The organism is Micavibrio sp. TMED2 (genome assembly GCA_002168225.1).
Taxonomy (GTDB): Bacteria; Pseudomonadota; Alphaproteobacteria; order TMED2; family TMED2; genus TMED2.
Genome location: NHBH01000001.1, coordinates 113,153 through 169,607, shown reverse-complemented (window position 1 = coordinate 169,607; position 56,455 = coordinate 113,153). Strand labels below are relative to the sequence as shown.

Genomic DNA, 56,455 nt, shown 5'->3' with positions numbered 1-56,455 from the left:
CCCATGTCCCGCGCCGGTACAGCCGAGGAAGTCGCCCAGCCGATCATCTGGCTGCTCTCCGACGAAGCCAGCTATATCACCGGTGCCCTGCTCGACATTGCGGGCGGGCGTTGAGATGGCTGATTATAGAGAAATTTCTCAACAATATGCACAGGGCGGTATTAAGGCGTGCATACTGATAAATAGTGGCGCAAGTGTAGCTATTCTAAGCCAAATGCAAGATTTGATGGTTATGGGTCTATCAAAGCCTGCTTCAATTTCCATTTTCTTGTGGGTTATTGGTATATTTTTGGGTTCTATGACTTGGTATTTTGGATTTTGTTCAACTCGTCATGTGGATAGATCTGAAGATAAGTCTATCGGACGTCCAGATTTGGAAATACAATTTAGCAATAAGTATATGATGGCTGGTTTGAGGTGTATGCTTGGCTCATACGTCTTATTCTTGGTTGGTGCATTGGTCCTTTGCGGGTGCACATATTTTGCTGAAATGGCACCATAATTAATGCTCACAACCATCAATCTGCCGCTGATCCTCGCAGCCGGGATTATTGCGACCGGGAGTCCGGGACCGGCGACGCTGGCGATTGCCGGGACCTCGATGAATGCCGGGCGGCGCTATGGGCTGGCCATGGCGTCGGGTATGTCCATCGCCTCGCTGATCTGGTCGATCTCGGCGGCGTTCGGGTTGGCAGCTGTGATGCTGGCCAATGGCTGGGCGTTTGAGATCATGCGCTATATCGGGGCGGGCTATCTGATCTGGCTGGCGTATAAATCCGCGAAATCGGCGCTGAAGCCCGGTGTGGCGGTGGTCAGCCCGGTGGTGACAACATCACCCAAACGCGCCTTTGCCAAGGGGTTTGCCATCCATATCACCAACCCCAAGGCGATCCTGTTCTTTGGCTCGCTCTATGCCATCGCTGTGCCGCCGGGCACGCCGGTCGAGGGTTTGTTGCTGGTGATCTGTGCTGTTGGTATCCAGAGCGCGATTATTTTTCACGGCTATGCGCTGTTATTCTCCAACCCGGCGATGATGCGCGGCTATATGCGCCTGCGTTGCTGGTTCGAGGGCGTCTTTGCCGTCGCGTTCGGCCTCGCCGGATTCAAGATACTGACCGCGAAGCTCGGGTGATCCGGCGGTAGAACCGTGCTACACTCCGGCCTGCGCTCCCGGCAGGAAAACAAACGTCGCAACCATTGCTCAGCAACCAGCAGAAACTCCAGTGGCAAGGCATCCGCAAGGCCCCGACCGGGTTCCGGGAATTTGCCATCAATGAGAGTATGGCTGCACGCGGGCTGTCCGCCTCATCCGGCTTTATCTACCGCCTCAACCGGGCATTCGAGCTGCTGCCGCATATCCCTGTGAGTTTCCTGTCTTCTGCGCTTTGGGTCAGTGTCGATCTGGCGGTTATCGGGCCTAATCCGCTGCTCAACCTGCTGACAGCAATCCATGCCTGCCGGGCCGGAAAATCGGTGCTGATCGCCCAGATGGATGACGAGGACTTATGGCCCTACTCGCTGCTTGATACGCCGGAGATCGGGCATTTCGTGGCCCGTGCCTTCGGCTGTGACCCGGTCAAGCTGCCACCGGTCAATCCGCATCTGCCCTATGATCCTCCGGACGTGGATCATGTGGCGCGGCTGGTGGCCAATCTGTCCGCACTGTTGAACAAGGCCACATGGTCGGGGTCGATCCAGCAGCTGCCGCCGGGTCGGCAACTGACCTCGGCGGAACCGGTGCCGGCGGAAGGAGCGACCGAGGCGGCCCGGCCCTATTGGGTGCACCCTGTCAGCCACGCAGGCAGTGCCACACCGCCAGCGCTGAACAAACAGCGGTTTCTCGACCTGCTGAAGACCGCAGTGCCGAAATTGCCGATCAATGATACGGCCTCGATGAATATCGTCTTTGCCCATCGCACCGTGGTCACTGGCCCTTACTTCAATTTTGGCACCAAGGTGGATCACGAAGACGGCTATGCCTTCGATTATCCGGGCGATATTTCACCGCTGGCCACCGGGCGGCGGCTGCAGAACAGCAAGGAAGCCATCTTCCGCAACTTCATCGAGGATGTCGCCTGGCCCGGTGTGTTTTTCAGTAATCGCCGCATTGATTTTGATGTCCAGGATGTTGCGGCGGAAGACTTATAGTATCTCCAGCACGGTTTCCTTCGGGCGGCACAGGCGGGTGCCTTTTGGCGTCTCGACAATCGGTCGTTCGATCAGGATCGGATGCGCCATCATGGCATCGATCAGCTGCTCGTCGCTCAGGCTCTCATCACCGAGGCCGAGCTCATCATAGGGTGTGCCGCGCTGGCGCAGGATATCGCGCGGTCTGGCACCCATATCCTGCAGCAGGCCGATAAGCCGCTCACGGCTCGGCGGGTTCTGGAGGTAGAGCACGATTTCCGGTTCGATGCCGTGTTCGCGGATGATCTCCAGCGTATTACGCGAGGTACCGCATTTCGGGTTGTGAAAGATGGTGACGCCTGACATCAGAAGCTGCTCCAGAGTTGATAGAGAACCCCGGCGGTGAAGGAACCGACGAGGGCGAGGGCAATATAAAGCACAAATACCCGGCGTTTGACCAAGGCCCAGACGGCAATCGCCGCGGGTAATGAACTGACGCCCCCGGCGACGAGGAAGGCAAGGGCGGCACCGGGTGCCATGCCCTGTTCCACCAGCCCGCCAACCAGTGGCAGGGCGGCATAGCCGTTGAGATAGGCAGGCACCCCGACCAGTGTTGCGAGCGCGATGGGTGCCAGACCATCACCGCCGACAACGCTGGCGACCAGATCACCGGGCAGATAGGTCAGCATCAGGCTTTCGAGGATAAAGGCGAGGGTCAGCCATTTGCCGAGGAACAGTGTGGTCTTGACCGCTTCCTTGCGGAACTTCACGACCCGCTCATGCTCGCCCCAGAAGCGCCAGACCACATCCTTGCGATTGCGCACTTTGGCACCACCACAACCGCCATTGCCGACGCCTTCGCGCAGCACATCGGTAAAGCCACCGGCGAGGTGGATGATATGCACCGTATAGCCACCGAGCAGGCCGAGGCCGACCGCCGCCAGCGTCTTGGCAATGGCGAAGTCTGTACCGAGCACGCCGGTGGTCAGCACGAACATTGACGGGTCCATGACCGGTGAGGCGAGCCAGAACGCCATGACGGCAGAGAGCGGCACGCCCATCGACAACAGGGCGGCGATCAGCGGTATCACGCCGCAGGAACAGAAGGGCGAGAGACCGCCCGCCAGCGCTGCAATCAGGATCATCAGCACCGGTGATCCGGTAAAGGCACGGGCGATCAGGCCATCGGCCCCCGTTGCCCCGGCATAACCGGCAATGGCGATCGACAGCAGCAGGAAGGGGGCGACGTCAATCAGGTTGCGCCCGGCAAAGACCGCACTATCCACGGCCTGCGGCGGGTTGATGATGAACAATACCCCGATGATTGCGGCACAGGCGAGCCAGACCCGTTCCTTGGCCCAGATATAGTGCAAGGCTTCGGTCAGTTTTGATTTGGTTTGCAGGGTCAGGTCAGTCATGTCTATATCCCTAGAAATATAGTTGTTTTGGCTCAAAAAAACTCAGGCGGCGCTATCGCAAGCCAGGCTGACACCGGTGCAGCATTCGGCGGTGAGGAACCCCACGGTGCGGTTCATGGCATCATAATCCGCGCGGTTTACGATCTGGCGGCCCTGTCGTTCCTGCAGGACCAGTCCGGCATCGACCAATGCGCTCAGATGATGGGCGAGGGTTGATGGCGGGCAGCCGAGATGGGCACCGATCTCACCGACATTGAGGCCGTCATTGCCTGCCTTGACCAGCAGGCGATAAACCGCCAGCCGGGTGTCATGCCCGAGTGCGGCCAGGGCCTTGGCGATAGCAGTTGTGTCTGTGTTGGTATCAGTCATGGCCCCATATAACTATATTTCTAGTTATATGGCAATAACTCAATTCTGCTTGGCTCAGTAAGCAGTCACACCATCAGGTCGAGATAGCTGTCTGGAAGCGGGGCGCGGCCTTCGCGTTTGGCCTCTTCCTCCTCTTCTTCCTCGATCATGTGTTCGGTGATCTTGAGCAGCGTTTCGGCGAGACGCAGGATGCGCTCCAGCTCGGTCGCATCGGTGGTGCCATCCTTCTTGACCGCATGGGGGCTGTTGGCCTCTTCCTGCTCCTTTTGCTTGAGCATCTTGACCAGTTTTTCGCCCGCAGCCTTGGTGCTGTCCTTGACGCTTGCCTCGGGCGAGGCGGCGGCGGTCTCTGCCTGAATATCGGCATCTGTGCCGGTATTGGCGCTATCCGCGCTGGCGGCGGCCTGTTTTGCCTCGCTGACACTGCTGCCGGTGGTGGATGGCACGCTGCCGGTCGATCCGGCTATAGCCTTCAACTCGCGGATGGCGTCTTCCAGTTCCTTGGCGACCTGCCGCAGCGCCTCTTCCGACGCGCCGAACATCATCATCTGGCGCAGGCGTGCCTGCGCGCGCTCGACCTTTTCCTTGGCCATGGCCTCGCGTTCAGCCCGGCGTTTTTCGGGATCGTTCAGACGTTTCATCTGGTCAAGGACACGCTGGAGCTTTTCGTTCGCGCGTCTGGCATCCTTGAGGTTAAAGCTGCCGGTACCGCCCTCGACCGTATCCGCCTTTGTGCGTCGGTTGAGAGGGGTGATCAGGCTGGCGCTCGACGCACCATAGCTGCCGATACTTCCATTCGACATGATCGTTTCTCCTTCTGAGAACCGCCAGTATAGCCCGATTGTACCGGAAATGGAACGTTTGCGAATCCGGTTGCGGTCGCTCAGGCCGGGACCAGCCTGCTGTCATGCTGCCAGATATAGGGCATGGCCAGTGTCAGGGTGCAGCCCTTGCCGGGGGCGGAGACCATATCCACGGTCCCGTCCAGAGCCTCGACCGCTGCCTTGATTGCACTCATGCCGATGCCGCGCCCGGAGGTCTGGCTACTGGTGCGGGCGGTGCTGACCTCGTCATGGAACACATAACGGATCAGTTCCTGATCCGAGAGCCCGGCATCAGCATCAATGATGCCCTTCTCAACCAGCCGCTTGCGCAGTTTTTCCGTATCGATGCCGCCGCCATCATCGGTGATGATCAGAAGCAGCCATTCCGCGCCGTTTCTGTCCTCCAGCGCCGTGGTCACGGTAACCTGTCCAGCCGGGTCCTTGCCCAACTGTTGCCTGAGATTCGGGTCCTCGATGCCGTGATCGACGATATTGCGTCCGGCATGAACAAGCGACTGGATGACGTCACCATAGATGTCCATGACAATCCGGCAGTCCTGTCCCTCGAACCGCAGCGGATACAGGCGCTTGCCGACCCGGTCCGACAGCTCTTGCAATTGTAATGTGAAGCCGGACAGGCTTTCCCGGATGCTGACCGAGGCGAGTTGCTCGAGAAACAGCCGCTGGACCTGATCAGCTGTGGCACCGCCTGCCACCAGTTCATGCAGGCTGGTGCCGAATGCGGCCAGCTGGCTTGCGGGTATGGTGCGGGTGGTGCCGCGCTGCTCGAATGCCGCGCCAAACAGTTCGGCGGCGGTTTTCGATGCCTGATCGAGGTGCCTGAAAACCGGCTCCCGCTCGGTGCGGCAGATTTCGAGAGTCCGGTCACGGTTCTGCCCGGCCAGTCTGGTTTCCAGATTGTGCAGGCAATCGGCCAGATGGGTCAGGTAAAACGACCCGGCCAGCCCCTTGAAGGTATGGATATCGCGCTTGAACTGGGGCAGTGCCGCCTCGCCCGTCAATGCGCCGTCAAGGTCATCGAACAGGGCGCGCAAATTGATGATCAGGCGGATGAAGGCATTCCGGTTGCGGCTGATCCGGATGATCCGGCTGGCCTCCTTCTCCTTCTGGATGGCTTGTTTGATTGCCTGGGATTCTCGGGTGCGATCCATGGCGACCATCACGATCGCCTTCAACTGGCCATCGCTGTCGGTCACCGGTCGGTAGGATAGCAGGATATCCTTGTCGCCCTGACTGTACCGGTCGGGCGCGAGGGCCATCATGTCCTCAAAGGACATGGCGGTATCGGCATTGAACACGATGTTGAGCAGGGTCTGCATTTCCGATGCGTCACCGGCATCGAGCTGCAGCAATTCCCAGATCGCGATATCGGCGGGGCTGCGACCGAAGATATCCTTCGAGGCGCGGGAATAGACATCGGAACATATCCCATCGGCACCAAAGAACAGCAGACCCTCGCCGAGGCTCTCCATGATGGTGGAGAGCGAGTTGTTGAGTTGTGCCAGTGCCCCGTTGGCCTGATTGAGTTCTTCGGAGCTGATATTCGCGTTCCGGATATGCAGCTTTACCGTGTCGTCATAATGTTCATAGGTTTCGGCGACCTCGTCGATAAAGTCGCTCAGGCCCGCAAGACCGGCGATGGCCGGATGATCGGGTGCCACGTTCTCGCCGTCGGTCAGTTGCCGATGCAGGTCGAGAAACCCGGCATCGGCATCCGGGGTACCGAATTTGCGTTTGATCTGGCGGACGAGCTTTCGCGGTCTTTCAACCATGGATCAACGCTCGCGCAGCAGAGTCACGGTCATGGTCTGGTTGTGCAGTTCAGGGAGACCGGTTTCGGTGAACGGACAGATTTCGCCATAGGAGTAGTAGCCGATGATCGGGGCATTGACGCCGAGCACTTCCGCCACGCTCTCCACCTCGTCATCGACGCTGTTGCCCATGACGATCCGCCGACCGACACAGCTGACACAGATTGCCGCCGCCTGACCGTCGCCCCCGATGCTGTTGGCTTCCTCGGCGGCTTCCTCGGCACCATCGACCAGTGCATCATTATCCGCATGCATGAGCCGGACGAGGGCGTTTTCCGGCAGGTCACCGGCGAGGATCAGGCTGCCATTCGCCTCATCGATATCCAGAATAGTACGGATCAGGCCGGTTTCCGCCTGATCCTCCGACAGGATGGCGAAGGGATAGAGCAGACCGCTGGCCGGTAGCTCATCAGCGCGTTCGCCGAGATACTGCTTATACAGTTCGAGCGCCGACTTGCCGTCGAGTTCCTCCAGTACATTGTTCTTTGCCTTGGTCACCCGCCGGACCGGGCCGAATGCCTGCCAGCCACCGCGTGAGCCGGTACCGACCTGCAGGCTGGTGCCGTAGAAGCCGACCGCCACCACCTTGTCGGTGAAGGTATCGCCATTGAACAGGGTGCGGGTGATGCCGAATGCCGTGCCGTCACCGGCCAGACCGCCAAACACAACGGTACCATCGTCACAGACGTCACGGATGCCGTTGACGAGGGCACTGCCGTTCACGTTGAGGCCGGGTGACAGCACCATGATGGCCCGCAGATCGCTCGCCTGCAGATCGGTGGCGAGTGTCCTGCCGGCATTATACGAACCGTCCTTATCAGCCGCGATCTGTGCCGTTACCACCTTGACCGGTGTGGCATCGAATTTGATGCCCATGATCGACAGGGCGTTTTCGGTGGTGCGTTCGCTGTTGATTTCACCGGCGGTGGAGCAACCGACCACCTGTGCCCCCGGCATCGCATCACGCAGGGCCGATATCACTGCCGGGTCCTCAAGCAGGCCGCGATTGCCGAACACAATACCGAGATCCGGCTGGGCCGTGGTCAGACCGGCGAGCGACGTGCCGAAATCGCTGCCATCGGAACTGATTGTTACTACCTGCATATTTCCCCCGAGAATGCCCCTTGATCAGGGCTGATTATTGATTGTCAGGCTATTGATCCGCTCTGGTTTACCGGGCGGCACTCTTATCCGCGCCCGAGAAGCCGAGTTCCACATCCACAACCAGATGATCCTCAGCATTGTAGAAGATCAGATCGATGGTCTGATCATGCTCCTCCTCATTGAACGGCCCCTCGATGGTCGCGGGAATATCGGCGGTGAGGTTGTGGCCCTGCGCGTTGATGAATTCCTTGACCTTGCCGGTGACGATATTGGCGACCTCCGATCCCGCATCCTGCAGCACCGCCTTGTCATTCGCCATTTCCTCGCTGTAGACGGCGGTCACCAGACGTCGCATCAGGCTGTATTCAAAGCCGTAGCGTACAGTGGCGGTTTCCTCGCCGTCATGGAGGCGCACCAGACAGATGAAATCGCTGTCACAGATCTTGTCGATACCCGCCACCTCTTCGGATTTCAGCGGGATGGAGAACAGGGTATTGACGGTTGAACAGACCGTCTCGACGATAACCTTTGAGACTTGCTGCATGAATTCACGCTGGGAATCAGACATGATGAAAAGCCTTCTCAGAGTTGCCGTTTCTTTTTGAGCCAGTCCTTGATCTTGCCGACCTTCTCCACCAGCTCCTCGGCGGAAACCGGTTTGATCACATAGGCGGTGGCCCCGGCACCGATCGCATCCATGACGCTCTTGCGCTCACTCTCGCCGGTCAGCATGACAAAGGCGGTCTTGTCGAGCTCCGGGCGGGCACGGCACTGGCGCAGGAAGGTGATGCCATCCATTTCCGGCATGCCCCAATCGACGAAGACAATGTCATAGGGTTTGCCGATGGAGAGCGCATGATCGATTTTCTCAATGCCCTCGACGCCGGTTTTGGCCTCGTCAAAACTTTCGTAACCGGCGGCGGAAAGCTGCTGCGTCACCAGTTTGCGCATCAGCATGTGATCATCAACGACAAGGAATGACGGGTTATCTATCACGCCCTGTTTCGAGAGTTGGGTTTCAGTCATGGATTGGATAACCGGATTGAATATCGAGGTATGTAAAGCTGCAATCTACCTGAATTTCCGCACCCTGACCACTCACTGAAAAGTTGCGGGGAATACCAAAATGCACGGGTAGAATATGACCGCCTGTACCGCGATGGATAAACCACGCCTGGTTGCGGCTTTGTGATCAGGGATGGACTTCGGGGGTTTTGCCAAGAGCGATTGGTGGTAAGCTGATCTATGCCTTCGGGTTTTTGTTGATCGTCCTGTCCCACCTCTCCCCCTGTTACCGATGACCACTGACAATCTGCCGCCCCTGCCCGATCTGATGGTTGCGCCCAACGGCGCCCGGCGGGGCAAGATGGATCATCCGGAACTGCCGATAACGCTGGACGAGATCGTGAAGGATGCCGCCGCCTGTTTCGAGGCCGGGGCCGATGGTCTGCACCTGCATCTGCGCGATCAGGCGGGCAGGCATATCCTCGATGCCGGTATGTACCGGGAGGCGCTGGTCGAACTGCGCCGCGTGGTGCCGGGCATGGCGGTCCAGATCACCACCGAGGCTGTGGGCCTGTACGAGCCCGACCACCAGTTCGATGTGGCGCTCGAGGGCGGGGCAAAACTGGTCAGCATGGCCGTGCGTGAGGTGGCCAATGGCGGCGACCGGGATGAGAAGATCGCCCGCCGCGCCGTGATGTTCTATCGCGCCTGTCAGGAGCGCGGCATATCGGTCCAGCACATTCTCTATTCTATCCGGGATTTCATGCTGTTGGCCGAGGTGCTGCCGAGTACCATGTTCCAGACGCCGGAACTGCAACTGCTGTTCGTCCTCGGTCGGTATTCACGCGAACAAAACAGCCAGCCCCGGATGCTGACCCCGTTCATCTATCGTATGGCCGATTACGGTCTTACGCCGGACTGGATGGCCTGTGCCTTCGGTCGCGGCGAGACCGCCTGCCTCGAAAAAGCCGCCAGCCACGGCGGCAAACTCCGCGTCGGCTTCGAAAACTCGCTCTGGCACAGCGACGGCACCGTCGCGGAAAACAATGCCGAGCGGGTATCTTTTTTTTATGGAGTTAGGAAACATGGCTAATTTAAAAGATCAGTTAGAAATAAGGTTGCATGATAATAATAATAAGCGTCCAGGTGATATTAGAAATTCATTTCAGCGGGACAAGGGAAGGGTGATTCACTCCGCTGGATTCCGGCGGTTGCAAGGAAAGACTCAAGTGATGGGCGTTGGTGAGGGTGATTTTCACCGTACCAGACTTACGCATTCTATTGAGTGTGCACAGATCGGTGGGGGAATATTAGGTGTCCTAAAAAATCGAGATGGTTTATTGGACGACAATTTGCGTGCATGGTTGCCAAGTACAGATTTAATTGAAGCTGCTTGTTATGCGCATGATATTGGTCATCCGCCATTTGGCCATGGTGGCGAAATGGCTCTGCATTCAAAAATGTATAATCATGGTGGATTTGAGGGTAATGCACAAACTTTGAGAATATTAACAAAATTAGAAAAATATAGCAATTTGGGGCATGGTATTGATCCTACCAGAAGGCTTATACTATCAATTTTAAAATATCCAATTTCATATAATTTTTTTAACCCATGTGATTATAAAAATAAACCACCAAAGTGCTTTTATGAAGAAGATATGGATGTTTATGATTGGTGCGTGAGTGTTTTTGATAAATCTGATATTGAAAATTTTTCAAATACAAGTGATGGTAAATCAATTCATCACTCTTTTGACTGCTCAATTATGGAAATGGCAGATGATATTGCATATGGAGTTCATGATTTAGAAGATATTGTTGCCAGGGGATTGGCTTCTCGTGATAGCGTGGAAAAATGCCTTAGAGAAGCATTTGCCTCTATAGGCGGCAGTTACATTTATAGGGGCAAGGTGTTTAATGCAGATGTTATATGTGGAATGCTTTATAAGGATAGTTTTTCTAGAAAGACGGCGATATCAGAATTGGTAAATCTATTTATAACTAATATTTTTTTGGAAAAAAAGGAAAAATTTAATTCAGTATTATTGGATTACAAGGTTGTTATTCCTGATGATTTAGGCAGGCTTTTAAAAAGCTTTAAGGGGTTTGCTCATGAATTGGTTATTAAAAAGCCTAATGTTTTTCAATTGGAAACTAGGGGTAAACTTCTTGTTTCAAAGTTATTCGATGCTCTAATATCAAATCCAGACTCTTTGATTCCCTCTCAGTCGTGGCAAGACTTACTTGCTATAAGTGGCGGTGATAGATATCGAGCTGTTAGTGATTATATATCAGGTATGACGGATCGATATGCAGAAAAAGTATATCATAGATTGTATACTCCCGGGTTCGGAAGTAGCTCGGATGAGTTATAACCTCTCCCCGCCTGCCGCATAGGTGGTTTGCATAGGCAGCGCGGCGCTTTCATGGACTTGTCACGCGGAATTGCTACTCTGTGGCCCCATGACAGACACACTTACATTTCGCAAGATGCACGGGCTCGGCAACGACTTCGTCATCATTGACGGTCGGGACATCGATGCGTCCGCCGCTGGCCTGACCGCTGACACCATCCGCCGTATCTCCAACCGTCGCGAGGGGCTTGGCTGTGACCAGCTCATCGTGATCGAGCAGCGCAAGAACGATGGTGCCTATGCCTTCATGCGTATCCTCAACAATGACGGTTCCGAGGCCGAGGCCTGTGGCAATGCCACCCGCTGTGTCGCCGATATGCTGATGGATGAGGCCGGTACAGAGGCCGTGGTGATCGAGACCGTGGCCGGTCTGCTGTCTGCCGAGCGTACCGAAAACGGCGATGTTGCCGTTGATATGGGCGTGCCGAAACTCGACTGGCAGGCGATCCCGCTGTCCGAGGAAACCGACACCAACAAACTTCCGCTGGCGGTTGGCCCGCTGCATCATGGTGTGGCGGTCAATATGGGCAATCCCCATGCGGTGCACTTCGTCCCCGACGTTGATGCGGTGCCGCTGGAGCGTCTCGGCCCGGTGCTTGAGCATGATCCGCTGTTCCCCGCCCGCGCCAATATCGAGGCAGCGCAGATCATCGACCGCGACACGATCCGTATGCGGGTCTGGGAACGCGCGGTCGGTATTACCCAGGCGTGCGGTTCCGCCGCCTGTGCCACCATCGTTGCCGCGGTGCGCCGCGAACTGACCGAACGCAAGGTCGAGATGATCCTCGACGGCGGTTCCCTGACGCTGGAATGGCGCGAACAGGATGAGCACGTTATCATGACCGGACCGGTGGCCTATGTGGCAGAGGGGGTACTTGACCCGACCCTGCTGGGAAAGCCCCGGGCCAAGGTTAAACCGAAGCCGCAGCTCGCGGTCTCGGCATAAGGCTCATTAAACAGTCAGTGAACTCAAGGACGATGAGCGAGACAGAAACAGACCAGTCGCGCTCATCGGTTCCGACCCTCGATATCGACAGCGACGACAGCCATACCGGTGCGGTGCAAACCGCTGCCGCGATTTCGCCTGCGCGTGATGCGGTGGAGCTGGTCACCTTCGGCTGTCGCCTCAATGCCTATGAGAGTGAGGTGATGCGTGATCACGCCGCCGCTGCCGGGCTTGAGGATACGATCATCATCAATACCTGCGCCGTGACCTCGGAGGCGGAGCGACAGGCGCGCCAGACGATCCGCAAGCTGGCACGGGAACGGCCCGGCGCGAAAATCGTCGTGACCGGTTGTGCCGCCCAGATCAACCCCGACAGCTTCGCCGGTATCGAGGGCGTCAGTGCGGTCATCGGCAATGATGCCAAGATGAAGCGCGAGAGCTGGACCAATGCCCTGTTCGGCGGCGGTGACGAGCCGACGGTGCTGGTCAATGACATCATGGCTGTGCGGGAGACCGCCGAGCATCTGATCGAGGGCTTTGACGGTCGGGCCCGTGCCTTCATTCAGGTACAGCAGGGCTGTGACCACCGCTGCACCTTCTGCATCATCCCCTATGGCCGGGGCAATTCCCGGTCGGTGCCGCTCGGCGTGATTGTCGATCAGGTGCGCATGCTGGTCGAACAGGGTTTCTCTGAAGTCGTGCTCACCGGTGTCGATGTCACCAGCTATGGCCCCGACCTGCCGGGTCAGCCGACATTGGGCCAGATGATCCGCCGCCTGCTGGCGCTGGTGCCGGAATTGCCGCGCCTGCGTCTGTCATCGCTTGATCCGGTAGAGATGGATGAAGACCTCTGGCGGCTGGTCGCCGATGAGCCACGGCTGATGCCGCATCTGCATATGAGCCTGCAGGCCGGTGATGATATGGTGCTGAAGCGCATGAAGCGCCGCCATCTGCGCGCCGATGCGATTGAGATGTGCCGTCGCGCCCGCGATCTGCGCCCGGACATTGTCTTCGGTGCCGACATTATTGCCGGCTTCCCGACCGAAACCGATGAGATGTTCGAGAACACGCTGGCCTGTGTCAGCGAGTGCGACCTGACCTTCCTGCATGTCTTCCCGTACTCGCCGCGCCCCGGCACCCCGGCGGCGAAGATGCCGCAAGTGCCCGGCCCGCTGCGCAAACAGCGCGCGGCGCGGTTGCGTGAACTCGGCAACCAGCAGCTCGACAAGCTGCTCCGCACACAGGTGGGACAGACGGCGCAGGTGCTGGTGGAGAAGGACAATACCGGTCGGACCGAGCATTTCACCGAGGTTGTGATCGACGGCCCGGTTGAGGCGGGTGGCCTCTATACCGTCCAGCTCACCGGCATCGCTGACGGCAAACTGACCGGGCGGGTGATCAGCTGATCGTATAGCCGTAGGGCACGCTTTCCGGATCGTAACCAAGCAGGTCGCAAAGCGCCGTATAGTCAGGCTCAGCCTTCAACTGCCCGAAAAGCGTGCTATTGATAACCCGGCTGGCGGATCGATAGCTGGTCTTGCCGGAGGCTGCGGAATCCCCGGTGATATTTTTATAGCCGTCAAACCGGTCCTTATAGGTCGGGTCGAATTTCATATTTAGTGCCTTGCACATTTTTTCTGCTGTGCCGTCACGGTCAGAGACAAAGTCTTCGTATTTCACAAACCCCTGATCCAGAAAGTATTTGGCGTACTCCAGATAATGTTTCAGAAATTTGAGGTAACCATCCTTGTTGCTATATGCGATTTTCAGAACATCGCTGGTCTGGAATGACAGCCACATGCCGATCGGATGCCGGGCAGTGACAGTCGATGTGATTTCATAACTGTCCTGAAGTTCTTCAAGCAGTTGCGGTTTGAATTGTGGTTGGCAGTACGGTTCGCCGAAGAAGTCGATATGTGACCAATCCCGAATAACCATTGTGTGCCCCCGTGCTTCGCAAAGGGTGACCAGTTCATCAATATGCGCTTTGGCATTGTTAATATCAGTCGGGCTCCAGATTTCATTCTTTTGATCATCGGAATAATGGTTGAACCAGGTAAATGCCTGTGCCCGAATATTGACGATAAGAAAGACCGGGTGGCGCTGGTATTTTTTCAGAAGGGTTGGGCCTTGCGGATGAATTTCACTGTAAAGCTCGACATTCTGCATTGTTGCGATGCTTTTACACATAAGGGTGCCGCCGCTGCGTGATGGTGAGTGAATTATACGCAAGGTTTTCATGGTGCTTCTTTGTCTCCTGACTGCTTTGTAATCAGGTTTGATGGTTATCGTTTTGGGACCAACATTACAATTGATACAAATTTCAGCCCGAGTTTTGTGTCTGCCCCTTGCCCTCGGGCATCAGGCCCGCTACATCGGCGATCATGAGCGAACAAACCAAACAGAAAACCGGTGGCTGGCTGTCGCGGCTTGCCGGTGGCCTCTCCAAATCCTCCGACAAGATCGGCGGCGGAATTGCCGATATCTTCAGCGGTCGCCCGCTGGATGATGATGCACTGGAAGAGCTCGAGGAACTGCTGATCACTGCCGATCTCGGCCCGGCCCCGGCGGCCAAGATCGTCGCCCAGCTTGCTGGTCAGAAATTCGGTCGCAATGCCGACCCGGATGAGGTCAAGGCAGCGCTGGCGAAGATCATCGAGCCGATGCTCGAACCGGTGGTCCAGCCGCTCGAGGTCAAGACCGCGCACCGGCCCCATGTGGTGCTGGTGGTCGGCGTCAATGGCTCCGGCAAAACCACCACCATCGCCAAGCTCGCCAACCTGCTGCAGGACAACCGCTTCACCGTGACGCTCGCCGCCGGTGACACCTTCCGGGCTGCCGCGATCGAGCAGCTGAAAATCTGGGGCGAGCGCGCCAACTGTCCGGTTATCGCCCGCGATCACGGTGCCGATGCCGCCGGGGTTGCCTTCGAGGCGGTGGAGAGTGCCCGCGCCGATGGCCGCGATGTTGTGCTGATCGATACCGCCGGACGGTTGCAGAACCAGTCCAACCTGATGGCCGAGCTGGAGAAAATCTCACGAGTACTGAAAAAGCTCGACCCCGATGCGCCGCACAGCACCGTGCTCGTGCTCGACGCCACAGTTGGCCAGAACGCCTTCAGTCAGGTCGAGGCATTCCAGAAAATCGCCAATGTCACCGGCCTCGTGGTGACCAAGCTCGATGGCTCGGCCCGTGGTGGTGTGGTGATCGGCCTCGCCGAACGGTTCGGCCTGCCGGTCCATGCCATCGGTGTCGGCGAAGGCATCGACGACCTCCGCCCCTTCACCGCCGCCAGCTTCGCCCGCCTGCTCGTCGGCCTGCCACCGGATGCAGATCAGGCTACATAGCCGCTCTGATGCGTAACATGGCTTCCTCGATCACCGGCAGGTCGTGGACGAGGGCGACGCGGATGTAGTTTTTGCCGGGGTTGCTGCCGTCGGGCATGTCTTTGCCGAGGAAGGCACCGGGCAGGACGCGCAGGCCCTGCTCGCGCCAGAGTTTCTCGGTCATGGCGATGCTGTCACCCACATTGAGCCAAGCGAAAAAGCCGCCTGCCGGTATCTGCCAGTCGGTGGCATCCTGCAGGATATGATGCGCGGTCTCGAACCGGGTGCGGTAACCGGCGCGGATTTCGGCGGCGTGGTCATCATCGTTCCAGAGAGCGGTGGCGGCGGCGACCAGTGGCAGCGGCATGACCGCTGCACCATAGCTGCGCAAGCGTCTGAACTTGGCGATCAGGGCCGGATCACCGGCGATAAAACCGGCACGCAGCCCGGCGGCGTTGGAGCGTTTCGACAGGCTGTGACAGATGATCAGATTGCTGAAATCGCCATTTGCCGCCTGCACCGCGCCATCAGGCGGGGTCTCGCCGAGATAGACATCGGCGTAGCATTCATCGGCAATCAGCACAAAATCATGGGTCCGTGCCAGTTCCAGCGCCCGTTTCAGATAGGCGAGATCGGCAGCCGCCCCTTCCGGGTTTGACGGCGTGCACAGATACATGAAGGCAGCCCGGTCCATTACCTCTGCCGGGATTGCCTCGAGATCGGGCAGGAAACCGGTTTCGGCGGTGGCGGGCAGGTAATGCAGCTTTGCCCCCGCCATTACGCCCGCACCCTCATAGACCATATAGGCCGGGTTCGGCAGCAGGGCGAGCGGCTGGTTGCCGTCCGCATTAGTGGCCGGGGTCAGGAGCTGGGCGAGGAAATACAGCGTTTCCTTGGTGCCCGGCACGGCGAGGATATGGCGGTCGGGATCGAGGCTGTCCGCGGCAGCACCATAGCGCCGAACCAGCCAGTTCCGCGCCGCCAGCCGGTATTCCGGTGTGCCGTCAACCGGCGGGTATTTGCCCCAGAGATGGGCGTTCTCGGTGATGATCTCGTTCATCCAGAGCGGTGGCACGCCCTGCGGCTCACCGATGGTCAGGTTGAGCGGTGCACCGTTATGGGCCGGTGTTACCGGGTCGAGCAGGTCGCGCAGGCGCTGGAACGGATAGTCGGGAAGCTGGTCGATCAGCGGGTTGGTCGGCATGGGGCGGGCCACTCATGGTTGGGAAATCGAACATCCGTTCGGCATAGGATCGTGCGGTCGCGGCACGGGAGGGCATTTTATGTGATCCTGTCCCAAACAGCAGGATTGGCAAGGATTTTTGTCCGGCCTGATGCAGCCCGGTAATCACAGTGCCGAGATCATCGAGCGACAGCCCGTCCATATTGCCGATGGTAACTGCGATAGCCTTGCCATTGGCCTTCGCCGCCTTGCCGAGTTCGGCGAGCAGCTCCGGCACATCGAGGCTCACCATGCCGCTGTCGGCAATGCCCGGTTCGGTCTCACCGAGCGGCACCGGTTGCGCGGTCAGGCCATGGGCGCGCTTGAAGCCGTTGAGCACGCGCCGCGTCATCCCGCTTTCCGGCAGCTGCTCAAGCACCTGTTCGGCTGCACTGGCAATGCGCTTCACGAGTGGAGCCTTCCCGTCAGTGCCGTCGAGCGGCAGCAGGATCGCACCGCTTTCCGAGGCGGCGGCGGTGATCTCTCTGAGCATCTCCCGTCGCGCAGATGCCTTGTCGGCGAGTGCGATCAGGCTGCGCCCGTGACGGCCATTGCAGGCGCGGATCACGGCGATGTCTACAGCGTCCTGCAGGGGTGATTTTGGCTCGGGTGACATGGTGCGGGGTCGGGAACAGTGAAACTGATCCGGTTTCTTAAACCCTCTGCAGTAAAGCGCCAAGCAAAAGGCCCGACATATGGGCCGGGCCTTTTACTGATTTGTTGTAAGGGGTAATCGCTGCCTCAGGCGGCGGCAACTGCCTGCAGGAACTCCGTAATGCGGGTGCGCATGTCGCTGGTCTGGGTCGCCATGGCATTGCTGGCGGTCTTGACCTGTGTTGACGCCTCGCTGGTCTGGTTGATGGCATCATCGACCGAGGCCATGTTGTCGGCCACCTCCTGTGTGCCATTGGCCGCTTCCTGCACGCTGCGGTTGATTTCAGCCGTGGCGCTGCTCTGCTCGGTGATCGCGGCGGCGATGGAACCGGTATAGTCGCTGACCGCCTCCACATGCTGGGCGATTTCGGCAATCGCACTGACCGCATCGGTGGTGGTGGTCTGGATACCGATGATCTGCTGGCTGATCTCCTGCGTTGCCTGTGCCGTCTGGTTGGCCAGTGTCTTGACCTCGGCGGCGACGACGGCGAAGCCCTTGCCGGCATCACCGGCGCGTGCAGCCTCGATCGTGGCGTTGAGGGCGAGCAGGTTGGTCTGCTCGGCGATATCCTGGATCAGGGTAATCACCGCCTCGATCTGTTTGGAGGCCTCATCGAGGGTGGCAATCCGTTGACGGGCGGTAGCGGCAGAGTCAGTCGCGGTTTCTACCACATTGGTGGTCCGTTCGATCTGTTCGGAAATCTCCCGGATCGAGACGCTCATCTGCTCACAGGCCGAGGCGACGCTCTGGACATTCTCTGACGCATCACCGGCAGCCCGGCTGGAGTTCTTGGACTGGTCAGCCGAGGTGAGCGCCAGTGACGCCATGTGTTCGGCCAGTGTCTCGACCTCGTTCAGCTCCACATCCACCTGCTGCAGGGTTTCCTCGATCCGGGTGCGGAACTCGCCGATCAGGTTGTCGACGATGTCCTGCCGGGCCTGCATCTTGTCGGTCATCGCACGCAGTGGCTTCACGATCGAGCGGCTGATGATATAGGCCGCAGCACTGGTGCCGAGCATGGACAGGATGGTGAGCAGGATCTCCCGCCACAGCACGGCGCTTTCCGTCTCGATATGACCATTGATCAGGGTTTCCGTATCCTTGATGGCAAGTTCCTCGATGCTCTTCAGATCCTCGATGCGGGCGGTGCTGGCGGCAAACCACTGGGGTGCCGTGACGGCCACGACGCTGGCGCTGAAGGGTGAATTTTTCACCGCATTGACCATCTTCTCATAATCGGGATGGCTGCTGATATGCTGACGGAACAGTTCGGCATTTGATGTATTGGTGTTCACCATGAATGTTTCAAAGTAGCTGATCTGCTTTGCATTCAGGGTCAGGAACTTCTGATAGACACCCGGTGTGAATTGTCCGGCACCAAAACCGGTGGCCCCGGCGGCACGTTCGAGACCGGCAATCTCCTTGCCATGGCTGAGGGCATTGAATGCCTCGATGCTGCGGACCAGATCGGTATGGCTGGTGACACTGACCATGCTTTCGGTGATGTGCAGCAAGGCATTGATGATACCGGTATAATACCGCGCCATATCCGGGACGGCTGTGGCAAGTGCCGTGACGGTACCGCGCATGGTGCCGATGGAGGTCAGCTCGGCGGCGGCATCATTGGCGTGTTGCGCCATACCAGCGGGCAGTTTCTCGCCATAGAGACCGATCAGGATATTGTTGAACTGTTTCAGCGCCTCGTCACTGTCTGCACGTTTTTGCGGCAGGGTGTCGGCGAAGGCCTTGCCACCGGATGCGATATGCCCTGCCGACTGGCCGCGTTCGACCTGCAGCGTATGGATCAGCTCTGCCACGATCGGCATCAGTCGCAGCAGCTCGGCATTGGCTTCGGTCTGCTTGATGACCGAAGCGCTGTCATGGATGGTTTTTGCCTGCATGGTGGCGAGTGCTACCAACGGAATGGAGCACAGAAGTACGATGCGGGCTTTGATGGACAATCGCTTCAGTATCATGGTGCTGCTCTTTTGTTTGTTTTCGTAGGTCTGGCGCCGGTTCAGGAAGTGATCCGACTGAATATTACCTATTAGTTTCACCGGATATGGTTGCTGAAAGGTTATTTAAACCAAGATAAACGCCGGAAATTTCGACCAGCCCCGAAATGCCGACCACACACAAAAAGAACCCGGCCGATTGCGCGGCCGGGCAAGGGGAAGAGAGGATGTCTAGGGTTGTGTTCTAGGCGGCGGAAACCGACTGCAGGAACTGTGTGACCCGGTCGCGCATGACGCCGGTCTGCTCGACCATGGCCATACTCGCTGATTTGACTTTGGTTGAAGCCTCCGATGTCTGGGCGATGGCCTCATCAACATGCATCATGTTTTCGGCTGCCAGATTGGTACCGCTCGCCGCTTCCTGTACGCTGCGGTTGATCTCACCGGTTGTGCTGCTCTGTTCGGCAATCGCGGCTGCGATGGAACCTGTGTATTCGCTGACCGATTCCACATGCTGGGCGATCTCGGCGATGGCACTGACCGCGTCATTGGTTGAGCCTTGAATGCCGCTGATCTGCTGGCCGATATCCTGTGTTGCCTGCGCCGTCTGGTTGGCGAGGTTCTTGACCTCGGCAGCGACAACGGCAAAGCCCTTACCGGCATCACCGGCGCGCGCAGCCTCAATCGTGGCGTTGAGGGCGAGCAGATTGGTCTGCTCGGCGATATCCTGGATCAGGGTAATCACTGCCTCGATCTGTTTTGCGGATTCATCAAGTGAGCTGATCCGATCCCGTGCCGTCATGGCCGATCCGGTGGTGGTTTCCACGACGCCCTTGGTGCGCTCGACCTGTTCGGAAATCTCGAGGATCGCTGCGGTCATTTCTTCGGAGGCAGAAGCAACGCTCTGTACGTTGCTGGAAGCGGTTTCCGCAGCACGGCTGGAACTTCTCGACTGATCGGCAGAGCTTTGCGCGAGGGCAGACATCTGTTCGGCAAGATCCAGTACCTCGTCGATCTGGGCATCCACCTGTTTCAGTGTCTGATCCATTTCTTCACGGAATTCACCAATCAGGCGATCGATGGCGTCCTGGCGTTCCTGTTTCTGGCTGTTTTCCGACGCGGTGATCTGTTCGAGCTTGATCCGCTCGATGGCGTTTTCACGGAAGACCAGAACGGTCTGGGCCATATCGCCGATCTCATCGGCGCGGTCGGTGGCATCAACCTCGACCTCGGTATTGCCATCGGCAAGGCGGCGCATGGTGTCGACCAGCCCGGTCAGCGGCTTGGTCACGGTGCGTGATGAGGCATAACCGGCGGCGGCAGCAAACAGGATGGCTCCACCTGTAATTGCGGCAATAAGCCATCCGAGATTGGCGATCATGGCATAGGCCTCGCGGTTTTCCTGAACCGCAACCAGTTGCCATGTGACGCCGTGAAATTCGAATGGTGTCGCGGCGAAGTGCATTTCGGCATTCCGGTATTTGTGGGATGCGCCGAAACTGGTTGTGTCATTGGCACTGCTGGCATCGGCAACCGGGTCGAAACCCGCAGCAGTTGCCAGCACATCATTCACATCTGGGCTGAACCGGGAGTCATTGCGCAACAGGCCATCATCGCCGACCAGCAGCAACTCACCGGTTTCGCCAAGGCCGTCCGGTGCGGCCATGATGTTGCTTAACTCGTCGATCGGCATCTGCAGGGCGAGTACGCCAATAACCTCGCCACCGAGATTGACGACCGGTGTCGAGATAAAGCCTGCCGGGGCGTTGGCGCTTGGGGCATAGGGTTGGAAGTCGGTGAATGCCACCTTGCCGGCCTCGCCAGCCTTCATGGCCTCACGGAACACGGTGCCAAGGTCGGTTTTTGCCCATTGACCGGGATTGCTGTCGCCGAAATTGGTGGCGAAATCCAGTTCCTTGAACACGGAGTAGACGAGATTGCCCTCTGCATCGAACAGGAAGACGTCGTAGTACCCGCCATCCTGCTGGAACTTATGGAACCACGGATGGAACCAGGCATGGATGACATCATAGGTCGTGCCGGTTCCGGCATCGTCGAGCATGTCCTTTTGCCCGGTCGGGTTCGGGTTATTGGTGATATAGGCGGATTGCAGCTTTTCGGTCTGGTTGCCGCGCAGTTCCTTCCAGGCATCACGGAAGGATTCCACGGCGGTTACCGTATTCGGATTACCGGCCGTGAGCAGCAATTCGCGCTCGATTGATTCCATGCGCGCATGAACGCTCTCTGCCGCCTTTCTGGCAACAGCCTCGAGCCGGTTGTCGGTCTGTTGTGCCACGCCCTTGCTGGCGATGAGGAAGCAGGCGGCACCCATGGTGATTGCAACCAGCGCGGCGACAGACACTGTAACCAGCGGGAGTTTGACGGTGAGTTTGAGTTTCTTCAGCATTTGGCGTTCTCGCACATCTTTTGACGACATCGGAACGAGCGTAACGATCCGCGCTTAACAAAGGATTTAAGCCACGGCACAAAAAAAGCCCGGCTGCTGCCAGCCGGGCTCTCTTTTGCATATATTGCGCGGGATTTAGCCGATGGTTTGTGAACCGTGGCCGAATTCCGGATAGGCTTCCATGCCGAGCTCTGCCTTGTCGAGGCCGCTTTCCTCGTCTTCTTCGGAGACGCGGATGCCGATGGTGAACTTCAGGGCAAACCAGACAATCGCGCTGGTGATAGACACGAAGATGGCAACGGCAACGATACCGGTGATCTGGACGACTAAGTCACCGGAACCGAAGATGGCAACCGCGAGGGTGCCCCAGATACCGGCAACAAGGTGAGCAGAGATCGCACCGACCACATCGTCGATTTTAAGCTTGTCGATGGCAGGAACGGCGAGAACCACCAGAACACCACCGATTGCGCCGACGATGATTGACATCAGGCCAACCTGCAGATCAGGACCGGCAGTGATGGAAACCAGACCGGCAATGGCACCGTTGAGGGCCATGGTCAGATCAACCTTCTTGAACATCAGTTGGCTGACGATCATGGCAGCAACAACACCGCCACAGGCAGCGAGGTTGGTGTTCACGAACACGATAGCCATGGCAGAGGCATCAAGCGCAGAGCCGAGAGCCAGCTGTGAGCCGCCATTGAAGCCGAACCAGCCGAGCCACAGGACGAAGGTACCGAGCGTGGCCAGCGGCAGGTTTGCGCCGGGCATCGGGTTGATGGAACCATCGGCGTTGTACTTGCCTTTACGAGGTCCGAGGATCAGGGCACCGACGAGGGCAGCCCAGCCGCCGACAGAGTGCACAATGGTTGAACCGGCGAAGTCGCTGAAGCCCATTTCAGAGAGCCAGCCGCCGCCCCAGGTCCATGAACCCTGGATCGGATAGATGATCGCAGACAGGATCGCCGCGAAGATCAGGAATGGCCACAGCTTGATACGCTCGGCCAGCGTGCCGGAAACGATCGACGCTGCGGTAGCAACGAACACCATCTGGAAGAACCAGTCAGACATGACCGAGTAACCGTTTTCGGTCACGGCAGCGATCAGTGCCGGGGTGGCTTCATCGGCATTGAGCAGCGCCAGTTCGGCAGCCGAAGTGTCATAGAGGAATGAGAATGAGCCGATGTAACCGCTGACATCGGTGTACATCAGGTCATAGCCGAGCAGGTAATACATGATACCGGCGATGGCATAGAGCGCGATATTTTTCAGGCAGATGGTGGCGGTGTTTTTGGACCGGACCAGGCCGCTTTCGAGCATTGCGAAACCGGCAGCCATCCACATGACGAGGGCGCCGCAAACGAGGAAAGAGAAGGTGTTGAAAATAAACGCGGTCTCGTCAGAGACGGCCGCCGCCGCATAATCGGAAGGCAGCATGAAGGCGAGGATACCCGCACCCATCATGGCCATTTTTGTCATAGGGGATTTCATTGCTGAAAATACTCCGTCGATGGTTATCTGTTTGAATGGGAAGTCGATCGAATGATCTGATGGGTTAGACCGCTTCTGCGTCGGTTTCGCCGGTGCGGATGCGAACGGCCTTGGCAACGTCGAGGACGAAGATTTTGCCGTCGCCGATGCGACCGGTGTTGGCAGCTTTCTGGATCGCTTCAACGGCCTGATCGACGAGTTCGTCGGTGACCACGATTTCCAGCTTCACCTTGGGCAGAAAGCTGACGGAATATTCCGCGCCACGATAGATTTCGGTCTGGCCTTTCTGACGGCCGAAGCCCTTGACTTCGCTGACGGTTAAGCCTTCGACGCCGAGTGCGGTCAGTGCCTCACGGACATCGTCGAGCTTGAATGGTTTGATGATTGCATAAATCAGTTTCATTGGGTGTGCCCCTCATGCCGCCGTTGTTGGTACCGGTACCGCCGCCTTGAGAACCAATGCTCGAGGGAAAAACGGTCCGGACATGAACTCGGCAAGTTGTTTTACGATTTGCCGGGCAACCTAATACAAGATGCGTGCCGGAATTGTGCACAGCAGCAACTTTGCTTTAGTATATTGTTTTTGCGGGATAAATTGGCGTTGCAAATTTTGATGTCACAATCTTGCTGCCCATAATAAGTGCAAAATTGCCATTAGGACCTGCTGAAATGATGAAAATTTGTGCAGTTGATTGTTCTGACGCCAATTGGTGCGGCCAAGAGGTTCAGGGGTCTGCGACACTTCCTCACCCCGGTTTCTGGTGCCAAATGCCCATATTCACGCTATGACTCCTGTCGTTCCGGGGAGCACCAGCCGATTGGATAAGACGGCCATGACAACAAGAAAATCCACGAACCAGAAAGCATCCGACAGCCCTGCTGTCCTGCAAACCGAGGTCATCATCGTTGGTGGCGGGCTTGCGGGTATGACCTTTGCCGCGCTGCTCGGTACTGCCGGTGTCGGTTGTGTTTGTATCGACAAGCAGGATACGCCGACCATGACCCATCGTCGCTATGACGGGCGGACCACGGCGATTTCGCTGGCCAGCCGCCGGGTGCTGGAAGCGGCGGGTATCTGGTCACTGGTCATGGAAGCCGGGCAGGCGGAACCGATCAAAGACATTCGCATCACTGATGATTTCGCGCCGATATTCCTCAATTTCGACAGCAGCGATGTGGGTGACGAGCCGTTCGGCCATATCGTCGACAATCTCGATCTGCGCTACCGCATGATGCAGCGGATCGAGCAGCTGGCCGGTGTCACGCTGATCAATGGCTGTGGCGTCACCGATTATCAGCGCGATGACAATACCATGACCGTGACCCTCGATAACGGTCAGCAGATTACCGCGCCCCTGCTGGTTGGCGCTGATGGTCGTGGCTCACCGACCCGCGAATGGGCCGGGATCGGCACTGATCGCTGGCAGTACAACCAGACCGCGATTGTCTGCAACGTCACCCATACGGTGCCCCATGACAATCTGGCGCTCGAGCACTTCATGCCATCCGGCCCGTTTGCCGTGCTGCCCCTGCCGGATACCGAGGCAGGCAAGCCGCGTTCCTCCGTGGTCTGGACCAAGCGGCCCCATGAGGCGAGCAGCATCGTTGCCCTCGATGAGGACGGGTTCAATGCCGAGCTGCAGGCGCAGTTCGGTGACTATCTCGGTGCGGTTGCGGTCGATGGCGGTCGCTTTACCTATCCGCTCAGCGTGCTTCATGCCCGTGCCTATGTCGCACCGCGGCTGGCGCTGGTGGCCGAGGCAGCCCATGCCATTCACCCGATTGCCGGGCAGGGTCTCAATCTCGGCATGCGGGATATTGCAGCGCTGACCGAGCTGATCGTGGATGCCAAGCGGTTGGGGCTCGATATTGGTGCGGCCTCATTGCTGACCCGCTATCAGCGCTGGCGGCGGCAGGACAATGTCACCCTGCTGGTCGTGACCGATGGGCTGAACCGCCTGTTCTCCAATGATGTCCGCCCGATCAAGCGGCTGCGGCAGGTTGGCCTCGCGCTGGTCGAGCGGATGCCACCGGCCAAGCGGTTCTTCATGCGCCATGCCATGGGTAGTGTCGGCAGCCTGCCGCGCATCGTCCGGGGCGAGGCGCTCTGAAGCGGTGTTGATCGGCTCTAGTTCTGGCGCTGGCCGTAGGGACGGCAGCGGGTTGCGCCGGTTGCCTCATCGGTCACCAGGCGACCGGTATCCTCAATCACCAGATAAACATCGCTGACCGCGCCATTGTCGCCGTTGGTCAGTGGTGTGACGGTCAGGGTGGCTGGTTCCCCGGTCCGGATCAGGCGTTCGAGGCGTACTTCCCGCGCCGGGATCGTGCTGCGTTTGCCGCCGAGCAACGGCACCGGCTTGCCGCGATAGAGCATAGGCTCGACATTGCCGACCGCGATCACCTGATCACGTTCCGGCTGGGTTACCTCAATCAGCAGGAAGTTCTCCACCTCAATCGGCAGGACGCCATCATCATCCCCGGCGAGGAAGGCGGCCTGACACTGGCCGAGGCTGAACTGCACCTGTGCCGGTGAGCTGAGGAAATACGGGCGGCGGCTGTAACCGGCGGTCTGGACCTCAACCCCCAGATGCGGATGCGACCGGAAATTCAGCACCGGCTGACGCGGCACCGCATCGAGCAGTTTGATGTCGTCAGAGGATGGCGGGTTGATAACGTCAAACGCCCCGGCGAAGCTCGGTATCTCCGGTGCATCGACATCCAGCCCCATTTCCTGCAATTCGGCACAGCCGCTCAGCAGGGCAACGCCGGTCAGGGTAGAGGCCAGCCAGATTGACAGCTTCTTGATCATGGCGCGGCGCAGCTTTCCTTGGCCCAGTCGCTGTCCGGGTAATCAACGATCAGATAGATCGGCGTCGACTGTGCGATGGTGCCGAGATCCATCGGCACGGCCCCGACCATGGTGACGGTGCAGGCCGGAATGAAGTCGGTGAGGTCGAGCGCACCCGCCGGGATCGGCATGTGGTCATAGATGCTATCGATGGGAATGCCCTGACGACGTACCAGACCGATCTCACCGGCAACCAGCTGGCGGATGCCGGATGGTCTGGACGGGTCCTGAACCTCGATCAGCAGGAAGTCATCAACCTCGATCGGGGCGGTGCCATCCGCTGAACCAGCGAGATAGACCCGGCTGCCGGGTGCTCGGCGAACCGGTGCGGCCCCCGGTTCGATCATCGGCACCGGCATGATCTTACTATCATTGGGCATCTCAACCGTGAACCGTCGATCCTCGGCAAAGCCGATCAGCGCCGAGCCGGTCTGCGGGATTGCCGGCACCAGCTTCGCGGCACCAACATCATGGATGGTGTTGCCACAGGCCGTCAGCAGAAACAGTGCCGCAACGGGTAGGGCGGTGGTGAGAGCTGGCAGATACCGCATTATCGGATGCCCATGATCTTCTGGGTTTCGGCGAGGACAGGTGCGGCAATATCATTCGCCTTCTCAGCCCCCAGATCAAGAATCCGGTCGATCTCGCTCATATCGGCGAGCAGCTCATTCATCCGGGTGGTGATCGGTGCCAGCTTGTCCACCGCCAGATCGGCAAGACCCTGCTTGAGGGCCGAGAACTGGCCGCCGCCATATTGTTTCAGCACGGCTTCCCGGCTGGTATCGGCCAGTGCTGCATAAATGGTGATAAGGTTGGCAGCTTCCGGGCGACCTTCCAGTCCCTCGGCCTCGCTCGGCAGGGCGTCGGGATCGGTCTTGGCCTTGCGGAACTTGAGCGCGATGTCGTCGGCGGTGTCAGTCAGGTTGATCCGGCTGTAATCCGACTGGTCGGATTTGCTCATCTTCGAGGTGCCATCACGTAAGGACATGACGCGGGTGGCCTCGCCCAGAATCTGCGGCTCCGGCAGCGGGAACTGTTCAACGCCATAGCGGTGGTTGAAGCTGGTGGCAATCTCGCGCGCCAGTTCAAGGTGCTGTTTCTGATCCTCGCCGACCGGCACATGGGTTGCCTTGTACAGCAGAATGTCGGCGGCCATCAGGACCGGATAGGCATAGAGGCCGAGCGGGGCCACTTCCTTCTTCTTGCCGGCTTTTTCCTTGAACTGGGTCATACGGTTGAGCCAGCCCATCGGGGTCAGGGTGGAGAACAGCCAGGCAAGTTCGGAATGACCGGAAACCCGGCTCTGCTGGAAGATCGTGCAATGGGCGGGGTCGATCCCGGCTGCGATATAGGCAGCGGTCAGTTCGCGGACATTGCGGCGCAGCTCTGCCGGGTCCTGCGGTACAGTGATGGCGTGCAGATCGACGATACAGAAGATGCTGTCATAGTCCCGTTGCAGGGCGACCCAGTTCCGCAGCGCGCCAAGGTAATTGCCAAGGTGCAAGCGGTTGGTCGGCTGCATGCCTGAGAAGATGCGACGGGATGCGCTGGTCATGATCTGGGGTCTTTTCAAACAGAGAGGGTAGAGAACTGAACCGGTGTTATCGACAAGCACCGGCGACGGGTCAAGCGGCTGGTGGTTTCGGTGTGCCCAATCCGGCAGTAATCTCGCGAATTTTTCCGGCACCGAACAGGATTGCGGCAATGGTGAAGCCGATGGCGCCAAGCCCGATCAGGGCCAGCATCCAGATAACCCGCATCACCGGATCGGCACCGAAATTCAGGTCCAGAACCATCGGGCCGGTGACCAGCAGGATGGCGGCGAGCAGCAGCGCCATGACGGCACCGGCGCCAATGATCCGTGGCAACCGGATGATAAAGCGCTGGTCTAGGTTGAACTGGCCGCGTTTGCGCAGACCCCGGACCAGCAGAGCCAGATTGAGCCAGGCGGTAATGCCGGTTGCCAGTGCGATCCCGGCATGGCCGAGTGGCTGGATCAACAGCAGGCTGCCGCAGGTGTTGATGGCCGTGCAGAGAATGGCGATCCGCACCGGGCTGGCGGTATCCTGCCGGGCGAAATAGGCGGCGTTCAGCACCTTGACCCCGACATAGGCCGGGATGCCGAGGGCATAGGCGCTGAGCGCCATGGCGGTCTGTGCGGTATCGAAATCATCGAAACGGCCATACTGGAACAGCCCGCCGATGATCTGTTCGGCGATGATACCGAGGCCGAGTGCCGATGGCAGTGCCAGCAGCAAGCCGTATTCGAGTGCGCGCGAGAGCAGGTGCATGGCCTCTTTCTCGCGGCCTGCGCTCATCGCCCGCGACAGGCCCGGCAGCAGGGCGGTGCCAATGGCGATGCCGATCACCCCGAGGGGTAGTTGATACATCCGGTCGGCATAGAACAGCCAGCTGATCGCGCCTGAGGCCAGCAGCGAGGCCAGAATGGTGTCGATCATCAGGTTGATCTGCATGACCCCGCCGCCAATGATGCCGGGCACCATCAGGCGCAGCAGCTTTTTCATATCCGGGCTGAGGCTCGGGCGGATCAGATGCGGCAGAATACCAAGCCGATGCGTAAACCAGAGCAGAAAGGCAAGTTGCAGTATCCCGGCGACGCTGACCGCCCAGGCCATGGCATCCGCCGGTGAGGTGCCGGCATATTGCGCATAGCCGAGGCCGCCGATCAGGGTCAGGTTGAAGATGATCGGGGCCGCAGCAAAGGGCGCGAACCGCCCCATGCTGTTGAGCAGGCCGCCGAGCAGTGCGGTGACCGAAATCAGCAGCAGGTAGGGGAAGGTGATACGGGCCAGATCAATGGCTGCCTGAAACTTCTGCGGCTCGTCGATAAAACCGGGGGCCAATACCGTTACCAGTGCCGGCATGAACAACAGGCCGAGGAGGACAAAGGGGATCAGGAAGGCAATCATGATTGCCATGGCGCGTTCTGCCATGGCTTTCCCGGCTTGCTTGCCCTCGATCTCGATCTTTTCCGAGACCATGGGCACGAAGGCGGCGCTGAACGCACCCTCGGCAAACAGGCGGCGGAAGAAATTGGGCAGTTTCAGCGCGACGAAAAAGGCATCGGCCATGGGTCCAGCCCCGAGGATCATTGCCGTCAGCAGGTCACGGGCAAAGCCGAAAACCCGGCTGAGCATGGTCAGGCCGCCAACAGTGGCAATGGCACGCGACAGTGACATGGGGGTGATGCACTCGAATGGAGACGTGGGGGATTCCGGCTACAGCATTTAGCCGATTACTTTGGCAAAGGCGAGGCGTTATCGAGGCTTACGTGCCCTGTTTACGGGCGGCTCGTCCTTGCGCTTCTCTACACTCTTGTCGCTGCCGTCATTGGCAGCATCGGCAGTTGGGGTTTTTGAGGACGGATGCGGTGTTTGTGCTTCCTCCGCTGCGGCAGTGGCTGCCTCACCCTCGGTAATCGCCTTGTCGGCTGCGGCCTTGAGGCGGTTGCGCCAGCGCAGGTTCGGCTTGCCGCCCGAGACATGCCATTCGGCGCGGATACCGCTGTCGCGACCGAGCATTTTCCGGTCCTGCTCGGCGGCTTCCTCGGCCATTTTCTCATCATGGATGGTCTGAATGACTTTGATTTCGGAGAGGAATTGTTCGCCCGAGATCGGCTCAACCGCAGCCTTGTTGCCGATGCCGGTCATCTTTAAAACCCGGTCGCCCTTGAACAGCGCTGCCTCGCGTGAACGCAGCATCCGGGCTTCCGGCACGGCGGCTGACGGGTCATAGCGGACATAGGTGGTCTCGCCATCCGGGGCGTGGTCGACCTTGACCCCATTGGCATGGCGCAGGCTGACAATGCCGTTCTGGCGGATACGGGCGATAGCACCATCCGATCCGACCATGGCACCGAGCAGGCGGCGCTGGGAAAACCGTTCATGGATTTCCTCGATCACTTCCTCGCCGATTGGCACCGCCTCTGACTCATGGGCATTGGTCAGATGATAGTTTTTGAGTGCTTCCGGGTCGACATCGCGCAGCAGGGCATCGAAGCCGGGCGCAGTGCGTTTGTTTTTGGCCAGCTGGTCGGTGACGTCGAGCGGCTTGGTGTTTTCGGAATAGCTGTTGCGGATACTGCCGACAGCGCTCAGCAACTGGCCCTTGATCAGGCCGACCGGGCCGTCGATCACATTGACCGTGGCGATCAGGGCATCGAGGGCGATGGCTGCCGGTTTGTTTTCCTTGAAATACTTGCGCGCCTTCTGCAGCAACCGGGTTGGCAGCCAGATCGGGTTCTTGCCCTTCTCGATCAGGCTGACCGGATCATCGCCGGTCGCTTCCCGGCGCAGGCGGGTGGCGAAATCCTCCTGAATCTTGCGCACGGCATCCTGTCGGTTGAAGGTGCCGATCTTTGATCCGAGGGTCATGCCCGCTTCCAGCAGGTTTTTCGGAGGCTTGGTGCTGATCTCGGTGAACTCACCGCTGTTATGGGTGTTGGAGAACATCCAGAGGGTGAATTGCTGCTCGGCCTTTTTGTCTTTGCTCTTATCGCCCTTGCCCGCCTCGTCCCCGACGGTCTGCTCTTCGACCGGATAGAGCACATAGCCCACCTGATCCGAGCGCCAGACATCGGCGCTAGTCTGATAGAGCGTGTAGTTGGTCAGGGCGCGTTCCTGCAGCAGATGCTGGTGACGGATGATCTCGGGATAGGCCCAATGGGCCGGGCTCTCATCCTTGCGGGCCTGCACCACATGGATGCGACCGAGGCGGCCAGCCGGGTGATCGACCGAGAGGTCATCTTCCTTCAGATCGTCAGGGTCAAAGGCGAAGAGCAGGGCCGAATGGCCGTTGTCATCCTTGGCAATCCGGTAGCGACCGATATTCGCCGGGATATTGCCATCGGCCCGGAACAGCGGCTTCTGGAACGGGAACAGGTCGCGCATGATCCGCACACCGCCCTCAAGGGTCAGGGCGCGGGCATCACGCAGATGGGGATCAAAGCCATCCAGTGCCTTACGGTATACGCCGTCATCATTGGCGGGTGGCGGGGTGGGGTTCTTGTCGGCGGCTTCCTGTTCGATGTCGTCGATAACATCATCGCCCTGTTTTGCCGTCTGGTCTTCGGGCGGGGGAGAGGCCGGACCCTTGTCCGGTTTCTGATTGGTCATACGATTTTCCGGAAGCGGCTTCCGGCCCATGTTTTCAATGCTTTTCGTTTCTGTGTCATGGGTATTTTATACCTTTGATCAACGAAAGGACGCAGCGGATCAGGCACTTGCAGTACTGTCGACAATCCATCATTCTCCCCGGCGACACTGACGGAACATGTCGGGCATATGGAAGATATTGATGGTACCTAATCGGATGATACGGTCGGCCCTGCTGATCATGCTGTTTGTCACAATGCTGGTCGGCCCCGCCCATGCCCAGAATCAGAAACAGCAAAAGTCCGGTTCACCGGCGGGTGGGCCTGTGGCGTTTACCGATCCAGAGCGGTTTTACAGCGCGGTCATGCCGGTCAATCCGGTGCCTGTTGCGCCCGAGCTTGGGCCAGACAGGTTGCAATGGGTTGCCAGAAGCGCGGTATATGTTGCGCCCGGTCCCAATGTGACGGTGCAGGTGGGTGTATTCCACTGGACCCCGCGTTATCGGATTGCCATGCGGGTTATGGACACCGATGCCTATGGCGTGCTGGTGGCCGATGATCTCAAGATATTGCGTCAGGCGCTGGGTGAAAAGCGCGAGATTGAAAATCTGCGCGGTTTCTCGGCCTTCAACACGACCTGCCTTGAAATCACCGGGCGCTACAAGGATGAAAACAATCCACGACCGCATACGGTAAGCTGGGTCATTCCATACCCGGATCACGTGATTGTGGTGCATGTGCGTGCCGCCGATCCCGCCCAGTTCACCAGCCCGGAAGCGCTCGAGTTCAACAGTACATTCGATGTGTTGCGGTAAATGCGTTTGTTTCGTTCCGCGGCCTTGAAATCGATCCCGGCACTGATTGCCTGCGCCATGTTGATGGTGCTTGCCAGCGCATCACTGCCAGCCCTCCAGTCACAGGCAGCAGCGCAGCAATCCCGGCAAAATCTGTACAATGATCCTTTCCGTCGGTTCCGGGCGCTGTTTCCCAATTCGGTCGTGTTTTCTCAGGGCAGTATCTGGCGCCAGCATGAGGAAACGGTAATCAAGGACTGGGTCTATAAATCCGATATCGAGGGCTTGCATCTGAGGGTGGTGGTGCTCGATTTCGATGATGAGTTTGCCAATACTCGCAGCAGCGGTGTCGGTGCCTGGGTCGCCAGCCGGGACGGTCTCGAACTGGTGCTGGGCGAGGCGGGTCTTGATTACGAGATCACCAAACTGCGCAGTGTCGAGGCCTTCGGTAAATACGCCCTCGAACTGACGGCCTTTGCCAGGGACGACAGCGGCAGGGCCCTGGTGATGTACTCCATCCCCTCGGCAACGCGGGTAATGGCGATCATCATCATGGCGGATGAGGTCGAGACCATGCTCGGCCCCGTGGTGAGCCAATTTGCCACCAGCTTCCAGTTTTTGAGGCTTGAGGATTGATCTTTCAGGCATTGCCGCCAAATCCGTGCAACCCTGTGCGCGCCTGTTTCTGACGTATCTGCAATCTGTTTGGAGTTTCCCCGGTGAAAGGTTTTCTGGTCCTGATTGGTATGCTTGCCGTGATCGGTGCTGCCATCGCCGGTGTCGGCTACTACCTCTATGGTGACAGGTTCATCGATATGGTGACGGTGGCCGAGGCGCGGGTGAAGGCCGCTGCCCTGCAGGCCGGTGAACTCGCTAACGAGGCCGTCGATGCGGTGGATCAGGGCATCGATAATTTGCCGGTCGAAGCGCCGGGCGATAATGCGCCCCACACGGCAATCGATACGGTTGAGAATGCACCGCGGGTTGAGGTGACGGAACAGGCGCAGCCTGCCCCTGAGGAACCACGTCCCGCCTTCGCCCCGGAGCCGGTCCGTTTCAGTGATCCGCAGGGGCGCTTTTCCGCCCTGTTTCCGGGTAAGGTCGGTGCCTTCGAGAATTATCTGGTCAATACCGCGCCGGACAAGATCGGCAACAGTCGCACCTTTGCTGCCAGTGGTCGCGAGATTGTGGCGCAGGTGACGGTGCTGAGCTGGGCACCGGAATTTCTGCCTGCTGCCAAGGGCTTTGCCGCGGATATTGCGGTTGACCCTGCCGATACCGTGTTTGGGGAAACCGGCAAGCAGCTGACCACCATGCTGCTCGGCGAGGGATCGGCGATTGAGGCGGTGCGCGAGTTTGATGCCTTTGACCGGCGCTCGGTTGAGCTAACCGGTATGGTGCCCAATGGCGAGGGCGGGTTTCACCGCTCGGTGGTCTGGCTGATGCCAGGCGAGGCGGATATGATCGCCGTGATTCTGCGTGCCTATGACGATAGTGGCCTGCTGGGCATTGAGGCACAGGCGTTCAACGAGAACTTTGCCATTCTCGAACCGGCAGCAGCGGAACCCGCCCCCGCACAATAGCTGCACTGTAGGTGCACAACCAAAACCCCGATTTCCGGCATCCGGCTTTGCTTGTGGCGCGCCCGAATAAAGGGTAGCAAAGTGGGGCGATTGTCATAGTCCCACCTCTGATCCGTGCCAGCCTGATGTCACCACTAAGCTCCGCTCTCAATCCCAACGATCCCGAGTTTCAGGCCAATGCGGCGGCCATGGCCGATCTGGTGGCCGATCTGCGTGAGAAGTCGGCAGCGATTGCCGCCGGGGGTGGTGAGAAGGCGCGGGCCAAGCATGTGGCGCGGGGCAAGATGCTGCCGCGTGAGCGGGTACAGGCGCTGATTGATCCCGGCACACCGTTTCTGGAGCTCTCGGCCTTTGCCGCCCATGAGGTTTATGAGGACTGGGTACCGGCGGCGGGTGTCATCACCGGCATCGGTCAGGTCAGCGGCGTTACCTGCGTGATCGTTGCCAATGACGCGACGGTCAAGGGCGGCACCTATTATCCGCTGACCGTGAAAAAGCACCTGCGGGCACAGGAAGTGGCGCGGGAAAATCACCTGCCCTGTATCTATCTCGTCGATAGCGGCGGTGCGTTCCTGCCGATGCAGGATGAGGTGTTCCCGGACCGCGATCACTTCGGACGCATCTTCTACAATCAGGCTCAGATGTCGGCCATGGGCATTCCGCAGATTGCGGTGGTCATGGGCTCGTGTACCGCCGGTGGTGCCTATGTGCCCGCGATGGCGGATGAGAGCATTATCGTCAAACAGCAGGGCACGATCTTCCTCGGTGGGCCGCCGCTGGTGAAGGCCGCAACCGGTGAGGTTGTTTCGGCTGAGGATCTTGGCGGTGCCGATGTTCATGCCAAGGTATCGGGCGTGGCCGATCACTATGCCGAGAATGACGGCGATGCGCTGCGCATTGCCCGCCGCATCGTTGGCAATCTCAACCGCCGCACGGTCGATCCGGGACGGTTCGCAGCGGTCAAGGCTCCGCTGTTCGATGCCAGCGAGCTGTACGGTGTGGTACCCGCCGATGCCCGCAAGCCGTTCGATGTGCGTGAGGTGATTGCCCGCATCGTCGATGGCAGCGAGTTTGACGAGTTCAAGAAACTCTACGGCACAACGCTGGTCACCGGCTTTGCCAAACTCTATGGCCAGCCGATCGGCATCGTTGCCAATAACGGCATCCTGTTCTCCGAAAGCGCGGTCAAGGGCGCGCATTTCATCGAGCTTTGCGCCCAGCGCCAGATACCGCTCGTGTTCCTCCAGAACATCACCGGTTTCATGGTTGGCCAGAAGTACGAGTCCGGCGGTATCGCCAAGGACGGTGCCAAGATGGTGACCGCTGTTTCCTGCGCCAATGTGCCGAAGCTGACCATGGTGATCGGTGGCAGTTTTGGCGCGGGCAATTACGGCATGTGCGGTCGGGCGTACCAGCCGCGCCTGATGTTCATGTGGCCCAATGCCCGGATTTCGGTCATGGGTGGTGAACAGGCGGCAACCGTGCTGGCGCAGGTGCGCCGGGATGCGATCGAGGCCAAGGGCGGTGACTGGTCCGAGGCGGAAGAAGCGGCATTCAAGCAACCGATCCGCGATCAGTATGAGCATCAGGGCCACCCCTATTACGCCAGCGCCCGGCTCTGGGATGACGGCATCATCGACCCCGCCGACAGCCGCCGCGTACTCGGCCTCAGCCTGATGGCCGCCCTCAACGCCCCGATACAGCCGACCAAATTCGGCATCTTCAGGATGTGATGACATGACGGAACAACTGAACGGATTTACCGTCGAGGCCCGTGACGATATTGCCTGGCTGACGCTGGCCCGCCCGGAAAAGCATAACGCCTTCGATGATCAGTTGATTGCCGATCTGACTGCTGCCTTCAGCCAGCTTGATCGGGATGAGAGCATCCGCGCGATCATTCTCTGTGCCGAGGGCAAGAGCTTTTCTGCCGGGGCCGATGCCAACTGGATGCGCCGCATGGCGGGCTACAGCGAGGCTGAAAACCTCGCCGATGCACAGGCGCTGGCCGGGCTGATGGAAACCATTGATCGCCTGTCGAAACCGGTGGTCGCCCGGGTACAGGGACCGGCAATCGGTGGCGGTGTCGGTCTGGTTGCCTGCAGCGATATCGTGATTGCCGCTGACAGCGCGTTTTTCCAACTCTCCGAGGTACGCCTCGGTCTGACCCCGGCGACGATCTCGCCCTATGTGGTGCGCGCCATCGGTGGCCGTGCGGCACGGCGCTATTTCCTGACGGCCGAGCGGATTGATGCCCCGACGGCGCAACACCTCGGCCTTGTGCATGAGGTGGTGGCCGCTGATGCACTCGACAGCGCGGTGGCCGGGATCATCGCGCATTTGCGCAAAGGGGGCAGGCAGGCGCAGGCAACATCCAAGCATCTGGTTGAGCTGGTGCGGGAAACCGATCCGTCGATTGTGCGTACCGCGACGGCGGAACAGATCGCCAGCGTGCGGGTCGGTGCGGAAGCGCAGGAAGGCCTCGCCGCCTTTCTGGAGAAGAGAAAACCAGCTTGGGCAGCAGGTGAGGGGTCATGAACGGATCATCCATGTTTCGCAAAATCCTGATTGCCAACCGGGGCGAAATCGCCTGCCGTATCGCCGATACCGCACGGGAAATGGGTATCGCCACCGTTGCCGTCTATTCCGATGCCGACCGGCATGCGGCCCATGTGGCGGCCTGTGATGAGGCGGTGCATATCGGTCCTGCCGCGGCAGCCGAAAGCTATCTGGTAATTGCGAAGATCATTGATGCCGCCAAACGCACAGGCGCTGAGGCAATCCATCCGGGTTACGGCTTTCTGGCCGAGAATGCCGGGTTTGCCGAGGCGATTGCCGATGCCGGTCTGACCTTCATCGGCCCACCGGCGAGCGCTATTCGGGCCATGGGCGGCAAGTCCGAGGCCAAGGCCCTGATGGCCGAGGCCGATGTGCCGCTCGTGCCCGGCTATCACGGTGACGATCAGACGCCTGACGTGCTCGCCAAAGCGGCGACCGATATCGGCTTCCCGCTGCTGATCAAGGCATCGGCTGGCGGCGGCGGTAAGGGCATGAAGGTGGTGAGCGAGGCATCCGGGCTGACGGATGCGATTGCCAGTGCCCAGCGTGAGGCGCAGGCATCCTTCGGTGATCCGAAGGTACTGATTGAGCGCTATCTGGCGACACCGCGCCATGTGGAGATTCAGGTCTTTGCCGACAGCCATGGCAACTGTGTGCATCTGTTCGAGCGCGACTGCTCGATCCAGCGACGGCACCAGAAGGTGGTCGAGGAAGCCCCGGCACCGGGCCTGACCGACACCACCCGTGCTGCGATGGGGGCGGCGGCAGTGCGGGCGGCGCAGGCAATCAGCTACACCGGTGCCGGTACCGTTGAGTTTCTGCTCGATACCGACGGTTCCTTCTATTTCATGGAAATGAACACGCGGTTGCAGGTCGAGCATCCGGTGACCGAGGCGATCACCGGCCTTGATCTGGTCGAGTGGCAGTTGCGGGTGGCGGCAGGCGAAGAATTGCCGTTTACACAAGACGACCTCGCGGTCGATGGCCATGCGATCGAGGTCCGGCTCTATGCCGAGGACCCGGCGCGCGGCTTCCTGCCCCAGATCGGTACGGTAACCCGGTTCGATGTGCCGGACATGCCCTTTACGCGGGTTGATGCCGGTATCCGTACCGGCGATATGGTCACGCCCAACTATGATCCGATGATTGCCAAGCTGATCGCCTGGGGCGAGGATCGCGACGATGCCTGCCGCCGGTTGAGCGAGATGCTAGCTGGCACCCGGCTCAAGGGTCTGAACGGCAATCTGGATTTCCTGCGCCGGGTGATCGACCATCCGGCCTTCCGCGCTGCCGATCTCGATACCCGCTTTATCGAGAACCATGAGGATGCGTTGCTGCACGGGCCGGAGCCATCCGCCCGCGCGCTGGCCGATGCGGCATTATCGCTGGTCGCGCATGTACGCGAGGAACGCGCCGATACCAACCCCTTTGCCGCCGATGGCTGGCTCTGCAATCTGCCGCGCCATGCGGTCTTTGTCTTTGAACCGATCAAGGGCGAGAGCCGGAGCGTCAGCGTCCAGTACCCGGACCGGATCAATGGCGAGTGGCTGATCACGGTCGGTGATGAACTGGTGACCATCAACCCGGACCAGATACCGGCTGAGGTGGACCGCACTGGCGACCGGCTGACTCTGTGGGACCGTGATGCCGATGGCTGGATCACGCTCGACTGGTTGAACCCGCTGGCCCCGCCGGATGCGGTGGCGGGTGCTGCCGGTGGTCTCGGCGCGCCAATGCCGGGCAAGGTGACGGCGGTGCTGGTCGAGGCCGGTGCCAAGGTCGAGGCGGGCACGCCGCTGCTTGTGCTCGAGGCCATGAAGATGGAGCATGTCATCAAGGCACCAGCCGCCGGTACCGTCACCGACCTGCCCTTTGCGGTTGGCGATCAGGTGATGGAGGGCGCAGCACTGGTGGCCTTTGAGGCTGCATCATAGGAAAGGGCGAGAACAGGCGGTGGTTGTTGCAATCGTCATCATTGCTGTCTTGCTGATCATCATCGCCGGGCCGGGCCTGTGGGCGAAGTCGGTGATCAAGCGGCATCAGGCCGAGCGTGCCGATTATCCCGGTACCGGCGGTGAGTTTGCCCGCCATCTGATCGATCTTGCCGGACTTGAGGGCGTTTCGGTCGAGATGACGGAGAAGCAGGGCGATCATTATGATCCCACAACCCGCACCGTCCGCCTCTCGGAACCCCATATGCATGGCAAGTCGCTCGCGGCGGTGACCATCGCCGCCCATGAGGTCGGGCACGCGCTCCAGCACCGCGACGATTACTGGGCATTCCGGATGCGTGGACCGCTGGTCGCCATGACCAATTACGCCGTCATGTTTGCAACCTTCGGTGCGGCGCTGTCACCGATCCTCGCGGCCCTGCTCAAGGCACCGGGCATCAGCCTGTTGATGCTGGTGGTCATGGTTGCGACCCTGATCCTGTCGGCGGTCACGCGTCTGGTGACCCTGCCGGTGGAGTTCGATGCCAGCTTTGGCCGTGCCCTGCCGATCCTTGAGCGCGGGCAGTTCGTCAGTCCTGAGGACATGAAGCCTGCCCGCGAGCTGCTCACCGCCGCCGCCATGACCTATGTTGGCAACTGGGTCTGGAGCATGCTCATCCTGCTCCGTCAGGTTCTGCCCTTCCTGCGCTATCTGCGTTAGGGTGCAAGCCGTCAGGAAATCTCCAGCCTGCGGATCAGGTCATCCTGCAGGGTGAACTGGTGCTCAAGCGTCGCCGGGCTGCCGGCAAAGTCACCTTGCACCCGTATTTGTGCCGTCAGAATGTTGTCCTTTGCCGCCAACTCCACCAGCGTGCTTTGCAGCCGGTAACGCTTGATGGCATCGGCTGACCATGCCCGGATTGCCGCGCGGCCTTCATGGGTGTTCCGCTCATCATGCACACTGGCATCATCGGTAAAACAGGCGGCAACGCCATCGGGATTGCCAGCGTTTTTTGCTGACAGATAACGGTTGAGAATTTCTGATTGGGACATGGTGATAAACTCCCTGCTTTAAGGATGTGCAATCACGTTCGGATTGCGCTTGCAGAGATATGTCAATTTGCAGCAAATTAGACAAGTACGCACAAAAAAGTAAGGTACTTACCTATGGGTAACCATGACCACCATACGCCGGAATCTGCGGCGGGCGGCATTACAGAGGCGCTGGGATTTCTCGAGGGTCGCTGGAAGTTGCTGATCCTGTTCCAGCTGTTCGGTGGCAAGACCCGGCGTTTCTCGGAGCTGGAACGGGCCATTCCGAAGGTATCGCAGAAGATGCTGATACAGCAGCTGCGTCAGCTGGAAGCGGACGGCATTGTTTGCCGCATCGTGCATCATCAGGTGCCGCCCAAGGTTGAGTATCGGCTGACCGACTGGGGGCAGGATTTGTGCCCGGCGCTCGATGCGCTGCTGACCTGGGCCGAAAAGCGCCCGGTACCGGCTGCGGATCACTCTGCTGCCAGCTGATACCCGGCGAACCGGTTGCGCAGTTCGTTTTTCAGGACTTTTCCGGTGGCACCGAGCGGGATTTCGTCGACGAATTCCACGGCATCGGGCAGCCAGAATTTGGCGACCTTGGGCTTGAGGAAGTCGAGCAGTTCCTGCGGGCTTGGGTCATGGCCTTTGGCCTTGATGACGACCAGCAGCGGGCGTTCATCCCATTTCGGATGCGGCACACCGATAACCGCGGCCATGGCGACACCCGGATGGGACATGGCGGCATTCTCGAGGTCGATGGAGCTGATCCACTCGCCGCCGGATTTGATCACATCCTTGGACCGGTCGGTGATGGCCATGAAGCCGTACTCATCGAGATTGGCCACATCGCCGGTGGTGAACCAGCCATCCTCGGTAAAGGCATCGGCACCCTCGCCCTTGAAATAGCCGCTTGTGCACCATGGCCCGCGCACCTGCAGGTGGCCCGAGCTCTCGCCATCGGTTGGCAGTTCGGCACCGGTATCATCAACCGTGCGCATGGCGACGCCATACATGGCCTTGCCCTGCTTCAGCTTGATCCGCATCTGCTCATCCGGCGACAGGTCATCGAACTCCCGCTGCATGATGACGAAGCTGCCGAGCGGGCTCAGTTCGGTCATGCCCCAGGCATGAATGACGCTGACGCCATAATCATTCTCGAAACCCTCGATCTGCGCCTGCGGGACCGCCGAGCCGCCGACGATCAACCGCTCAAGGCAATCGACCCGACCGCCGCTGTCGCGCAGGTGGTTGAGCAGCGCCAGCATGACTGTCGGCACGCCGAGGATCAGTGAGGTACCTGTCGCCTCGATCAGTTCATGCACGCTTTTGCCATCGAGACCGGGGCCGGGCATGACCAGCGCCGCACCGGCCATGGGCACGGTATAGGGCGTGCCCCAGGCATTCACATGGAACATCGGTACGATTGGCATCACCGCATCGCGGGCGCTGATCGCCGCAGCATTCGCGGCATTGGCGGCAAGCGCGTGGAGCACGGTGGAGCGGTGGGAATAGAGCACACCCTTGGGATTGCCGGTGGTGCCCGAGGTGTAGCAGAGCGAGGAGGCGGTATTCTCGTCGAATTGCGGCCAGCTGAAAACGTCGCTGGCCGGTTCGATCAGGGTTTCATAGATCGCGAGGTTGCGGATCTTCACATCCGGCGCATGGTCCTCATCGGTCATGGCGACAAACCGTTCGACCGTATGCAGCTTATCCTGCACCCCGGCAATGATCGGCGTGAAGGTGAGGTCGAAGAACAGTGCCTTGTCCTCGGCGTGATTGGCGATATAGGCGATCTGGTCGGGATGCAGGCGCGGGTTGATCATATGGGTGACCGCGCCGATGCCGGAGATGGCGTAATACAGCTCGAAATGCCGATAGGTGTTCCAGGCCAGCGTCGCCACCCGGTCACCGGGTTTGATGCCCATGGCGATCAGGGTATTGGCCAGCTTGCGAATACGCGCGGCAGACTGGCGATAGGTATAGCTGTGGATCGGCCCCTCAACCGTGCGGCTGGTGATCGTCGCGTGCGGACTGACCCGCTCAGCGTGTTCAATAATGCTGCTGATCAGCAGCGGCATGGTCATCATTTGCCCCATCAGGGGCGATGCAGGGCCTGTGCTCATGGCGCGTTCCTCGGGTATTCTTGTTATATTTCATTCATATAGATCGGCCCGGTTGACCGCAAGCAACGGCGCGCGCGACCGGCAGAATCTCTGCAATCCAGCCTGATCAGGCGATATATTATTGTATCCTTATGGTGTTCAATAAAGAAATATTTGGCGCTTTCGTGTGTAAATAGTATTCAATAACCAGATCGAAAACACACATTGAGAACAGGAAAACGCCATGTCATCGGGTTGGAGAAACACGCTTGCCCTTGCCGCCACCGCTGCCCTCAGCCTCGGTTCGCCGGATCAGGCGCAGGCCACAGGATCTGGAGAGCATCTGGCCGTATTACGCGACCAAAACCGTGCAGGCCATTCCGGTATCTGATTATCCGGCTATCTCGCCGGAACTGCTCGATCCCGGCGCGGTTGATAACCGTGAGTTGCAAAAGGCGATCATCGACGATGCCGCGCGCGGGCATTCCATCGCCAGTGCCAAGTTCGAGGTCGGGCTGAGCACGGATGCTGCCTATACCCTGACCCGCGCCCGCAATCAGGGTGATCTGCCGGGTGCCCGTGAGGGGCAGTCCCCCGCTGACTGGTGGCGTGAGGCCGAGCCGGTGATTTTCGAGAAGATGGAAGATTACAAGGCCGAGCGTCGCCTGCCTTATCTGATTTCCGCCGGTCTCGTCGGGGCCATGGGTCTCGGCATAGGCGGCAGTGCGGCGCTCTCTGCCTATCGCCGCCGCAAGGAGGGTGCGCAATCACATGATGATCGCCCGGCGACCCATTTCCGTCCACCAACCGGTCCCGGCTGATCATCCGGCTGATCCTAAACCCCGTACCTTCTGGAGATAAAAACATGGCAAAGCGCTGGCAGAACAATCTGGTAATCGCGGCAACCGCTGCCCTGACCCTCGGTGGTCCGGCACTGGCTGACGCGCATCAGGATCGCGATGCCGTGCAACCGGGTATCGAGATAGAGGCTGGCGGTTATCCTTCTATCAACCCGACACTGCTCGATGACGGTATTGCCAATGATCCGGCGGCACAGAAACGCATCATCAAGGCGGCGGCCAAACCCGGTGCGATTACCGAGGCCGGTCTCGATAGCATCGGGCTGAAGCGCGATGCCGCCGATGCCCTCGCCTATCTGCGCAATCACGGTGAGCTGCCGGGTGCACAGCCGGGACAGTCACCCGGCGACTGGTGGCGTCAGGCCGAGCCGAAGATTGAGGCGGCGGTGAAGGATATCCGCCTCGGCAACGGTATCGCGCTCGGTATCGGTGTGCTTGGCCTGCTCGGCATGGGTGTCGCCCTTGCCCGCGGCAACATCACCGGCCTCGAAGGCGGTGACCAATACCCCGGCGATAAACCGCCCGGCGACAAACCGAAAGCAGCCCCCGCCCCACGCGGCCTGAAGCTCTGAGCCGTACTCGATCATCTTTTAAGATTTCCGGCACTGGCCTGCTTACGACGGGCGGGGTATATCTATGGGCCAAGAACAAGAATATCCCGTGATAAACGCTCTGTTGAGGAAACCCGTCCATGCTCGCCAACGCCCCGCGCCCGCTCAATCTCGACCTTGGTGAAACCGCCGATATGCTGCGCGACAGCGTGGCCGATTTTTCGGCGGCCGAGATCGCACCCCGGGCGGCGGAGATCGACCGTACCGACCAGTTCCCCGCCGACCTCTGGCGCAAGATGGGCGATATGGGCCTGCTCGGCGTGACCGTGGGTGAGGAATATGGGGGTGCCGGCATGGGCTATGTCGAGCATATGGTGGCGATGGAGGAAATCTCCCGCGCCTCGGCCTCGGTGGGCCTCAGCTATGGCGCGCATTCCAATCTCTGCGTCAACCAGATCCGCCTCAACGGCACGGATGAACAGCGCGTCCGCTACCTGCCCAAGCTGGTGTCCGGTGAGCATGTGGGCGCACTCGCCATGTCGGAGCCGGGGGCCGGATCGGATGTGGTCTCGATGAAGCTGAAGGCGGAGAAGCAGGGCGACCGCTATATCCTCAACGGCAACAAGATGTGGATCACCAACGGTCCCGATGCCGATACGCTCGTCGTCTATGCCAAGACCGACCCGGCGGCGGGATCAAAGGGCATCACCGCCTTCATCATCGAGAAGGGGTTCAAGGGCTTCTCCTGCGCGCAGAAGCTGGACAAGCTCGGCATGCGCGGCTCGCACACCGGCGAGCTGGTGTTTCAGGATTGCGAGGTCCCGGCGGAAAACGTGCTCGGCCAGATCGGTGGTGGCGTCCGGGTGCTGATGTCCGGCCTCGATTACGAACGGGCGGTGCTGGCGGCGGGACCGCTCGGCATCATGCAGGCCTGTATGGATATCGTGATCCCTTACGTGCATGAGCGTGAACAGTTCGGCCAGCCGATCGGCGAATTCCAGCTCATGCAGGGCAAGCTCGCCGATATGTATGTGACGATGAATTCGGCCAAGGCCTATGTCTATATGGTGGGCAAGGCAATCGACCGGGGCGAGATCACTCGCAAGGACGCTGCCGGTGCCATCCTCTATGCCGCGGAAAAGGCCACATGGATGGCGCTCGAGGCGATCCAGTGCCTCGGCGGCAACGGCTATATCAACGAATATCCCACCGGCCGCCTCCTCCGCGACGCCAAACTCTACGAAATCGGCGCCGGCACATCCGAGATCAGACGGATGCTCATCGGGCGGGAACTCTTTGCGGAGACGCGGTGAAGTGTTTAGGCATGATCTTTGATGTCAATTTTGCTGATAAAGCACCATGACAAAGAAAATATATCTATATGCGTTTCGGGAAATTTATCTGTTGTTACGGAAATGTATAAGGCGACAATATCTTTTATTTTGCTATCTTGAAATACTTTGTCTGGATGGTCGCCAAATACAACTTGTAGATTCTTGCTATGAATGATTTTGTTTGTAGCATTCTTTAGACTATTCTCCGTGTTTATGTTGGAGGCAATGTCGTATTTCCATCGTCTTGCGTCTAATGGCTGATCCCTGATTTCGCATAACTCCATCAGTTTTCTGCAGTTAATCGAAAAATCTAAGCAATTCTCAATTATATTTTCAGTAAAAATGTCAATAAATTTTGGATTGCTTGCGTCGTATATAGTACTTGATAAAGCAAAAAGATTGCAAGCGCACTTTAGAGCATTTTTATAGCTGGATGATATTAGATGTTTGTCTGCTGATCTCATTCATGGGGTGCCTTTACACTATCTCCAACCGCAATGTCCGCCCCACTGCATGAGCGGCGCGGGTCAGGGCTTCGAGGCTGACGCCTTCGTGGTCGGGGTCGAGCAGGCGGTTGAGTTGTGACCGGCTGGTGTTGAGGCGATTGGCCATTTCGGTTTTGGTCAGGTGCTGCTCTGCCATGGCCTGTTCGAGTTGAAAGGCGATCACCCGCTTGATGGCAATGGCGGTGGTTTCCTCGGCAGTGCCCTGCTGGTCGAGGAAATCGTCGAAGCTCGGGCCGATATGGCCGGGTTCGGTGTCCTGTTCCTTGCTCATGTCCTCAATCCCTTCATGCGGCGCAATGCGGTATCAATCTCGTTCTGCGGTGTCTTCTGGCTCTTTTTGATGAAGCCGTGCAGCAGCACCATGCTGTTTGCCTCTACGGTGAAGAACACGCGGGCAATACGCCGGTTGCCCAGATCGGTTCTGATTTCCCAGAGGCCGGAATGGCCCTTCATCTTGCGACAGAGCGGCATTCCGACCGGCCAGCCGAACTCCGCCGTCCTGATGTCGTCACCAACCGCTTTCCGGTCCGGGGCATCGAGGGCCAGCAGCCAGTCCCGTACTGGCACATTGCCACTGACCGATTGCCAGAACCGTGCGGGCAGTCGTTTCAGGTCATTCATGGGTATATGTACCATATATGGTACGAATCGTCGAGTGTCGATTCGCTTGGGGAAAGCAGCCCGATACTAGCATGAAAAGATTGTGATTTCCCGCGTTCAGCGCCGGGGGCGGGGCGTTGCGTCCACAACCGGTTTGCGCGTTGGGCCGGTGCCGGGGTCGTTGGCGACTGGGGGTTGCGGTACGAAGCCGACCTTGGTGCTGATCTCGCCGATGGCTTGGGTGATGCGGGCGAGGGCGGCTTCGCTGTTGAGGCGGTGGTCTTCGCCCTTGAGCATGATTGCCTCTGCCTGCGGGCCGAGATAGGCGGCGTAGCGGTGGGCGGTTTCGGGCAGCACCACATCATCATCGGTGCCGTTGATCAGGGCGGCGGGGCCGGTGAAGCGGTTCGGCTGTTCGTAGATATTGTGTCGGCGGCCATCCTCATAGAAACCGCGCTCGAGGCGATAGCCAAAGGTCGGCGTCACCTCGATATCGATATATCCCCGTGTGGAGAGCTGCCGTCGCAGCCGGTTGGTCAGTTTGCGCTCCATACTGTCGATCACGCCGTTGGGGGAGGCGGCGAGGCCGACCATGCCTGCGACCTTTTCGGGCCGGTCCTGTGCCGCCGTTGCCATCAGCCAGCCGCCGAGCGAGGAGCCGACGAAAATCTGCGGGCCGGGTGCGAGCTTGTCGAGCGCCTCATTCACCTGTCGGCGCCAGTCGCTGAACCGCTGTTTGTGGAATTTGCCGGATGAGGCACCGTGGCCGGACAGGTCAATGGCGGTATAGGCCTGCCCGCGTGCCCGGGCGTAATCCTCGATAGCTCTGGTCTTGCTGCCATTCATCGACCCGGCGAGGCCGTGGACATAGAAAATCCCCGGCTGTTTGCCCGGAATATGGCGATAGGCGATGCGTTCACCGGTGCGCGAGCGAAAGAATTTCGGCGGCGGTGGTGGTGACGGTGCGTTTCGCTCAAGGGCAGCATTATCGGACATGAGGGGGAGGCTCGCCTGCTGTGTGTCGATAGGGTGCATCGATAGGGTGGGACCGTAACCGTTCCGCATGAAAGCATGGCCGAATTATTCAACCGGCAGCAGTGTTTATGCTGTAAGGATTGAGCAGCATCACAGGCGTAAAACCCCGGTCGGAGGCATCATGACCAGCTATCACATCATCCCGGATATTCACGGTCATGCGGACAAGCTCACGCGGCTGCTGGACCGGATCGGCTGGCAACGCACGGCATCGGGCTGGCGCGCTCCGGTGCAGGGGGCACGGCTTGCCTTCCTCGGAGATTTCATTGATCGGGGGCCGGAGAACGGGCCGGTGCTGGCAACCGTGCGCGATCTGATCGATGGCGGTCATGCGGTGGCGGTGATGGGTAATCACGAACTGAATGCCATTCATTATCATCACTTCGATGATGACACCGGCCAGCCCTTGCGCCCCCATAGCGATGACAACACCAAACAGCACAGCAGCTTCCTGAACGAGTTCCCGCTCGGTTCGGTCGAGGCCGGTGACTGGATCGACTGGATGAAGACCCTGCCGCTCTGGCTCGATACCGGCGCGTTCCGCATGGTCCATGCCTGCTGGAGCCCGCAGGATATTGCCACCATGGTGCCGCAGGCGGAGCATGCGCAACAGGGGCGTTTGCCACCGGCACTGATTGTTGCGGCTGGCAAGGACAGCCATCCGCTCAATGATATGGTCGAGACGGTGACCAAAGGGCCGGAAGTGCCCTTGCCGCCGGGTTATTTCTTTGCTGATGGTGGCGGCAAGCGACGGAAACATGTGCGCCATGCCTGGTGGCGCAATGATGCCGAGACATGGGCCGAGGGCACGGTGTCGGTGCCGGATGATGCGATCCTGCCGCCCGGCCAGATGCCGCCCGAGGCGATTGCCATGACCTATGACAAGGCGGAAAAGCCGGTTTTCTTCGGCCATTACTGGATGCGTGGTGATTTCCTGATCGAGAGCGAAAATGCGCTCTGCCTTGACTACTCCGCCGGGCGTGACGGGCCGCTGATCGCCTATCGGTTCGAGACGGGCGATACCGGCCTCTCACGCGACCGGGTGATCGGCTTTGACTGATGGTGGTGGAGGCGACGAGAGGATAGGTACGCGGTGCGTGTATCGCGCGGTCTTCGTTCAGAAGCCTTTGTACATGCGGTCGTGCTCTGAATACGAGTAGGCACCTTGTTGTTTGCGCAAGTTGCGCATGTAGATCTTTTCACGGGTTGTTGTCGCGTGTCGCTCTGCGGCGTGTAATTCGATTTGTCTCTGGCGCTCTAAACGTTTGCTGTCGATCCAGTCCCGCTGTCGGCTCTGCATTTGGTTTTGCAGTGCTGATCGAGGTTGTTCGCTGTAAGGTGACGGGTAATTGTTGGCGTTGCGTTGTATAGATTCGTAAATAAGTCTCTCTACCTCAGCCTTAAATTCCGCACTGCCGGGTTTCATATTTGATTGGGCAAGCGCGGTCTGTGGCATTGCCAACAATGATAAGCCAAGTATCAATTTCCTGATAAACATGCGCTATCCAGACTATATTCCAATAATATTATCAGAATATTGGATCGCGCCGGTTTTTTCAAGGCAGGCTCAGTTGAACATGCTCATGAGCTGGCTCGCGCCGTGGGAGAGTTGCTCCGGATGGCCGCTGTTATCGACCAGCACATAGGCGGCGCGGCCGCGCTCGAATACCGCGACGGCCCGGCCCTCATATTCAAAGGCGTCGAGCGGGTCCTGCTCGTCGAACGGTGCGCGGGTCATGGAGAACAGCATGATCCGCCCGAATTCCGGGGTGTCAAGGGCGATGGCAACCGCCGGGCGCTCGGGGGCTGAGACAACCTGCACGTCCCAGACTACCCAGTCCTTCGGCAATGTCGGAATATCGATGCCGAGGGCGGCAACGATCTCGGCGGAGTTGAGCACGACGCTTTCCGGCTGCGATACCATCCAGTGACGCAGATCGAGAGCCGCCTGGGCATCGAGGGCTGCCTCGACCACCGGTGCAACCGTTGCTGACTGTTTCGTCGACTGGACCAGCCCATGGCTGGTCCAGCCGATTGCAAACATTGCCAGCGCTGCCGCGACTGGTACAGCCCGGGCAATGATGCGCCGCTGCCAGAGACGCTTTTCCAGCTGTCGCGCATTGGCAATCAGTGCCTCAGGGGCAGGTGAGGCAATCTGGTCGAGGGCAACGCGAAGGCCTTCGGTCGTACTGGCATCGGAAAACATGGCGGCCGCGTGTTCCGGCTGGCGTGCCAGATATTCGGCCACTTCAAACGCGCGGTCGGGGTCGAGCTGGCCGTTCATATAGGCCAGCAGATCGGCTTCAAGGTCCTGATCCCTGTGCTGATCCTTGTTCTGATCGTCAGTCATCCCGTCCTCCAACAATCCTGAGCGGCTGACCCGGTTTGCGGGCTGGCCGGTTATCTTCAAAGTCCCTGATCGCCGCCCGCGCCCGTCCGAGGCGGGACATGACCGTCCCTTGCGGAATGGCGAGCACATCGGCGGCCTCGGCAACGCTGAGGCCCTCGACCGCGACCAGATGCAGGGCGGCGCGCTGTTCCTGCGGCAGTGACAGGAAGGCGGTGCGCAGCTGCGCCAGCCGTGCGGCGGTCTCGCCGGATGGCTGGACAAAGCCGGGGTTCATGTTGAGCCAATCCTGTTCGCGGGCAGCCGAGGCACGGCTGCTGCGCTGCTGGTCGATGAACTGGTTGTGCATGATTGACATCAGCCAGACCCGGATATCGCTGCCTTGCCGGAAACTGGCGATCCGTTCATGGGCGCGCAGGAAGGTCGTCTGGACGAGGTCATCGGCCTCATCATCCTGACGCACCAGCACCCGCGCATAACGGCGAAGCGCATCCAGTTGGCCAACGATGTCAAAACTTCCCCGTGTCATGTCCGGTCAATCACTCTGTTGCTCAGATCGCATCCGGGTTTTGTGCTGGTGCCGATGTTGTCGGCTCAGGGTTGGGTACACCGGGATGTGATCCTGCTTTATAGTCTGTTCCGTTCTCGCCTAGGAAGCGGGCATTTTCCTCACGGATGCGGGCTGCCGCCTCGTCATAGAGGAACGGCAGAAAGGCAAAGCGGCGACCGCGCGTGACCTTGCTCACCTTGTGCAGCAGGGCACAGGAGAACACCACGGCACCGCCTGCCGGAGCCTTGAAGCTGCGCGAACCATATTCCGGGAAGCCAACCTCGCCGCCATCGAAATCATCATTCAGGTTGATCGACACGGCAAAACGGCGATGGGCCGTGCCCTTGGTGGTGTTGTCACGATGGGCGTTGAAGTGCCCGCCATCCTCGGCCGCATAGCAGGAGACGATGTAGCGCTCCATGCGTGTGGCCTTGAACATATGGATCTTCTCGATCTCTGGCACGATGCGGCGCAGGATGCGTTCCTGCAGGGTGGAGATCAAGCGATCATCATTGATGTGATAATCCTTGCGCCGCTTGTGCTTGTGATCGGTGATCCCGACCGTGCGGCCATTGATCTCGCGCATGAAGCCGCTTTCGGAACCGCCATGCTCTTCATAGAGGCCGATCAGATGCTGGCACAGCTCCGGCTCGAAAACGCGGGGCAGATAGAGGATCGGAGCCTGCAGTTCGAGACCGTTAAAACGGTCGAGTGGCGGCAGTTTGTCGATGATCTGCATGACCTCGGCAATATCACTGCGGTCGTTGCGGAAATTGACCTTGGTGATGACGCGCATGCTTGGATCAATGATGACCCATGCCCGGGCTAGGGGAACGTTCCCTTGTCCGGATTCTGCTGCTTTGGGGGCAATGCCATAAAGCTTGGAAGCCTTCAGGTCGAAGTCCCAAAAATGCCGATAGCCCGGTATATGGTTGGCAATCCGCCCGGTAGACCGGTCCGACGGATCAATGCTGACACCGAAGAAACAGGCTGACTTGTCATTGAAGAAGTCTTCACGTGCACGTACGGCCTCAAGAGCTGCCTGCGCATGCGGGTCGGAGCCGGTGCCGTAGAAGCAGAGCACGAGATAATGCCCCGCGGCGGTATCGAAGGTGTATTGCGGGTTACCGGCGCTTACTTGGGTGAAATAGGGCGCGGGATCGCCGGGCAGCAGCCGGATATAGGCCGGTGGTGTCGAGGGTGAGGCAACAGGTGCGGGGTCGGCAGAGGTCACAGTGGAAAGGGACGTCATAATGGGCTCATGGCTCCGGTTGGATTTATGACGTATACGGAGCCGCCCGCCGATATCATCCCCACAAATGTAAATTTTTTTGCAGCAGGCGTTGTTAAAGCCCGAGCGGGTGGGCCGCTGTGTGGAACGAGGTCATCAGCAATGATGCACCGAGCAGCAGCAGGATGACGCCGCCGATGGTCAGCGCCGCACTCTGGCCGAATTTCAGGATACCGGCATGGCGCTTGCTCGCTGCCATGCGGGCACTGGCCCAGTCGCGCATGAAGACGGTGAGGCAGGCGAGCGTGCCGACCGCAATCGCGGTACCGGCGGACATGGCCATGACGGCGAGCACGCCGGTCAGATCCTGTTTGCTGACCTTGGCGAAGACGAGGATCAGTACCGCCCCGGTGCAGGGCCGCAGGCCGATGGTCAGCACGATCAGCGCCATTGCCTTCAGGCTGTTGCGGTGCCGGGCAATTTCCGTCGGATCGGGCGCATGGGTGTGGCCGCAACCGCAATGGTCATCATGATCATGGTGGTGCCCGTGCTCATGGTGGTCATGTCCATGGTTGTGACCGTGATGATCATGCTTATGGGTCTTGCGCATCGACCGCAGGCTGTCCCAGGCGCGTTTGAGCAGCCATAGGCCCATGATCGCCAGCAGCAGGAAGCTGGCGCGCTCGCTCCAGTCGACGGCGGCATCGGTCTCCCGCGGCAGCCAACCGGCAATACCGACCAGACCATAGACCAGCACGATGGCCGTCACGCCCTGACAGAGTGCACCGAGCACGGCCATTGCAACGCCACGGGCAAGCTGTTCCTTCTGGGCGGTCAGGTAGGTTGCAATCACGGCCTTGCCATGTCCCGGCCCGGCGGCATGAAACAGGCCGTAGAGGAAGCTGAGGCCGATCAGGCCAAAGGCGGTGGCACTGCCGCTGTTGCTGGCGCTGAAGGCATTGACCAGCGCCTCATGGAGCTGGCGCTGCTGTGTGAATATCCAGAGAACGGTCTCTTGCCACATCTGCCGTTACCCGTTGCTGCCGGTCGGGCAGGTGATGGTGACGACTTCCGAAAACAGGCGGCCCAGCCCTTCCGGTGCCTCGGCGTTGCGGTCGAGATCGGCGGCCATGAATATCTGTTCGGTGGTCGGGTTGGGCTCGACCAGCTTGCTGGTGCATCCCTCCGGCGCATTGTCGAGGAAGATGCGGCCATCATCGAGGCTGTGACGCATCTGGATGTAATAGGTCGGGTCGAAAATCTTGTAGACCAGTTTGGCATCATCCCCACTGCCGCTCAGGGTTACCGGCTGATCGAACATCAGGGTAAAGCGCATGATCAGGCGGTCGTCGATTATGTTGGTCGAGGTGTTCTCCGGCGGGCCAAAGGTCACCGGCTTGCCCCCGGCCTCTATCTCGGTGAACAGATCGTAGTCGCCGAGATTGCTGAGATTTTCAGCCATCAGATCATTGATGCGATCCTGAAAATCCGGCGCATCATTGTCGAAATCATAGAGGGCAAAGGCGGTATAGAGCGGATCAAACAGCCATTCCTCGCGCAGGCCGATAACCGCACCCTCGGCATTGAACATCACCCGGGTCTCCACATCGATAAAGGCATGGGGATGCGCCTGTGCCGCGCGGGGTGCGAACATCAGCAAAAGCCCGGTCAGGGCAGCGCAGAGATATTGCCGGCAGGCTGTTGGCATGATGCGGGGGTCATCGCTCCGGGGGTTGGTCTGGCCAAACTATATGGGCACGACCCGGCCTACAACAACCGTCATCATGTCACGGCTTTTACGAGAACAACATTACCGGGATAACCGAGGCAACCATGGCAACCGCTGCCGTGACGTTGAATATCCGCAACCATTTCGGGTCCTGCAGGAACCGGCTCAACTGGGTGCCGATCAGAATCCATGTATTGATGCAGGGCAGGTTGACGAGCGCAAAGACCAAGGCCACCAGCACGATACCCGACAGGCCGCTATCCGATGGTGCATAGGTGCTGATCGCGATCACGCCCATGCCCCATGCTTTCGGGTTCACCCACTGGAACAGGGCAGCCTGAATGAAGGTCAGCGGGCGACCGGCTGCTGCCGCTGCCGATTTCTCGGGATCGAGCGGTTTGGCATTGGCGATCTTCCAGGCCAGATACAGCAGATAGGCAATGCTCAGCGCCTGCATGCTCTTGTAGACAAGTGGATAGGTATTGAAGATCTGCATCAGGCCGACGCCGACGCCGAAAATCATCAGCGAGAAACCGATGGAGATGCCAAGCATATGCGGGATCGTGCGGGTCCAGCCGAAATTGGTACCCGAGGCAAGCAGCATCAGGTTGTTCGGGCCCGGGGTGATCGAGCTGACAAAGGCAAAGGTTATTAGGGCGGGGAGAAGTTCCAGATTCATCATGTGTGCAATAATACAGCGCATATGGCACAATGTGCCTGCGTATTGATGTGATTATCAGGTTATTTGCACAATAATTTGCGATGATAGACGGTATTGATAGGAAAATATTGCAAGCTCTTGAGCGTGACGGGCGCATGACCAATACCGAACTGGCCGGTCTGGTTGGGCTGTCCGCTTCTGCCTGTCTGCGCCGGGTGCAGGCGCTGGAGGCGAGCGGCATTATCAAGGGCTATCGTGCAGTACTCGACCACGGCAAGCTGGGGGCAGGTTTTATCGCTTATGTCGCGGTGCAGCTCTCGCGCCATACCAAGGAGGACCAGAAGCGGTTCGAGGATCACATGCGCAATGTGCCGCAAGTGCTTGAGTGTCACAACACTACCGGTACGATCGAATACATGCTGCGGGTACAGGCAGCCGACCTCGCCGATTACAAACGCTTCCATACCGAGGTCCTCGGCACCGTCCCCGGCGTCTCCGGCATCACCTCATACATTGTCATGGACTCCCCCATCGACCGACGGGGATGAGCCAAAAAAAGGGTCTATATACTTAACTAGCCAAAAATAGCTTGCGAACTTTGGCTAGTTAAGTTACAAGAGTTTTGTAAGGAGCAAAGCCCATGTGCAAAAACAAGCCAGAGACACTTTCGACATTTGAGTTCTTCGCCAAATTCCCTGACGAAGAAGCTGCGCGCAAGTTCTTTGAGGCAAAACGCTGGAACGGCGAAGCTATTTGCGGGCATTGCGGGTCTGTCAACGTGGTTGAGTGCAAAGACCACAAACCTATGCCTTACCGCTGCAAAGATTGCCGCAAGCATTTAAGCGTACGTACAGGTACTGTGCTGGCCGAGAGCCGACTTCCCTTGCAAAAGTGGCTTCTGGCCATTTTCATGCTCACCAGTGCCCGTAAGGGCATCCCTAACACCCAGATGGCGCGCGAACTTGGCGTAACTCAGAAAACCGCATGGTTTCTCGCTCAGCGTATCCGCGAGACATGGCTGAAAGACCGCGACGACCACACGGATGGTCAGGTGCAGATTGACGAAACATACATCGGCGGCAAAGAGCGCAATAAACACGCCAGCAAAAAACTCCGCGCTGGTCGCGGCACCGTTGGTAAAACTGCGGTTGTGGGCGTTCGTGACCAGCATGGTGAAGTGCGCGCCGTTGTGGTTGAAAACACGAAGGCAAAGACACTTACCGACTTTGTGAAAGATCACTGCAAGACAGGGGCAACCATAGTCACAGACACGCACGGCGGCTGTATTGGCCTGTCAAGCGCAGGCTACAATCACATCACCATCAATCACTCTTCTGGCGAATACGTTCGCGATATGGCGCATACCAACGGCATTGAAAGCTTCTGGTCCCTGCTCAAGCGCGGTTACATCGGTATCTATCACTACATGAGCGCCGAGCATCTGCACCGCTATGTGAGGGAGTTCTGATTCCGTCACAACACGGCTCAGATTGGCACCATGGACTTCATTGAAATGACAATCGACCGCATGGCCGATAAGCGACTGACCTACAAAGGGCTGATCAATGGCTGACAAAAAAGACAAGATTGATCCTATCGACGCGACTTTTGACGAGGTAGTGGGCGCAATTTCGCCACGAGTTTACGGGAAGGAAATCACCTCGATGGATAGAAAAATCAACAAATTAGCGCCTGTTAGGCGTAGGAAGAAAATCACCTCTGATCAAGGCACTTTTGACCTTGGAATAGACATAGAGCGCGACATAGAGGGCATCGGCATGGGTGTCCTGTCTGATGGCACTCCATACCTAAACCAGCGTGGACTTGCGGCCTTGTGCGGTGTTCAAAACGCCCATATCGGCACTATCAGCAGCCAGTGGAAAGAGTCTGTTCAAAAACCCAGAATTTCTACGATCAAGGGCATTCTTTTAGAAGCTGGTGCGGATTTTGCGCAGCCCCATATCGAAGTGCCACACAAGGGCGTTGTTCACTTCTGTTACCCGGCAGAAATCTGTTTGGCAGTTCTGGAGTACTATGCACTGGATGCAGGCTCCAATGTCCGCCCGGAAGCCAGAAAGAACTTTCGCCTACTTGCCGGGTCTAAGCTAAAAGAAATGATTTACAGTCAGGTGGGATATGACCCAACTGGCGGCATAGCTGAGCCACTTCGCAAATGGCATGAACGCATCGAATTAAACCATCAAAGCGCCCCGAGTGGGTATTTCAGCATCTTTAATGAGGCTCATACTGTGATTTATGAGTTGATCATGGCTGGCGCTGAAATCGGGGAAAAGATGGTTCCTGATATTTCCATTGGCCAGCATTGGGCAAAGTATTGGGATGCAAACGATCTCGAAAGCCGCTTTGGGGATCGTGAAAAATTCCCGCATCGCTACCCAAAAGATCACCCGCAAGCCAAGTCAAATCCCCAGATCGCCAACTGCTATCCTCTTGATGCACTGGGGGAGTATCGTCGTTGGCTTCAAGATGTCTACTTGGATGGCGGCAAGTTTAAGAACTATCTCAAGGGGAAAAAGGAAATCCCACCCTCAGTATCTCAGCTAGCTATCAAGAGACTTTCTCCAAAACTAATCGAGCAATAGGTGGCACGTTATGGCAAAAGCGAGGAAGATAGCCTTAAGAACTCGAACTTTTGACAAGGCTGGTGATGCAACAGCCTTCTTCAAAGCAATGCTAAACCGATACGAAATTGGGGAGCGAGTAAACCAAGCCGATGCGGCAGACCTGACCGCACTTCTTGATCGACATGATGAGAGGGTAGAGAAGGTGGGTAGCGGCATTGCGGGTTTTGAAGTCAATACACCGCCGGATGATGCCCCTCCGTTTTCCACTAGATGTTTTTGGGTGGTTCGTACCGACGAGAGCAAAGTAGATATTTCTTACAAGCACTGCCTTGAGAAAAAGCCCACCGACTGATTGGGAAGGCTAGTTAAATATATAGCTCCCCCCAATAAAAAACGGGGCGCGCAGTTATGCGACGCCCCGTTTTGACTGATTGATTTTATGCCGGATTACATGGCTGCGGCTTTGGCCTGTTCGATCCAGCTGTCGAAGGTTTCCTGATTGGCTGAAATCCACTCATTGACGTGGCGCTCGACATCTTCCTGGCTGTCTTCGCCGGCGAACATTTTGGCGTTCTGGGCATTGATGTCGGCAAGCGGAACGCTGGCGACCTCAAGCAGGCGACGGACTGCCGGGTTGTCCTCGAGGAACTCGGTATTGGCAACCGGACGAATGTCATTGGCCGGGTGACCCATTTTACACGGGTTGGAGACACAGCCCACAACATCGGCCACTTCGGCCTTGCTGATATCATCGGCCTGTTCTTCCGGCAGGGTCAGGAACGGTACTTCGATCCAGACGACATCTTCGCCGGGTTTCAGCTCGTCAACGACCCAGTTCGGGGTCCAGGTGTAGAAGAAGATCGGCTCGCCATTCTCATATTTGGCAATCGCATCGGCCATGGAGGCGGAATAGCTGGCCTTGATCAGCTCAACATTACCTTCGAGGCCATACTCCTTGAAATGGTGCTGAATCGCGATTTCACAGCCCCAGCCCGGTGGGCAGGCAACCATTTCAGCGAGGCCATTGCCGTTGCTGTCATAGGCTTCCTTGACTTCCGGACGCTTGAAATCCTCGAAGCTCTTGATGTTCAGTTCATCGGCGGTTTTTTTGTCCACCAGATAACCCTGCAGCGCACCGCCCTTGGCGACATAGCCGACGAGCTCAGCGCCCGGTTCGAAGGCATCACGGTATGAGCCGTGGCCGGGGAACCAGCCATTGACCCAGAGATCGACATCACCGAGGCCAACCGCCTGATAGAAGATCGGGTTTTGCAGGTCGTTCGGGACACCGACGTCATAGCCGAGTTCCTGCAGTGCCTTGCGATAGATTTCAGCCGGGAAATAACCGGTATCCCATGTGGCGCGCGCCATTTTAACGCTCTTGCCCTCGCCGG

58 protein-coding genes and 1 pseudogene (2 of these 59 cut by a window edge) are annotated in these 56,455 nt (G+C 58.7%); 25 read left to right on the top strand and 34 right to left on the bottom strand.

Translation table 11 applies throughout. From position 1 onward, the window contains the following. The 3 genes from CBB62_00865 to CBB62_00855 all read left to right on the top strand — a co-directional run. Positions 1 to 114, top strand: the end of a protein-coding gene (locus tag CBB62_00865; GenBank protein OUT40954.1) for an NAD(P)-dependent oxidoreductase. It extends 648 nt beyond the left edge of the window; only the last 114 of its 762 coding nucleotides appear in the window; the start codon falls outside the window, past its left edge; its stop codon occupies positions 112 to 114. Positions 115 to 505: 391 nt separating this feature from the next. Next, a complete protein-coding gene (locus CBB62_00860) occupies positions 506 to 1,132 on the top strand; it encodes an amino acid transporter (GenBank protein OUT40953.1) in 627 nt (208 codons plus the stop codon). Positions 1,133 to 1,197: 65 nt separating this feature from the next. Beyond that, the gene (locus CBB62_00855; protein ID OUT40952.1) at positions 1,198 to 2,148 is read left to right on the top strand and encodes a hypothetical protein; all 951 of its coding nucleotides are present in this window, start codon (positions 1,198 to 1,200) and stop codon (positions 2,146 to 2,148) included. Here CBB62_00855 and CBB62_00850 read toward each other — a convergent pair. From CBB62_00850 to CBB62_00815, 8 genes are all read right to left on the bottom strand, one after another. Beyond that, the gene (locus CBB62_00850) at positions 2,143 to 2,493 is read right to left on the bottom strand and encodes an arsenate reductase (glutaredoxin) (GenBank protein ID OUT40951.1); all 351 of its coding nucleotides are present in this window, start codon (positions 2,491 to 2,493) and stop codon (positions 2,143 to 2,145) included. The two genes, CBB62_00855 and CBB62_00850, sit on opposite strands and share 6 nt — an antisense overlap. After that, on the bottom strand, positions 2,493 to 3,545 hold the full coding sequence (locus tag CBB62_00845; protein ID OUT40950.1) for a permease: 1,053 nt from the start codon (positions 3,543 to 3,545) through the stop codon (positions 2,493 to 2,495). The genes CBB62_00850 and CBB62_00845 overlap by 1 nt, the downstream gene beginning before the upstream one ends. Before the next feature lie 42 nt (positions 3,546 to 3,587). Then, entirely contained in the window at positions 3,588 to 3,914 is a 327-nt protein-coding gene (locus CBB62_00840) for a transcriptional regulator (GenBank protein OUT40949.1), read from the bottom strand. 65 nt (positions 3,915 to 3,979) lie between these two features. After that, a complete protein-coding gene (locus tag CBB62_00835) occupies positions 3,980 to 4,717 on the bottom strand; it encodes a hypothetical protein (protein OUT40948.1) in 738 nt (245 codons plus the stop codon). A gap of 80 nt (positions 4,718 to 4,797) precedes the next feature. After that, positions 4,798 to 6,531, bottom strand: coding sequence for a hypothetical protein (locus CBB62_00830; protein ID OUT40947.1), 1,734 nt, complete (start codon positions 6,529 to 6,531; stop codon positions 4,798 to 4,800). 3 nt (positions 6,532 to 6,534) lie between these two features. Then, positions 6,535 to 7,674, bottom strand: a complete 1,140-nt coding sequence (locus CBB62_00825; GenBank protein ID OUT40946.1) for a hypothetical protein — start codon at positions 7,672 to 7,674, stop codon at positions 6,535 to 6,537. Positions 7,675 to 7,741: 67 nt separating this feature from the next. Beyond that, positions 7,742 to 8,242: a hypothetical protein gene (locus CBB62_00820; GenBank protein OUT40945.1), complete on the bottom strand. Its 501-nt coding sequence runs from the start codon at positions 8,240 to 8,242 to the stop codon at positions 7,742 to 7,744. Positions 8,243 to 8,256: 14 nt separating this feature from the next. Next, positions 8,257 to 8,700, bottom strand: coding sequence for a hypothetical protein (locus tag CBB62_00815; GenBank protein OUT40944.1), 444 nt, complete (start codon positions 8,698 to 8,700; stop codon positions 8,257 to 8,259). 271 nt (positions 8,701 to 8,971) lie between these two features. On the opposite strand from CBB62_00815, the gene CBB62_00810 reads away from it, so the two are divergent. From CBB62_00810 to CBB62_00795, 4 genes are all read left to right on the top strand, one after another. Beyond that, positions 8,972 to 9,772, top strand: coding sequence for a class III aminotransferase (locus tag CBB62_00810; GenBank protein OUT40943.1), 801 nt, complete (start codon positions 8,972 to 8,974; stop codon positions 9,770 to 9,772). Next, positions 9,726 to 11,057 carry a hypothetical protein gene (locus CBB62_00805; GenBank protein ID OUT40942.1) on the top strand — a complete coding sequence of 444 codons (1,332 nt, stop codon included), beginning with the start codon at positions 9,726 to 9,728 and terminating at the stop codon, positions 11,055 to 11,057. The genes CBB62_00810 and CBB62_00805 overlap by 47 nt, the downstream gene beginning before the upstream one ends. Before the next feature lie 88 nt (positions 11,058 to 11,145). Beyond that, on the top strand, positions 11,146 to 12,042 hold the full coding sequence (locus CBB62_00800) for a diaminopimelate epimerase (protein ID OUT40941.1): 897 nt from the start codon (positions 11,146 to 11,148) through the stop codon (positions 12,040 to 12,042). 32 nt (positions 12,043 to 12,074) lie between these two features. Next, positions 12,075 to 13,448 carry a tRNA (N(6)-L-threonylcarbamoyladenosine(37)-C(2))-methylthiotransferase MtaB gene (locus tag CBB62_00795; protein ID OUT40940.1) on the top strand — a complete coding sequence of 458 codons (1,374 nt, stop codon included), beginning with the start codon at positions 12,075 to 12,077 and terminating at the stop codon, positions 13,446 to 13,448. On the opposite strand, the gene CBB62_00790 is transcribed toward CBB62_00795, so the two are convergent. Next, positions 13,441 to 14,232, bottom strand: coding sequence for a hypothetical protein (locus CBB62_00790; GenBank protein ID OUT40939.1), 792 nt, complete (start codon positions 14,230 to 14,232; stop codon positions 13,441 to 13,443). The two genes, CBB62_00795 and CBB62_00790, sit on opposite strands and share 8 nt — an antisense overlap. Positions 14,233 to 14,426: 194 nt before the next feature. Between CBB62_00790 and CBB62_00785 the strand changes: the two genes are divergently transcribed. Further along, positions 14,427 to 15,389, top strand: coding sequence for a signal recognition particle-docking protein FtsY (locus CBB62_00785; protein OUT40938.1), 963 nt, complete (start codon positions 14,427 to 14,429; stop codon positions 15,387 to 15,389). Here the strand turns inward: CBB62_00785 and CBB62_00780 are convergent. The 6 genes from CBB62_00780 to CBB62_00755 form a co-directional block, all read right to left on the bottom strand. Continuing rightward, positions 15,382 to 16,572, bottom strand: a complete 1,191-nt coding sequence (locus tag CBB62_00780; protein OUT40937.1) for a hypothetical protein — start codon at positions 16,570 to 16,572, stop codon at positions 15,382 to 15,384. The two genes, CBB62_00785 and CBB62_00780, sit on opposite strands and share 8 nt — an antisense overlap. After that, a complete protein-coding gene (locus CBB62_00775) occupies positions 16,484 to 17,206 on the bottom strand; it encodes a hypothetical protein (GenBank protein ID OUT40936.1) in 723 nt (240 codons plus the stop codon). Before CBB62_00775 ends, CBB62_00780 begins: the two co-directional genes overlap by 89 nt. 125 nt (positions 17,207 to 17,331) lie before the next feature. Next, the gene (locus CBB62_00770; protein OUT40935.1) at positions 17,332 to 19,221 is read right to left on the bottom strand and encodes a hypothetical protein; all 1,890 of its coding nucleotides are present in this window, start codon (positions 19,219 to 19,221) and stop codon (positions 17,332 to 17,334) included. Positions 19,222 to 19,444: 223 nt separating this feature from the next. Beyond that, positions 19,445 to 21,637, bottom strand: a complete 2,193-nt coding sequence (locus CBB62_00765; GenBank protein OUT40934.1) for a hypothetical protein — start codon at positions 21,635 to 21,637, stop codon at positions 19,445 to 19,447. Positions 21,638 to 21,742: 105 nt separating this feature from the next. Beyond that, positions 21,743 to 23,101 (bottom strand): ammonium transporter, encoded by a 1,359-nt coding sequence (locus CBB62_00760; GenBank protein OUT40933.1) that lies wholly within the window; start codon positions 23,099 to 23,101, stop codon positions 21,743 to 21,745. A gap of 64 nt (positions 23,102 to 23,165) precedes the next feature. Further along, a complete protein-coding gene (locus CBB62_00755) occupies positions 23,166 to 23,504 on the bottom strand; it encodes a transcriptional regulator (GenBank protein ID OUT40932.1) in 339 nt (112 codons plus the stop codon). Positions 23,505 to 23,934: 430 nt separating this feature from the next. Between CBB62_00755 and CBB62_00750 the strand changes: the two genes are divergently transcribed. Further along, entirely contained in the window at positions 23,935 to 25,212 is a 1,278-nt protein-coding gene (locus tag CBB62_00750; protein ID OUT40931.1) for a hypothetical protein, read from the top strand. A gap of 17 nt (positions 25,213 to 25,229) precedes the next feature. Here CBB62_00750 and CBB62_00745 read toward each other — a convergent pair whose 3' ends face one another. The 5 genes from CBB62_00745 to CBB62_00725 all read right to left on the bottom strand — a co-directional run bounded on the left by CBB62_00745 (position 25,230) and on the right by CBB62_00725 (position 31,087). After that, positions 25,230 to 25,913 (bottom strand): hypothetical protein, encoded by a 684-nt coding sequence (locus CBB62_00745; GenBank protein OUT40930.1) that lies wholly within the window; start codon positions 25,911 to 25,913, stop codon positions 25,230 to 25,232. After that, the gene (locus CBB62_00740; GenBank protein OUT40929.1) at positions 25,910 to 26,503 is read right to left on the bottom strand and encodes a hypothetical protein; all 594 of its coding nucleotides are present in this window, start codon (positions 26,501 to 26,503) and stop codon (positions 25,910 to 25,912) included. Before CBB62_00740 ends, CBB62_00745 begins: the two co-directional genes overlap by 4 nt. After that, positions 26,503 to 27,507: a tryptophan--tRNA ligase gene (locus CBB62_00735; protein OUT40928.1), complete on the bottom strand. Its 1,005-nt coding sequence runs from the start codon at positions 27,505 to 27,507 to the stop codon at positions 26,503 to 26,505. The genes CBB62_00740 and CBB62_00735 overlap by 1 nt, the downstream gene beginning before the upstream one ends. A gap of 70 nt (positions 27,508 to 27,577) precedes the next feature. Beyond that, the gene (locus CBB62_00730) at positions 27,578 to 29,152 is read right to left on the bottom strand and encodes a murein biosynthesis integral membrane protein MurJ (GenBank protein ID OUT40927.1); all 1,575 of its coding nucleotides are present in this window, start codon (positions 29,150 to 29,152) and stop codon (positions 27,578 to 27,580) included. A gap of 78 nt (positions 29,153 to 29,230) precedes the next feature. Then, positions 29,231 to 31,087, bottom strand: coding sequence for a hypothetical protein (locus CBB62_00725; GenBank protein ID OUT40926.1), 1,857 nt, complete (start codon positions 31,085 to 31,087; stop codon positions 29,231 to 29,233). Positions 31,088 to 31,283: 196 nt separating this feature from the next. On the opposite strand from CBB62_00725, the gene CBB62_00720 reads away from it, so the two are divergent. The 7 genes from CBB62_00720 (at position 31,284) to CBB62_00690 (ending at position 38,653) form a co-directional block, all read left to right on the top strand. Then, positions 31,284 to 31,880 carry a hypothetical protein gene (locus tag CBB62_00720; GenBank protein ID OUT40925.1) on the top strand — a complete coding sequence of 199 codons (597 nt, stop codon included), beginning with the start codon at positions 31,284 to 31,286 and terminating at the stop codon, positions 31,878 to 31,880. Next, positions 31,881 to 32,495 (top strand): hypothetical protein, encoded by a 615-nt coding sequence (locus tag CBB62_00715; protein ID OUT40924.1) that lies wholly within the window; start codon positions 31,881 to 31,883, stop codon positions 32,493 to 32,495. A gap of 83 nt (positions 32,496 to 32,578) precedes the next feature. Further along, complete coding sequence (locus tag CBB62_00710; protein OUT40923.1) at positions 32,579 to 33,442, top strand: hypothetical protein; 864 nt, start codon at positions 32,579 to 32,581, stop codon at positions 33,440 to 33,442. Between the two features lie 125 nt (positions 33,443 to 33,567). Continuing rightward, positions 33,568 to 35,175, top strand: coding sequence for a methylcrotonoyl-CoA carboxylase (locus CBB62_00705; protein OUT40922.1), 1,608 nt, complete (start codon positions 33,568 to 33,570; stop codon positions 35,173 to 35,175). Between the two features lie 4 nt (positions 35,176 to 35,179). Beyond that, complete coding sequence (locus tag CBB62_00700; GenBank protein ID OUT40921.1) at positions 35,180 to 35,980, top strand: hypothetical protein; 801 nt, start codon at positions 35,180 to 35,182, stop codon at positions 35,978 to 35,980. A gap of 11 nt (positions 35,981 to 35,991) precedes the next feature. Then, a complete protein-coding gene (locus CBB62_00695; protein ID OUT42567.1) occupies positions 35,992 to 37,935 on the top strand; it encodes a 3-methylcrotonyl-CoA carboxylase in 1,944 nt (647 codons plus the stop codon). Beyond that, the gene (locus CBB62_00690) at positions 37,919 to 38,653 is read left to right on the top strand and encodes a hypothetical protein (GenBank protein ID OUT40920.1); all 735 of its coding nucleotides are present in this window, start codon (positions 37,919 to 37,921) and stop codon (positions 38,651 to 38,653) included. Before CBB62_00695 ends, CBB62_00690 begins: the two co-directional genes overlap by 17 nt. Before the next feature lie 11 nt (positions 38,654 to 38,664). Here CBB62_00690 and CBB62_00685 read toward each other — a convergent pair whose 3' ends face one another. Beyond that, complete coding sequence (locus CBB62_00685; protein OUT40919.1) at positions 38,665 to 38,985, bottom strand: hypothetical protein; 321 nt, start codon at positions 38,983 to 38,985, stop codon at positions 38,665 to 38,667. 114 nt (positions 38,986 to 39,099) lie between these two features. On the opposite strand from CBB62_00685, the gene CBB62_00680 reads away from it, so the two are divergent. Beyond that, entirely contained in the window at positions 39,100 to 39,459 is a 360-nt protein-coding gene (locus CBB62_00680) for a transcriptional regulator (GenBank protein ID OUT40918.1), read from the top strand. Here the strand turns inward: CBB62_00680 and CBB62_00675 are convergent. After that, positions 39,441 to 41,069 (bottom strand): long-chain fatty acid--CoA ligase, encoded by a 1,629-nt coding sequence (locus tag CBB62_00675; protein ID OUT42566.1) that lies wholly within the window; start codon positions 41,067 to 41,069, stop codon positions 39,441 to 39,443. The two genes, CBB62_00680 and CBB62_00675, sit on opposite strands and share 19 nt — an antisense overlap. Positions 41,070 to 41,341: 272 nt before the next feature. Between CBB62_00675 and CBB62_00670 the strand changes: the two genes are divergently transcribed. From CBB62_00670 to CBB62_00660, 3 genes are all read left to right on the top strand, one after another. After that, positions 41,342 to 41,893, top strand: coding sequence for a hypothetical protein (locus CBB62_00670; protein ID OUT40917.1), 552 nt, complete (start codon positions 41,342 to 41,344; stop codon positions 41,891 to 41,893). Between the two features lie 44 nt (positions 41,894 to 41,937). Next, positions 41,938 to 42,504, top strand: coding sequence for a hypothetical protein (locus CBB62_00665; protein OUT40916.1), 567 nt, complete (start codon positions 41,938 to 41,940; stop codon positions 42,502 to 42,504). Between the two features lie 119 nt (positions 42,505 to 42,623). Beyond that, positions 42,624 to 43,796, top strand: a complete 1,173-nt coding sequence (locus CBB62_00660; protein ID OUT40915.1) for an acyl-CoA dehydrogenase — start codon at positions 42,624 to 42,626, stop codon at positions 43,794 to 43,796. Between the two features lie 5 nt (positions 43,797 to 43,801). On the opposite strand, the gene CBB62_00655 is transcribed toward CBB62_00660, so the two are convergent. The 4 genes from CBB62_00655 to CBB62_00640 form a co-directional block, all read right to left on the bottom strand. Then, positions 43,802 to 44,101, bottom strand: coding sequence for a hypothetical protein (locus CBB62_00655; GenBank protein ID OUT40914.1), 300 nt, complete (start codon positions 44,099 to 44,101; stop codon positions 43,802 to 43,804). A gap of 193 nt (positions 44,102 to 44,294) precedes the next feature. After that, the gene (locus CBB62_00650) at positions 44,295 to 44,594 is read right to left on the bottom strand and encodes a Fis family transcriptional regulator (GenBank protein ID OUT40913.1); all 300 of its coding nucleotides are present in this window, start codon (positions 44,592 to 44,594) and stop codon (positions 44,295 to 44,297) included. Continuing rightward, complete coding sequence (locus tag CBB62_00645; GenBank protein ID OUT40912.1) at positions 44,591 to 44,944, bottom strand: hypothetical protein; 354 nt, start codon at positions 44,942 to 44,944, stop codon at positions 44,591 to 44,593. The genes CBB62_00650 and CBB62_00645 overlap by 4 nt, the downstream gene beginning before the upstream one ends. A 96-nt stretch (positions 44,945 to 45,040) precedes the next feature. Continuing rightward, entirely contained in the window at positions 45,041 to 45,988 is a 948-nt protein-coding gene (locus CBB62_00640) for a hypothetical protein (protein OUT40911.1), read from the bottom strand. Between CBB62_00640 and CBB62_00635 the strand changes: the two genes are divergently transcribed. After that, entirely contained in the window at positions 45,987 to 47,018 is a 1,032-nt protein-coding gene (locus CBB62_00635; protein ID OUT40910.1) for a hypothetical protein, read from the top strand. The genes CBB62_00640 and CBB62_00635 overlap by 2 nt on opposite strands. Before the next feature lie 57 nt (positions 47,019 to 47,075). Here CBB62_00635 and CBB62_00630 read toward each other — a convergent pair whose 3' ends face one another. From CBB62_00630 to CBB62_00600, 7 genes are all read right to left on the bottom strand, one after another. Further along, entirely contained in the window at positions 47,076 to 47,414 is a 339-nt protein-coding gene (locus CBB62_00630) for a hypothetical protein (protein OUT40909.1), read from the bottom strand. 111 nt (positions 47,415 to 47,525) lie between these two features. After that, positions 47,526 to 48,308, bottom strand: coding sequence for a hypothetical protein (locus CBB62_00625; protein ID OUT40908.1), 783 nt, complete (start codon positions 48,306 to 48,308; stop codon positions 47,526 to 47,528). Further along, the gene (locus CBB62_00620) at positions 48,301 to 48,834 is read right to left on the bottom strand and encodes an RNA polymerase subunit sigma (GenBank protein OUT40907.1); all 534 of its coding nucleotides are present in this window, start codon (positions 48,832 to 48,834) and stop codon (positions 48,301 to 48,303) included. Before CBB62_00620 ends, CBB62_00625 begins: the two co-directional genes overlap by 8 nt. A gap of 22 nt (positions 48,835 to 48,856) precedes the next feature. Beyond that, positions 48,857 to 50,107, bottom strand: coding sequence for a peroxiredoxin (locus tag CBB62_00615; GenBank protein OUT40906.1), 1,251 nt, complete (start codon positions 50,105 to 50,107; stop codon positions 48,857 to 48,859). A 94-nt stretch (positions 50,108 to 50,201) separates the two neighbouring features. Beyond that, positions 50,202 to 51,110, bottom strand: coding sequence for a hypothetical protein (locus tag CBB62_00610; GenBank protein OUT40905.1), 909 nt, complete (start codon positions 51,108 to 51,110; stop codon positions 50,202 to 50,204). A gap of 6 nt (positions 51,111 to 51,116) precedes the next feature. Then, on the bottom strand, positions 51,117 to 51,794 hold the full coding sequence (locus tag CBB62_00605; GenBank protein ID OUT40904.1) for a hypothetical protein: 678 nt from the start codon (positions 51,792 to 51,794) through the stop codon (positions 51,117 to 51,119). A gap of 88 nt (positions 51,795 to 51,882) precedes the next feature. After that, positions 51,883 to 52,494, bottom strand: a complete 612-nt coding sequence (locus tag CBB62_00600) for a hypothetical protein (GenBank protein OUT42565.1) — start codon at positions 52,492 to 52,494, stop codon at positions 51,883 to 51,885. 83 nt (positions 52,495 to 52,577) lie between these two features. Between CBB62_00600 and CBB62_00595 the strand changes: the two genes are divergently transcribed. The 4 genes and pseudogenes from CBB62_00595 to CBB62_00580 all read left to right on the top strand — a co-directional run bounded on the left by CBB62_00595 (position 52,578) and on the right by CBB62_00580 (position 55,413). Next, complete coding sequence (locus CBB62_00595; GenBank protein ID OUT40903.1) at positions 52,578 to 53,024, top strand: AsnC family transcriptional regulator; 447 nt, start codon at positions 52,578 to 52,580, stop codon at positions 53,022 to 53,024. A 92-nt stretch (positions 53,025 to 53,116) separates the two neighbouring features. After that, positions 53,117 to 54,049, top strand: a pseudogene (locus tag CBB62_00590) (IS1595 family transposase). Next, entirely contained in the window at positions 54,042 to 55,079 is a 1,038-nt protein-coding gene (locus tag CBB62_00585) for a hypothetical protein (protein OUT40902.1), read from the top strand. Before CBB62_00590 ends, CBB62_00585 begins: the two are co-directional and overlap by 8 nt. A 10-nt stretch (positions 55,080 to 55,089) precedes the next feature. Next, positions 55,090 to 55,413: a hypothetical protein gene (locus CBB62_00580; GenBank protein ID OUT40901.1), complete on the top strand. Its 324-nt coding sequence runs from the start codon at positions 55,090 to 55,092 to the stop codon at positions 55,411 to 55,413. 95 nt (positions 55,414 to 55,508) lie between these two features. Here the strand turns inward: CBB62_00580 and CBB62_00575 are convergent, their stop codons facing one another. Beyond that, positions 55,509 to 56,455: the 3' portion of a glycine betaine ABC transporter substrate-binding protein gene (locus CBB62_00575; GenBank protein ID OUT40900.1), read on the bottom strand. Its footprint extends 115 nt past the window's final position; 947 of the gene's 1,062 nt are visible here — the last part of the coding sequence; its start codon lies off the right edge, out of view; the stop codon is at positions 55,509 to 55,511.

What these genes read in the sequence shown, in the direction of transcription:
- CBB62_00860 (OUT40953.1), top strand. Translation starts at nt 506, where the DNA reads ATGCTCACAACCATCAATCTGCCGCTGATCCTCGCAGCCGGGATTATT.
- CBB62_00850 (OUT40951.1), bottom strand. Translation starts at nt 2,493, where the DNA reads ATGTCAGGCGTCACCATCTTTCACAACCCGAAATGCGGTACCTCGCGT.
- CBB62_00845 (OUT40950.1), bottom strand. Translation starts at nt 3,545, where the DNA reads ATGACTGACCTGACCCTGCAAACCAAATCAAAACTGACCGAAGCCTTG.
- CBB62_00840 (OUT40949.1), bottom strand. Translation starts at nt 3,914, where the DNA reads ATGACTGATACCAACACAGACACAACTGCTATCGCCAAGGCCCTGGCC.
- CBB62_00835 (OUT40948.1), bottom strand. Translation starts at nt 4,717, where the DNA reads ATGTCGAATGGAAGTATCGGCAGCTATGGTGCGTCGAGCGCCAGCCTG.
- CBB62_00830 (OUT40947.1), bottom strand. Translation starts at nt 6,531, where the DNA reads ATGGTTGAAAGACCGCGAAAGCTCGTCCGCCAGATCAAACGCAAATTC.
- CBB62_00825 (OUT40946.1), bottom strand. Translation starts at nt 7,674, where the DNA reads ATGCAGGTAGTAACAATCAGTTCCGATGGCAGCGATTTCGGCACGTCG.
- CBB62_00820 (OUT40945.1), bottom strand. Translation starts at nt 8,242, where the DNA reads ATGTCTGATTCCCAGCGTGAATTCATGCAGCAAGTCTCAAAGGTTATC.
- CBB62_00815 (OUT40944.1), bottom strand. Translation starts at nt 8,700, where the DNA reads ATGACTGAAACCCAACTCTCGAAACAGGGCGTGATAGATAACCCGTCA.
- CBB62_00810 (OUT40943.1), top strand. Translation starts at nt 8,972, where the DNA reads ATGACCACTGACAATCTGCCGCCCCTGCCCGATCTGATGGTTGCGCCC.
- CBB62_00805 (OUT40942.1), top strand. Translation starts at nt 9,726, where the DNA reads ATGCCGAGCGGGTATCTTTTTTTTATGGAGTTAGGAAACATGGCTAAT.
- CBB62_00800 (OUT40941.1), top strand. Translation starts at nt 11,146, where the DNA reads ATGACAGACACACTTACATTTCGCAAGATGCACGGGCTCGGCAACGAC.
- CBB62_00795 (OUT40940.1), top strand. Translation starts at nt 12,075, where the DNA reads ATGAGCGAGACAGAAACAGACCAGTCGCGCTCATCGGTTCCGACCCTC.
- CBB62_00790 (OUT40939.1), bottom strand. Translation starts at nt 14,232, where the DNA reads ATGTGTAAAAGCATCGCAACAATGCAGAATGTCGAGCTTTACAGTGAA.
- CBB62_00785 (OUT40938.1), top strand. Translation starts at nt 14,427, where the DNA reads ATGAGCGAACAAACCAAACAGAAAACCGGTGGCTGGCTGTCGCGGCTT.
- CBB62_00780 (OUT40937.1), bottom strand. Translation starts at nt 16,572, where the DNA reads ATGCCGACCAACCCGCTGATCGACCAGCTTCCCGACTATCCGTTCCAG.
- CBB62_00775 (OUT40936.1), bottom strand. Translation starts at nt 17,206, where the DNA reads ATGTCACCCGAGCCAAAATCACCCCTGCAGGACGCTGTAGACATCGCC.
- CBB62_00770 (OUT40935.1), bottom strand. Translation starts at nt 19,221, where the DNA reads ATGATACTGAAGCGATTGTCCATCAAAGCCCGCATCGTACTTCTGTGC.
- CBB62_00765 (OUT40934.1), bottom strand. Translation starts at nt 21,637, where the DNA reads ATGTCGTCAAAAGATGTGCGAGAACGCCAAATGCTGAAGAAACTCAAA.
- CBB62_00760 (OUT40933.1), bottom strand. Translation starts at nt 23,101, where the DNA reads ATGAAATCCCCTATGACAAAAATGGCCATGATGGGTGCGGGTATCCTC.
- CBB62_00755 (OUT40932.1), bottom strand. Translation starts at nt 23,504, where the DNA reads ATGAAACTGATTTATGCAATCATCAAACCATTCAAGCTCGACGATGTC.
- CBB62_00750 (OUT40931.1), top strand. Translation starts at nt 23,935, where the DNA reads ATGACAACAAGAAAATCCACGAACCAGAAAGCATCCGACAGCCCTGCT.
- CBB62_00745 (OUT40930.1), bottom strand. Translation starts at nt 25,913, where the DNA reads ATGATCAAGAAGCTGTCAATCTGGCTGGCCTCTACCCTGACCGGCGTT.
- CBB62_00740 (OUT40929.1), bottom strand. Translation starts at nt 26,503, where the DNA reads ATGCGGTATCTGCCAGCTCTCACCACCGCCCTACCCGTTGCGGCACTG.
- CBB62_00735 (OUT40928.1), bottom strand. Translation starts at nt 27,507, where the DNA reads ATGACCAGCGCATCCCGTCGCATCTTCTCAGGCATGCAGCCGACCAAC.
- CBB62_00730 (OUT40927.1), bottom strand. Translation starts at nt 29,152, where the DNA reads ATGTCACTGTCGCGTGCCATTGCCACTGTTGGCGGCCTGACCATGCTC.
- CBB62_00725 (OUT40926.1), bottom strand. Translation starts at nt 31,087, where the DNA reads ATGACCAATCAGAAACCGGACAAGGGTCCGGCCTCTCCCCCGCCCGAA.
- CBB62_00720 (OUT40925.1), top strand. Translation starts at nt 31,284, where the DNA reads ATGATACGGTCGGCCCTGCTGATCATGCTGTTTGTCACAATGCTGGTC.
- CBB62_00715 (OUT40924.1), top strand. Translation starts at nt 31,881, where the DNA reads ATGCGTTTGTTTCGTTCCGCGGCCTTGAAATCGATCCCGGCACTGATT.
- CBB62_00705 (OUT40922.1), top strand. Translation starts at nt 33,568, where the DNA reads ATGTCACCACTAAGCTCCGCTCTCAATCCCAACGATCCCGAGTTTCAG.
- CBB62_00700 (OUT40921.1), top strand. Translation starts at nt 35,180, where the DNA reads ATGACGGAACAACTGAACGGATTTACCGTCGAGGCCCGTGACGATATT.
- CBB62_00695 (OUT42567.1), top strand. Translation starts at nt 35,992, where the DNA reads ATGTTTCGCAAAATCCTGATTGCCAACCGGGGCGAAATCGCCTGCCGT.
- CBB62_00685 (OUT40919.1), bottom strand. Translation starts at nt 38,985, where the DNA reads ATGTCCCAATCAGAAATTCTCAACCGTTATCTGTCAGCAAAAAACGCT.
- CBB62_00680 (OUT40918.1), top strand. Translation starts at nt 39,100, where the DNA reads ATGGGTAACCATGACCACCATACGCCGGAATCTGCGGCGGGCGGCATT.
- CBB62_00665 (OUT40916.1), top strand. Translation starts at nt 41,938, where the DNA reads ATGGCAAAGCGCTGGCAGAACAATCTGGTAATCGCGGCAACCGCTGCC.
- CBB62_00660 (OUT40915.1), top strand. Translation starts at nt 42,624, where the DNA reads ATGCTCGCCAACGCCCCGCGCCCGCTCAATCTCGACCTTGGTGAAACC.
- CBB62_00655 (OUT40914.1), bottom strand. Translation starts at nt 44,101, where the DNA reads ATGGAGTTATGCGAAATCAGGGATCAGCCATTAGACGCAAGACGATGG.
- CBB62_00650 (OUT40913.1), bottom strand. Translation starts at nt 44,594, where the DNA reads ATGAGCAAGGAACAGGACACCGAACCCGGCCATATCGGCCCGAGCTTC.
- CBB62_00645 (OUT40912.1), bottom strand. Translation starts at nt 44,944, where the DNA reads ATGAATGACCTGAAACGACTGCCCGCACGGTTCTGGCAATCGGTCAGT.
- CBB62_00635 (OUT40910.1), top strand. Translation starts at nt 45,987, where the DNA reads ATGAAAGCATGGCCGAATTATTCAACCGGCAGCAGTGTTTATGCTGTA.
- CBB62_00640 (OUT40911.1), bottom strand. Translation starts at nt 45,988, where the DNA reads ATGCGGAACGGTTACGGTCCCACCCTATCGATGCACCCTATCGACACA.
- CBB62_00630 (OUT40909.1), bottom strand. Translation starts at nt 47,414, where the DNA reads ATGCCACAGACCGCGCTTGCCCAATCAAATATGAAACCCGGCAGTGCG.
- CBB62_00625 (OUT40908.1), bottom strand. Translation starts at nt 48,308, where the DNA reads ATGACTGACGATCAGAACAAGGATCAGCACAGGGATCAGGACCTTGAA.
- CBB62_00620 (OUT40907.1), bottom strand. Translation starts at nt 48,834, where the DNA reads ATGACACGGGGAAGTTTTGACATCGTTGGCCAACTGGATGCGCTTCGC.
- CBB62_00615 (OUT40906.1), bottom strand. Translation starts at nt 50,107, where the DNA reads ATGACGTCCCTTTCCACTGTGACCTCTGCCGACCCCGCACCTGTTGCC.
- CBB62_00610 (OUT40905.1), bottom strand. Translation starts at nt 51,110, where the DNA reads ATGTGGCAAGAGACCGTTCTCTGGATATTCACACAGCAGCGCCAGCTC.
- CBB62_00605 (OUT40904.1), bottom strand. Translation starts at nt 51,794, where the DNA reads ATGCCAACAGCCTGCCGGCAATATCTCTGCGCTGCCCTGACCGGGCTT.
- CBB62_00600 (OUT42565.1), bottom strand. Translation starts at nt 52,494, where the DNA reads ATGAATCTGGAACTTCTCCCCGCCCTAATAACCTTTGCCTTTGTCAGC.
- CBB62_00595 (OUT40903.1), top strand. Translation starts at nt 52,578, where the DNA reads ATGATAGACGGTATTGATAGGAAAATATTGCAAGCTCTTGAGCGTGAC.
- CBB62_00585 (OUT40902.1), top strand. Translation starts at nt 54,042, where the DNA reads ATGGCTGACAAAAAAGACAAGATTGATCCTATCGACGCGACTTTTGAC.
- CBB62_00580 (OUT40901.1), top strand. Translation starts at nt 55,090, where the DNA reads ATGGCAAAAGCGAGGAAGATAGCCTTAAGAACTCGAACTTTTGACAAG.